Source organism: Nostoc sp. C057 (assembly GCF_013393925.1).
In the GTDB taxonomy this organism is placed as follows: domain Bacteria; phylum Cyanobacteriota; class Cyanobacteriia; order Cyanobacteriales; family Nostocaceae; genus Nostoc; species Nostoc muscorum_A.
On the sequence record NZ_CP040281.1, the window covers coordinates 6,329,214 to 6,386,884 of the forward strand.

Annotated in this window: 33 protein-coding genes and 1 pseudogene (1 of these 34 only partly in view); 12 read left to right on the forward strand and 22 right to left on the reverse strand. The window is 42.6% G+C overall.

Features of this window, described 5'->3' with window-relative positions:
- Positions 1 to 130: 130 nt before the first annotated feature.
- Positions 131 to 910, forward strand: a complete 780-nt coding sequence (locus FD724_RS27060; RefSeq protein ID WP_179074736.1) for a hypothetical protein — start codon at positions 131 to 133, stop codon at positions 908 to 910.
- 41 nt (positions 911 to 951) lie between these two features.
- Here FD724_RS27060 and FD724_RS27065 read toward each other — a convergent pair whose 3' ends face one another.
- From FD724_RS27065 to FD724_RS27085, 5 genes are all read right to left on the reverse strand, one after another.
- Complete coding sequence (locus FD724_RS27065) at positions 952 to 1,554, reverse strand: heme-copper oxidase subunit III (RefSeq protein WP_179074737.1); 603 nt, start codon at positions 1,552 to 1,554, stop codon at positions 952 to 954.
- A gap of 94 nt (positions 1,555 to 1,648) precedes the next feature.
- Positions 1,649 to 3,310, reverse strand: a complete 1,662-nt coding sequence (gene ctaD / locus FD724_RS27070) for a cytochrome c oxidase subunit I (protein ID WP_179074738.1) — start codon at positions 3,308 to 3,310, stop codon at positions 1,649 to 1,651.
- Positions 3,311 to 3,323: 13 nt separating this feature from the next.
- On the reverse strand, positions 3,324 to 4,250 hold the full coding sequence (locus tag FD724_RS27075; protein ID WP_179075639.1) for a cytochrome c oxidase subunit II: 927 nt from the start codon (positions 4,248 to 4,250) through the stop codon (positions 3,324 to 3,326).
- A gap of 120 nt (positions 4,251 to 4,370) precedes the next feature.
- A complete protein-coding gene (locus FD724_RS27080) occupies positions 4,371 to 4,988 on the reverse strand; it encodes a DUF2231 domain-containing protein (RefSeq protein WP_179074739.1) in 618 nt (205 codons plus the stop codon).
- Complete coding sequence (locus tag FD724_RS27085; RefSeq protein WP_114082205.1) at positions 4,985 to 5,485, reverse strand: DUF2231 domain-containing protein; 501 nt, start codon at positions 5,483 to 5,485, stop codon at positions 4,985 to 4,987. The genes FD724_RS27080 and FD724_RS27085 overlap by 4 nt, the downstream gene beginning before the upstream one ends.
- A gap of 786 nt (positions 5,486 to 6,271) precedes the next feature.
- Here FD724_RS27085 and FD724_RS27090 point away from each other — a divergent pair.
- A complete protein-coding gene (locus FD724_RS27090; RefSeq protein ID WP_114082204.1) occupies positions 6,272 to 6,844 on the forward strand; it encodes a chemotaxis protein CheB in 573 nt (190 codons plus the stop codon).
- A 4-nt stretch (positions 6,845 to 6,848) separates the two neighbouring features.
- The gene (locus FD724_RS27095) at positions 6,849 to 8,894 is read left to right on the forward strand and encodes a response regulator (protein WP_179074740.1); all 2,046 of its coding nucleotides are present in this window, start codon (positions 6,849 to 6,851) and stop codon (positions 8,892 to 8,894) included.
- A gap of 73 nt (positions 8,895 to 8,967) precedes the next feature.
- On the opposite strand, the gene FD724_RS27100 is transcribed toward FD724_RS27095, so the two are convergent.
- Together FD724_RS27100 and FD724_RS42145 are read right to left on the reverse strand one after the other, a co-directional pair.
- A complete protein-coding gene (locus FD724_RS27100; protein ID WP_114082202.1) occupies positions 8,968 to 9,339 on the reverse strand; it encodes a DUF2237 family protein in 372 nt (123 codons plus the stop codon).
- A 490-nt stretch (positions 9,340 to 9,829) separates the two neighbouring features.
- Positions 9,830 to 11,025: pseudogene (locus FD724_RS42145) on the reverse strand (ISAzo13 family transposase).
- 318 nt (positions 11,026 to 11,343) lie between these two features.
- Here FD724_RS42145 and psbA point away from each other — a divergent pair.
- Entirely contained in the window at positions 11,344 to 12,426 is a 1,083-nt protein-coding gene (gene psbA / locus FD724_RS27110; protein WP_179073349.1) for a photosystem II q(b) protein, read from the forward strand.
- 482 nt (positions 12,427 to 12,908) lie between these two features.
- On the opposite strand, the gene FD724_RS27115 is transcribed toward psbA, so the two are convergent.
- Together FD724_RS27115 and FD724_RS27120 are read right to left on the reverse strand one after the other, a co-directional pair.
- Positions 12,909 to 17,273: a PAS domain S-box protein gene (locus tag FD724_RS27115; RefSeq protein WP_179074741.1), complete on the reverse strand. Its 4,365-nt coding sequence runs from the start codon at positions 17,271 to 17,273 to the stop codon at positions 12,909 to 12,911.
- 268 nt (positions 17,274 to 17,541) lie between these two features.
- Complete coding sequence (locus FD724_RS27120; RefSeq protein WP_163936651.1) at positions 17,542 to 17,976, reverse strand: hypothetical protein; 435 nt, start codon at positions 17,974 to 17,976, stop codon at positions 17,542 to 17,544.
- Positions 17,977 to 18,097: 121 nt separating this feature from the next.
- On the opposite strand from FD724_RS27120, the gene FD724_RS27125 reads away from it, so the two are divergent.
- Positions 18,098 to 19,951 (forward strand): S8 family peptidase, encoded by a 1,854-nt coding sequence (locus tag FD724_RS27125; protein WP_179074742.1) that lies wholly within the window; start codon positions 18,098 to 18,100, stop codon positions 19,949 to 19,951.
- 129 nt (positions 19,952 to 20,080) lie between these two features.
- A complete protein-coding gene (locus FD724_RS27130; RefSeq protein ID WP_114082657.1) occupies positions 20,081 to 20,305 on the forward strand; it encodes a hypothetical protein in 225 nt (74 codons plus the stop codon).
- On the opposite strand, the gene FD724_RS27135 is transcribed toward FD724_RS27130, so the two are convergent.
- Positions 20,302 to 20,625, reverse strand: coding sequence for a hypothetical protein (locus tag FD724_RS27135; protein WP_012409925.1), 324 nt, complete (start codon positions 20,623 to 20,625; stop codon positions 20,302 to 20,304). The two genes, FD724_RS27130 and FD724_RS27135, sit on opposite strands and share 4 nt — an antisense overlap.
- Positions 20,626 to 22,988: 2,363 nt before the next feature.
- Between FD724_RS27135 and hetF the strand changes: the two genes are divergently transcribed.
- Positions 22,989 to 25,508 (forward strand): cell division protein HetF, encoded by a 2,520-nt coding sequence (gene hetF, locus FD724_RS27140; RefSeq protein ID WP_179074743.1) that lies wholly within the window; start codon positions 22,989 to 22,991, stop codon positions 25,506 to 25,508.
- A 30-nt stretch (positions 25,509 to 25,538) separates the two neighbouring features.
- Here the strand turns inward: hetF and FD724_RS27145 are convergent, their stop codons facing one another.
- The 6 genes from FD724_RS27145 to FD724_RS27170 form a co-directional block, all read right to left on the reverse strand.
- Positions 25,539 to 28,136 carry a COR domain-containing protein gene (locus FD724_RS27145; protein WP_179074744.1) on the reverse strand — a complete coding sequence of 866 codons (2,598 nt, stop codon included), beginning with the start codon at positions 28,134 to 28,136 and terminating at the stop codon, positions 25,539 to 25,541.
- Between the two features lie 670 nt (positions 28,137 to 28,806).
- Positions 28,807 to 29,430 carry a Uma2 family endonuclease gene (locus tag FD724_RS27150; protein ID WP_179074745.1) on the reverse strand — a complete coding sequence of 208 codons (624 nt, stop codon included), beginning with the start codon at positions 29,428 to 29,430 and terminating at the stop codon, positions 28,807 to 28,809.
- A gap of 58 nt (positions 29,431 to 29,488) precedes the next feature.
- Positions 29,489 to 30,112 carry a Uma2 family endonuclease gene (locus FD724_RS27155; RefSeq protein ID WP_179074746.1) on the reverse strand — a complete coding sequence of 208 codons (624 nt, stop codon included), beginning with the start codon at positions 30,110 to 30,112 and terminating at the stop codon, positions 29,489 to 29,491.
- A 249-nt stretch (positions 30,113 to 30,361) separates the two neighbouring features.
- Positions 30,362 to 31,180, reverse strand: coding sequence for a type 1 glutamine amidotransferase (locus tag FD724_RS27160; RefSeq protein ID WP_179074747.1), 819 nt, complete (start codon positions 31,178 to 31,180; stop codon positions 30,362 to 30,364).
- Between the two features lie 68 nt (positions 31,181 to 31,248).
- Positions 31,249 to 32,586, reverse strand: coding sequence for a Mur ligase family protein (locus FD724_RS27165; protein WP_179074748.1), 1,338 nt, complete (start codon positions 32,584 to 32,586; stop codon positions 31,249 to 31,251).
- Positions 32,587 to 32,595: 9 nt separating this feature from the next.
- Entirely contained in the window at positions 32,596 to 32,916 is a 321-nt protein-coding gene (locus tag FD724_RS27170) for a hypothetical protein (RefSeq protein ID WP_179074749.1), read from the reverse strand.
- A gap of 240 nt (positions 32,917 to 33,156) precedes the next feature.
- Between FD724_RS27170 and FD724_RS27175 the strand changes: the two genes are divergently transcribed.
- Both FD724_RS27175 and FD724_RS27180 read left to right on the forward strand, forming a co-directional pair.
- Positions 33,157 to 33,744, forward strand: a complete 588-nt coding sequence (locus FD724_RS27175) for a thylakoid membrane photosystem I accumulation factor (protein WP_179074750.1) — start codon at positions 33,157 to 33,159, stop codon at positions 33,742 to 33,744.
- Positions 33,745 to 33,887: 143 nt separating this feature from the next.
- Complete coding sequence (locus tag FD724_RS27180; protein WP_179074751.1) at positions 33,888 to 34,496, forward strand: hypothetical protein; 609 nt, start codon at positions 33,888 to 33,890, stop codon at positions 34,494 to 34,496.
- 339 nt (positions 34,497 to 34,835) lie between these two features.
- Here the strand turns inward: FD724_RS27180 and FD724_RS27185 are convergent, their stop codons facing one another.
- Positions 34,836 to 39,089: a PAS domain S-box protein gene (locus FD724_RS27185; protein ID WP_179074752.1), complete on the reverse strand. Its 4,254-nt coding sequence runs from the start codon at positions 39,087 to 39,089 to the stop codon at positions 34,836 to 34,838.
- Between the two features lie 305 nt (positions 39,090 to 39,394).
- Complete coding sequence (locus FD724_RS27190) at positions 39,395 to 41,557, reverse strand: EAL domain-containing protein (RefSeq protein WP_179074753.1); 2,163 nt, start codon at positions 41,555 to 41,557, stop codon at positions 39,395 to 39,397.
- A gap of 283 nt (positions 41,558 to 41,840) precedes the next feature.
- On the opposite strand from FD724_RS27190, the gene FD724_RS27195 reads away from it, so the two are divergent.
- Both FD724_RS27195 and FD724_RS27200 read left to right on the forward strand, forming a co-directional pair.
- The gene (locus FD724_RS27195) at positions 41,841 to 47,996 is read left to right on the forward strand and encodes an AAA family ATPase (protein WP_179074754.1); all 6,156 of its coding nucleotides are present in this window, start codon (positions 41,841 to 41,843) and stop codon (positions 47,994 to 47,996) included.
- On the forward strand, positions 47,993 to 48,466 hold the full coding sequence (locus tag FD724_RS27200; RefSeq protein WP_179074755.1) for a response regulator: 474 nt from the start codon (positions 47,993 to 47,995) through the stop codon (positions 48,464 to 48,466). Before FD724_RS27195 ends, FD724_RS27200 begins: the two co-directional genes overlap by 4 nt.
- A gap of 77 nt (positions 48,467 to 48,543) precedes the next feature.
- Here FD724_RS27200 and bioF read toward each other — a convergent pair whose 3' ends face one another.
- The 4 genes from bioF to FD724_RS27220 form a co-directional block, all read right to left on the reverse strand.
- Entirely contained in the window at positions 48,544 to 49,704 is a 1,161-nt protein-coding gene (gene bioF / locus FD724_RS27205; protein ID WP_179074756.1) for an 8-amino-7-oxononanoate synthase, read from the reverse strand.
- 110 nt (positions 49,705 to 49,814) lie between these two features.
- Positions 49,815 to 50,447, reverse strand: a complete 633-nt coding sequence (gene ruvA / locus FD724_RS27210) for a Holliday junction branch migration protein RuvA (protein WP_041565497.1) — start codon at positions 50,445 to 50,447, stop codon at positions 49,815 to 49,817.
- Positions 50,447 to 51,205: a sucrose-phosphate phosphatase gene (locus FD724_RS27215; protein WP_179074757.1), complete on the reverse strand. Its 759-nt coding sequence runs from the start codon at positions 51,203 to 51,205 to the stop codon at positions 50,447 to 50,449. Before FD724_RS27215 ends, ruvA begins: the two co-directional genes overlap by 1 nt.
- Positions 51,206 to 51,424: 219 nt before the next feature.
- Positions 51,425 to 51,610: a hypothetical protein gene (locus FD724_RS27220; RefSeq protein WP_179074758.1), complete on the reverse strand. Its 186-nt coding sequence runs from the start codon at positions 51,608 to 51,610 to the stop codon at positions 51,425 to 51,427.
- 99 nt (positions 51,611 to 51,709) lie between these two features.
- Here FD724_RS27220 and FD724_RS27225 point away from each other — a divergent pair, with 99 nt between their 5' ends.
- Positions 51,710 to 57,671: the 5' portion of an AAA family ATPase gene (locus FD724_RS27225; protein WP_179074759.1), read on the forward strand. The gene runs 272 nt beyond the window's last position; 5,962 of the gene's 6,234 nt are visible here — the first part of the coding sequence; the start codon lies at positions 51,710 to 51,712; its stop codon lies off the right edge, out of view.

Here is a 57,671-nt window from a genome sequence, read left to right on the forward strand (position 1 = left end):
TTTTGATCTTAGAATAAAGTTGCAATTCTGTCAAAAGACAGTCTGTAAAACATTTTTAATTGTGTTCAGAAGATACACTTAGCGATCGCTTAAGGTAAATTACACATTAAAGTCTTAAAGGAGATTGTCGATGCAGCTTCTCGAATGTCCTCCTGTTGCAGTCATTGCTGGAGAAAATGCGGTACACGTTTCTCAATTACCTTTTACATGGCAAGACATTGCTAGAGGAAACACGAGTGTCGGACTTTCCCATCCCCAAAGCTATGTTGAGATGGCACAGTTGTTCCTGTATAAATTACAGTATGGTGACGTTGACTTATTTAGCGATCGCCCCCAACTAGCTCACTTGATACCCTCATTCTCCCAGCTTTTTGCACAACTAGCATGGGAAACCCTAGAGTTTTTTGGGCAAGACTTTCTCAAAGACAGCTATCCAAACTTTGCAGAAATTCTCCGTGATGTGGAGTCAAAGGGGGCAGCTTATGCTGATGAAGTAAAAGTGGCTCACATTGGGATAGATTTATTCAATGAATTTGGTTATGAACTACCTGCCAGCTTCTATCATGTGCATCTAGCACCAATTTACCGCGATCATGTTTTTGAAGAACGCGCCTTAAGATTTGACCCTCGCGATATCGAACACAAACGTGCTTGGGATGCCATACTCCATGCAGGTAAGGTGTTTGCGATTCAGATGAAGGTGCAAAGTATTGCTTCTAAATACGGTTTTACTTATCAACACGGCTGTGGTTGCAACTCTCACCTATCTTCCATTGATGTATCTCGTGGGGCCTTTGAATATGAATTGAGTCCCGAAAAGCGCCAGCGATGGATTCGCAGTTTTATTTGGACTGCTTGGTATGAGTATGCCTTTTTTGCGATCGTGCCAAATACGAGTTATTTAGTGTAAAGAAAAATAAGTAGAGGGAGAAATTTCTCCCTCATTCTTATTTACTGCCAAACGTAGATGAGAATAAACAAAATAATCCAGATAACATCGACAAAGTGCCAAAACAGTGAAGTTGCATTCACACCGAAGTGGCCTGTGTCGTAGTTGCCAGGGATGAAAGAACGTACCAAAATTATTGACTGTAACAGAATGCCGGTGAAAACGTGCAAACCGTGGAAACCTGTTAGCAGGTAAAACGTTCCGCCAAATACCCCTGTGGTGAAGCCAAAATTGAGGCCGTTCCATTCAATCGCTTGCCCAACCAAAAAGTAAGTACCCATCGCCATTGTTGTCAAGAGATACAGGCGAAATTTTACTAAGTCATGGCGTTGCAGGGCGCGTTCTGCTAAGTAAATTACAAAGCTACTAGCGACAAGAATTATTGTGTTGATTGTCGGTTCTTTTACTTCTAAGCCAGAAACACCAGCTGGTAGCCAGTTAGGGGTTGTTGTTTTGTAGATGGCATATCCGGCGAAAAAACTCAAGAAAATGACGCTTTCTGAGAGGAGGAAGACGATGAAGCCAAACATTTTGTTGCCTTCTTCGTCGTGGGTATGTTCTGCGGCTGTGTGGTGCAATTCTTGGGAATCGATATAACTGTCCATTTTGGTTTTTGAGGGGGAGTTTGAAACGCAAAGGTACGCGGAGGGAAGCGCAGAGGGACGCGGAGAGTTTTTGCGTCTTCCCGATAGTTTGTGTTTATTCTGGGAGGTTGGATGTTAAGGGTTCTGATTTGCCGTAGCCGTAGGGTTCGGAGATAATGATGGGGATTTCTTCAAAGTTTTCTACTGGGGGGGGTGAAGAAACTAACCACTCTAGTCCGATTGCTCTCCAAGGATTAGCGGGTGCTTTCTCGCCTTGCATCCAAGAAATCACCATGTTGAATATGAAGGGCAAGGTGGACATTCCTAAGAGAAATCCGCCCAAGCTAGCGATGATATTCCAGAATTGATACTCTGGGGCGTAGGAAGCAACTCGGCGTAACATCCCTTGCAATCCTAATGGGTGCATGGGCAAAAAGTTGAGGTTTGTGCCGATGAATGCTAACCAGAAGTGGATTTTACCCCAGCTTTCGGAGTACATCCGCCCAGTCATTTTGGGGAACCAGTGATAGATGGCTGCATACAAGCCCATTGTCACAGTGCCGTAGAGGACATAGTGGAAATGTCCCACCACAAAGTAAGTATTGTTAACGTGGACATTGACTGGCACTGAGGAAAGCATGATGCCTGTGATGCCAGCGAAGACAAACATGACTAATGCACCCAAGGCAAACAGCATGGCGGTATTTAGCCGCATTTTACCGCCCCAAATAGTTGCTACCCAAGCAAATACTTTAATTCCTGTGGGGACAGATACAAACATTGTTGTCATCATGAAAAGCAACCGCATCCAGCCGGGTGTACCACTGACATACATGTGGTGTACCCAAACGATACCGCTAACTACTGCAATCAGCATTGATGAAACAGCAACTACTTTGTAACCAAATAAGGGTTTACGTGAATAAACTGGGAAGATTTCTGAGAAAATCCCGAAGATGGGCAAAATAATCACGTAAACGGCGGGGTGAGAGTAGAACCAGAAATAATGCTGGAACATCACTGGATTTCCACCCTTAGCGGGGTCGAAAAAGGCAGTACCAGCTGTGAGGTCGAGTAGCAGCATCACTGCACCAGCTGTCAATGCAGGTAATCCGAATAGTTGGATAATCTGGGCGCTAAATACTGCCCAGACAAACAAGGGCATTTTGAAGAAACCCATTCCTGGGGCCCGCATCTTCACGATTGTGGTGACAAAGTTAACTGCCCCCATAATTGAGGATACGCCAGATATTGCCACCGCTAAGAGCCAGAGAACTTGACCATTAATCAAGTTACCTGTGGGATTCTGGAGACTGACTGGCGGATAAGACCACCAACCGGATTGGGCAGAACCTCCAGGGACAAAGAAGCTAGCCATCATGATAATTCCGACTACTGGCACCATCCAAAAGGCGACGGCGTTGAGGCGGGGAAATGCCATATCTCGCGCCCCAATCATCAGGGGTACTAAATAGTTGGCAAAACCAACGAGTGAGGGAAATGTCCACAAAAACAGCATCACAGTGCCGTGCATGGTGAACATACCGTTGTAGATGGTGCGATCGACTAAATCTGATTCGGGTGTCATCAGTTCTCCCCGCATCACCATCGCAAAGATACCGCCGACGAGAAAGAAGAAAAATGAAGTAACGAGATACTGAATACCAATTACCTTGTGGTCGGTACTAAAACTGAAGTATTCTTTCCAATTAGTTGGAGATTCGTGGTTATGCTTCTCATCAGGGAGAAGAATACCTTCAATAGGAACATTAGTCATGGTTACTTTCCTTTCAACCAGGTGAATTGACTAGAGGAGGTGCAGCAGGTGGAACTGTAACCCAACCAGTTTGGACTGATTGATTAGATGTTTGGGCATACTCAGAAGCTGCTTGATTAGTTGCTACAGATGGCTTTTGGGTTGCAGCTTGTGCTAGCCATTGCTGATAATCTTCAGGAGATTCGACAACTACATTCGCTTGCATCGTTGCAAAGTATGTGCCGCTATATTGGGAATCGGTCAATCGGTATTTGCCGGGACGGATGGGAGTAAATTCAAAATCGATCGCGTGGTTGGGAATAATATCCTGCTTGAGGCGAAATGCAGGTATATAAAAGCCGTGGAGAACGTCTTGTGATTTCAGCGCTAAACGTATCCGGCGATCGCTAGGTAAATGCAATTCGGTACTGGTAATATCTCTTTCGGGGTAATGAAAAACCCACGCCCACTGTTTAGCTAGTACGTCGATTTTTTCTACAGGTTCCGCTAAAGCGTTAGCTGGGGCATCTTTTGCTTCTGCATAAGCCGATTCCATTCCCAATGGATTATGCAGGTGAACAATTTCCGATGGGCCTTGAATCCCCATTTGTTCGTAGACTTGATAGCTGTAACCCGCAATCCACAACACTAACAGAATTGGAATTGCTGTCCAGACAACTTCTAAGGTGATATTACCTTCAATTGGAGGGCCGTCGGTGAAGTCATCTTTGATTGCCCGATGGAAGATCACAGAATACATTAAAGTACTTGTGACTCCCAAAAAGATGAAGGAACCGAGGGTTACTAAGAAGCTAATCAAATCATCAATTAGTAGGGATTCGGCTGCTGCTTGGGGGGGAAGCCAGGAGTAAGCCTGCTGACCGATCCAGAGACTCGTAATAGTCACTGCGATCGCGCCTGTAAGCAGCGTCAAAATATTTAAAATCTTCTGGATTTTCATGGTCATTAGTCATTGGTCATTGGTCACTTGTACTGAGCGAAGTCGAAGTATTAGTCATTGGTCATTGATAATTGGTCATTAGTAACTTTAAACAAATGACAAAGGACAATTGACAAATGACTATTTGAGTATTGTGTTGAGGTCTTGGTGCGATCGCAGCAAATTATCTGCTGTATTGTGTACGCCAAACTCGGCAGCCATTTGCGCCCCTAGTGTCCCGTGGAGGTACAGAATGAACATGATTGCTATGCCTGCCAACAGATAGATCCATTGCACTTCTCTATCTGTCTGTTTATATTCTTGTTTGGCCCAAACGAAGCGCTGCCATCCTCTCCAGATGGTCAAGACAACAATCAGCGCTAATAAGAACACACCACCCACTCCATGCCAAAGCATAGTTTCCATTGCCTGCAATCCCCAGGCGCTTTTCATATCAGCTGGTGGTGTTGCCAACAGCATTTCATAAAAGCCTGCTGCTACTGTGAAAAATGTGATGATGCTGGCAGCTAGCATGTTGTACCAACCAACATCAAATAAGTTCTGACGTTCCACAGTAATTGCTAAAAATTTGAAGACCCATTTTTCAAAGGGGAACAGAACACCGACAATATCAAAGGTCATCCCAATGATGAACAAACCTATTGTCAGATGGACTAAGTTGGGATGAATGGGAATTGTGTAAGGTAATCCGTTTGCGCCTAGAGAGCCGCTCAATTGATCAATTAATTCTGAGTTCATCGCAACAGACCATCCTTTACTGCTTCCACAACTGGCACTGTATGCAATCCATACACCCAAACAAGTTCATCTCCGAGATATACTTGCAAGCCAACTATTAGGGTTAAAACTAGTCCGGCTCCCAAATAATAAATTGGTATTTTTTGCGGATTGCGGGAACGAATTACATAGCGCCAAGCTGTAATCGCTGTGATGATTCCCGAAAGCGACCAACCAATCAGTGTATGCAAATTTAGTACCGATTTAGCTAGGCTGTAAGGCTGTGCTAACCCTGCTTCAAACTGACCAAAAATGATCGCTACGAAGATGGCGATCGTGGCAACTAACATGTTCCACCAACTCACCTCAAAAAGACTGGATTTACCAGTAAAATAGCCAACTACATCGCAGAAAAAGGAAAACAACACCATCGCAATTACGAAGTGGACAACGATGGGATGAATCGTATCTGGATAAGGCAAATTGTGGTCGTTCAATGATGTAAAATACTCAAGCATTGTCTTCTCCTGAACATATCTACCGCACTGTGGTCAAACAATTTTGGATTTTGGATTGCCAATTTTGGATTTCGACAGCGCAGTGTTAACGAATAATGGAGCGTCTTTTAGATTTATTCCGCTCCTGATTGGGTATACACCAGAAGACCCTAATCCAAAATCTAAAATCCAAAATCTAAAATCGCTAGTCAAACTTCCATGATTGATAGATACTTACTAATATCACCACAAGTATCCATCGATAATTGACCGGAATATGTTCAATATGTGCGCGGTGCAATATGCTTAATCATGTCTTAGCTTTTTGCAGCTAAATCTAGTGAGCTTGCCGACAGAGAATAATTTTGATTGTGATTAATTTCCTCATGCCAATAGTCTGCAACAGCAACTCTTGATGGAGCTAAACTAAATTGCTGCTGTTTGTTGATTTGCTTAACCTATCCTTTAGCTTAAGTAAATTTTTATGAATTGTCAAAACAATAATAATTAAAATTTTAAAAGTTCGTTGTTTAGCAAAAAAGTATTTTTATAATGTAGCGGTTCTGGCATTGACAAATATTTTAAAAACCCTAAATGTTAATATTTTTCTGTTAAGTATTTCACAATGAGAAAATCTTTAATTGTAATGTTGATGACAAAAATATATAATTTTGATTAGTTGGTATAAATACGAATCAAGGTAAGTTAGTATCTGTGGTGTTACGGGAGAAAGCTGAAAGGATTTTATGAGCCATAAAGTCACACTAAAATTGAAACCTGCATTCTACAAGTGTGAGGACGAAACAAGTGTCGTTTAAAATTGTGGTGATTGGCACTTCTTTAGGCGGATTGTCAGCATTAAAAATTATTCTAGGGAAGTTACCAGCAGACTTCATAGTGCCGATCGCGATCGTGCAACACCGTCACAAGGAATCTAACACCACACTCCAGGAATTATTGCAAGAATCTACTTCACTGCCGATTCGAGAAGTGGAAGACAAAGACGAAATCTTGCCAGGACATATCTATCTAGCTCCAGCAGATTATCACTTACTGGTTGAACCAGGTCACTTTGCTCTTTCGACTGATGAGCCAGTTTCTTATGCCAGACCATCTATTGATGTGTTGTTTGAGTCAGCAGCCGATGTCTACACTGAGCAAGTTATTGGTGTAATATTGACAGGAGCAAATCAAGATGGTATGCAAGGTCTTAAGAAAATAAAAGCGCGGGGAGGAATAACCATCGTACAGGAACCTACTACAGCTGAGAGCGATATTATGCCAGAAGCAGCAATTTCTGCTGTTACAGTAGACTGGATTTTGACACTCTCAAACATAGCTTCCCAAATGGTCAAGCTCTGTCACTCATCACGGAAATAAACCCATGCAGATGGAACCCAAAGTAAACATCCTCCTAGTGGATGACAAACTAGAAAATTTGCTAGCACTAGAAGCAATCCTGGAAAAACTGGGAGAGAATTTGGTGAGAGCTACTTCTGGAGAAGAAGCTTTGAGGTGTCTGCTACATCAAGACTTTGCAGTAATTTTGCTAGATGTGCAAATGCCAGGGATGGATGGCTTTGAAACTGCTACCTTGATTCGCAATCGGGGGCGATCGCGTCATACTCCAATTATCTTTCTTACTGCCTTTAGCACCAGCGACCAAATGCTGTTTAAAGGCTATGCCTTGGGTGCAGTTGATTATTTACTCAAACCATTAGACCCCAATATTTTGACTTCTAAAGTCACAGTATTCGTAGAACTATTTAAGAAAACAGAAGCTGTCAAGCAACAAGCTGCACAACTGGTAGCCATGAATGCGGAACTCAGGCAAAGTGAAGAACGATTGCGATCGCTAAGTACCTGTTCACCCGTTGGCATTTTTGAAATTGATACTGAAGGAGGATGTAGATATACTAATCCTCGCTATCAAATAATTTGTGGTCTGAAAGCGGTAGAGAGTTTAGAAAAAAGCTGGCTAGAATCTGTTCATCCAGAAGATAGAGAACGAGCAGTTGCTAGTTGGTCTGCTTATATTTATGAGGGTCGTGACTACTCTGAAGAGTTTCGCTTTCAAACTGCTCAAGGCATCATTCGTTGGGTTCAGGTTCGCTCATCACCAATGCTTTCTGGTCAAGGGGAACTGCTGGGATATGTAGGCACTCTCGAAGATATTACTGAACGCAAGCAAGCAGAAGAAGTCCGCGCTCAAGTAATTAGAGAACAGACCGCAAGGCAAGAAGCAGAAGCCGCAAATCGAATGAAAGATGAGTTTCTTGCCGTTCTCTCCCATGAACTTCGTACACCCCTCACCTCGATGCTGGGTTGGTCAAAAATTCTCCGCTCTAAGAAACTTGACGACAAAGCCACTTCCCGCGCCCTAGAAGCCATTGAACGCAATGCTATATCGCAGATGCAACTAATTGAGGACATTTTAGATGTATCTCGGATTATCCGTGGACAATTGCGATTAAATGTCTCTGCGGTGAATCTCATCTCAGTCATGGAGGCAGCTTTAGAAGCAGTGCGTCCCCTAGCAGAGCCAAAAGAGATTCAATTAAACACTGTCTTAGATACTTCAGTAGGTTCAGTTTATGGCGATCCAGCGCGGTTACAACAAATAATATGGAATCTCCTAACTAATGCCATTAAGTTTACCCCCAAGGGCGGCAGGGTAGAAGTGAATCTGTCAATAGTCTGTGGTGAAGAACAACAAATAACTCAAAAATATGCCCAAATTCAAGTTATTGATACGGGCATAGGCATCAGTTCTGAGTTCTTACCGAAAGTATTTGAGCGTTTCCGGCAAGCAGACAGCACCACAACGCGATCGCACAATGGACTAGGACTAGGGTTAGCGATCGTCCGCCATTTAGTGGAACTACATAAAGGTACAATATTTGCCCAAAGCCCAGGCAGTGGACAGGGAGCAACCTTTACTGTGAGACTACCACTGCTACAAGACAATAGGGCGAATAGGGAAAATAGAGAAGCCACGGAAGAAATTTCTTCCTCAGTGGCATCGACACCGCTTGCTGGATTAAAAGTTTTAGTTGTAGATGACGAAGCAGATACCCGTAACTTGCTCAGTTTTATGTTTGAGGAGTATGGAGCGATCGCCACTGCGGTAGCATCAGTTGATGAAGCATTAGCAGTACTTGAGCAAGCAAAAGCAGATATCCTGATTAGCGACATCGGTATGTCGGAACAGGATGGTTATACACTAATTCGAAAACTGCGCTCTTTAGAACCAGAAAAAGGTGGATGTATGCCAGCGATCGCTTTAACTGCATATACGCGGGAAGAAGATCGTTTAGAAGCGCTTTCAGCAGGGTTTCAGCAGTATTTATCTAAGCCGATAGACCCCACTAAATTGATTGCTATGGTTGCCAGTGTATTAAAACTACCTGTTCAAGTTCCAGTAAGTTGATTTTGAACTGGGCAATGGGAGAGAAATCAATTCAAAATTAAAGAACTCCTGCCTCCTCTTTGCCAATGACCGATCAAGAGGAAATTACGGCATTTTTTCTCAGTTCGTCTAAAGAAACCACTTCCAAAGCTCTAGCATGGGTTGCAGAGAGAACGACAGGTGGAGCAACACCTGCTTCGAGAGCTTCTTGCCAGCGAGAAGCACACAAACACCAGCGATCGCCAGGCTTCAATCCAGGAAAATTAAAATCAGGAACAGGTGTGCTTAGGTCGTTCCCCCGCAATTTGGTGAACTCCAAGAATTCTACAGTCACTTCGGCGCATACAACGTGCGATCCGAAATCCTGACCACCTGTGCGACAAAAACCATCGCGGTAAAATCCAGTCATGGGAGAAGTGCAGCAGGCTTCTAGGTTTCCACCAATTACATTTTTAGCTTCTATCATCGTTATTTATTGCACTTAATTTTTCACTCCGATATAAGCCTATATTGACACTTCCCTAGTTAAATAAAAATCGCTATCCCTGATTAATTCAGAAAAGCACGAAATTCTAGAATCAACTTATATTAAGGGACTTCCAAAAAATAAATTATCCAAAATTATTTGTATATTTATAGGGGCGCAAGGTCTTGCGCCCCTAACCAAACGCAGGGATGGGATGTTTTTTACTGGGAATCCCTAAGCTCCCAATCTTACGGTTATTGGGAATGGTGCAATATCTCAGTAAAAGTTCTAATAAAAACCCCTGGTAGTTAGCCAGGGGTAATGCAAGTCAGTACTTTTTCGCATGGAATGTATCCTACTCAAATACCATAGCAACGGCCTAATTTATAGATATGCCATTTTGCCAAACAGAAAAAGCCCCCAGTGGTAAGCCGAGGGTTAATTTTTTTTGGAATAGCGGTAAGGGATTTGCAAGAAAATAAGATACCAATTAAACGGGGAAAATTGTGATATCCCATTTAGGTAGAGTTTCGGAAGGTTGCCAGAAGGTTTGGTAGTGTTCTAACTCTTGTGAGAGAACCTTGATTCCTTTTTCATAGGTTGCTTCAACACGGTGAACAATGGGTGCAATCCCTTTCCAAGTCATATTGGAAGCCCACTTGATGGCAATTTCAATCGAATCCAGAATTGCGCCATTCCAATAGTTCTCTAGGGCTGCCCAACACCTCTCTATGGGATTGTACTTGCTATGGTACGGAGGATAGTAAATCAGTCGGATTCTTAAATTAATTGCTTGAGACAGTTCAACCATACGTTTGATAAACTGTGTGCGGTTACTGCGAGTTGCTGCACCACCATCAAGGTCAATTACCCATTCATCATAATCTTGGTAATCGTGTTGATTCTCATACCACCAAGCAGTTAAACAATCGACAATAAAATCACTGGTTTCAGCCGACTGACCTAAGTAAATCGTAAGCTTTTCACTGTGTGTGTTGAGAATGCCAAAAGGAACTAAGACTGCCTCCCACTGTGTATCGTGGTCATCCGCAGCTTTTGCTTCCAGTGTCCGAGCTTTACCACCTCTGGAAAGATTGCCAATCTTCACCTTGGCTTTAGTATCGATAGAGACTCGCAACGATTTGGGATTCTCATCCGATGCCTGATTTTCCTGAAACACATTGTCGAAAATGGCATCTGTTTGCGGAATCTTTTTCAAGGGCTTTGTTTTTTGTGTTTTTTTAGGCGATACCCCAAGCTATTAAGAATCTTCCCCAGAGTTTGACGAGACGGCAATTGACTGTGGTCATAACCTATTTCACTGATTAATGCTTCTCGTACCGCTCTGGCACTGATACGAGCATATAGAAAGGTCGATTGAAATTTTGGATCTGCTTGGGCTTGAGCATCTACCAAAGAACAAATATCTGCTTCTAAATTGGGCAGAATCTCAACACTATTATGTCGTCCCCTTGCATGATAGTTATCCACACAGACTATCCCTGTCCGCCGTTCATGCAAGCCAAGTTGTACACAGGAGCGATTCCATCCTAAAACTGTTTCTGCAATGCGTGCTGAACTATCGAAGTAATCTTCAGTAACTTTTGCCATGAAGTCTCTTTTACAGCTGCCAGTTAGTTTCTTGGCTGCATCTTTGAAGGTAGATTTTATGGTGTCGGTAAGCATGAACCCTGTGATTCCAATTCTAGAAATTCAGAGCAAACGCGGGCAGATCCGCGCCTCCTATTCTTCTAGAATGACTGGTATTTTATTTTCTTGCAAGCCCCTAATCTACAAAGCTATTGTTCCCAGATCAATAGGCAATAAAATCAGAATTTCTACATAATATCTAGTGGCTTGCTTTTAAATAAGCAAAGCTGATGAGTTCCATCAGGTTTACAAAAGTGAAATAGTTGATGAAAAATTGTAAAGCATTGTAAAGTGTATTCACAGGCAAAGACAAACGAGCCTGATTCATAAATCACTAACCGCACTTATAAAACAATGACAACAACCTTACAACAGCGCTCAAGCGCTAACGTATGGGATCGATTCTGTGAATGGATCACCAGCACCAACAACCGCATCTACATCGGCTGGTTCGGCGTAGTCATGATCCCCACCTTGCTAGCAGCTACCGCTTGCTTCGTAATAGCCTTCATCGCCGCACCTCCAGTAGACATCGATGGTATCCGCGAACCAGTAGCAGGTTCCTTGATCTACGGAAACAACATCATCTCTGGTGCAGTAGTACCTTCCTCCAACGCTATCGGCTTGCACTTCTACCCAATTTGGGAAGCAGCATCCTTAGACGAGTGGTTGTACAACGGTGGTCCTTACCAATTGGTAATTTTCCACTTCCTGATTGGCGTATTCTGCTACTTAGGTCGTGAATGGGAACTATCCTACCGCTTAGGTATGCGTCCTTGGATTGCGATCGCATATTCTGCTCCAGTCGCAGCAGCAACCGCAGTCTTCTTGGTATACCCCATCGGACAAGGTTCATTCTCTGACGGTATGCCTTTAGGTATATCAGGAACATTCAACTTCATGATCGTGTTCCAAGCAGAACACAACATCTTGATGCACCCCTTCCACCAACTAGGTGTAGCTGGTGTATTTGGTGGAAGCTTGTTCTCTGCAATGCACGGTTCACTAGTAACATCTTCACTAGTTCGTGAAACAACTGAAACCGAATCACAAAACTACGGTTACAAATTCGGTCAAGAAGAAGAAACCTACAACATCGTTGCGGCTCACGGCTACTTCGGTCGTCTAATCTTCCAATACGCTTCCTTCAACAACAGCCGTTCACTGCACTTCTTCCTAGCAGCATGGCCTGTAATCGGAATCTGGTTCACCGCCTTGGGTGTAAGCACAATGGCGTTCAACTTGAACGGTTTCAACTTCAACCAATCAATCATTGACTCTGAAGGTCGTGTGATTGCAACTTGGGCGGATGTAATCAACCGCGCTAACCTGGGTATGGAAGTAATGCACGAGCGTAACGCTCACAACTTCCCTCTAGATTTGGCATCTGCTGAATCTGCTCCTGTTGCTCTTACCGCTCCTGCTATCAACGGTTAATTCTCAAGCATTAACTCAATTAGCTAAATAAGAAAGCGCTCTCCTACTTCGGGAGAGCGCTTTCTTATATGTATCCCAATACTTCTCGGTTAAGGGGAAAAGGGGAAAGGGAAAAGGGAAAGAAAAAACCCTTAACCCTTACCCTTTAACCTTTTCCCCAAACCCGATTCCGAGTTAAAAATGCAAAACCCGAGCAGTATTGATATGTATCCTTCTTGTTTCGCTTTCTGAGTATTATGAGTAAAAATAATCTTCGCTGAATTGCACAGCCGCTCTTTCTGTTTTGGTTTATTTTTCCAATAGTTAGATATTTTCCCAATGCGCTAAACCATAAGTAAAAGAAAGAAAAACGAACCGCAAAGGACACAAAGAAAGAAGTTAAAAGGGTTTGGCACAGCCTCACAAAGAAATGGTATAAGTCCTAATTAGCAAAAAAGGGTATACAGGAGTTAGCAAGAATTTTTCCCAATGCCCAATTCTGTCTAAGTCCGTCCAACAAGGCTAGCGACTACTGTAGCCAACTCAGCCGCTTCAATAGGTTTGGGTAAATGTAGCTGATAACCTTCTTGTATAGCTCGCATTCGATCCTCTGCCCTAGCATAAGCTGTCAATGCTGCTGCGGGAATATTTCCCCCTTGTTCTGGCGATCGCGATCGCAGTTTGCGGATCAAAGAGTAACCATCCTCATTGGGCATACCAATGTCACTGACTAAAACATCTGGTTTCCATTCTGTAATTACCTGCAATGCTTCTTGAACTGATGCCACTGCTTTAACTTCGGCTTGGCACTGTTCGAGAACTGTGGTCATAAATTCACGGCTATCGGTTTGGTCATCTACAACCACTACCCGCACACCAAGGAGGGAGACGAAGTGAAGAGGAGAAGAGGCAACGGGGAGAGGCTGCGAGACTGTGAATAGATGACTTTTCAAAAGTGGCAACTTGACTGTAAATGTTGCTCCTTGATCTTTACCTGGACTATCTACCTGAACAGTACCACCATGTAATTCTACTAAATGACGCACGATCGCTAATCCTAGTCCTAATCCACCGTATGATCTAGTGTTAGAACTATCAGCTTGACGAAAGCGATCAAAGACGTAAGGGAGAAAATCAGGGCTAATACCAATACCTGTATCAATCACCTGAATTTGAGCATATTTCTCTGTTATATGTTCTTTTTCTTCGCCAGTTACCACTGACAATTGCAACTCTACCTGTCCACCTGTGGGTGTAAATTTGATGGCATTAGATAACAGATTCCAGATAATTTGCTGCAAACGCTCAAAATCACCGGAAACTAGGAATTGGGAATTTTCGCCAAACTTGCTGTCCTTTGAACGTTGATTGCTTTGAAATTCCGCTTCTCTTGATTCAACATTTTCGTGATTAATTTCTAATCCCAAATCTGAATTTCGCGTTTCTTTTGAGGGAATGATGGAAAATCTTAAATCGATTTCCTTAGATTGAGCGGCTAGGCTAACAGTCTCTAAGCTTGACTCAATCATCGGAACCAAATTACAAGTACGGACATTGAGGCGTAACTTGCCTCTAATCATCCGCGATATATCGAGTAAGTCTTCAATTAACTGGGTTTGCGCTTTAGCATTGCGCTCAATTGTCTCCGTAGCCTTAGCTATTTGGCTTTCACTCAGCTTGCTTCGTTGCAGAAGTTGTGCCCAGCCCAAAATTGCATTTAGGGGCGATCGCAATTCGTGAGACAATATTCCCAAAAATTCATCTTTCATCCGGTTCGCCTCTTGCAACTGCTCAGTTTGCTTTTGCAAAGAAGCAATTAAACTAGCACGTTCCATTGCGATCGCTATTTGGTCGCATACTGCTTGCATCATCCCCTTTTGATTCTCGGTAAAGCTTAACCGAGTCCGGCTGCCAAAAGAAAGAGTACCCAACAATCGTCCTTGGGCAATCAACGGATAACTATAATAAGCAGTAATACCTAAAGAACGAAGCAATTCTGTTTTGGGGTCAGTTGATTGCTGCACATTCTCTAGAGCTATTGCACAACGTTTTTGAGCTACAGTACCGCAAACCGTTTCCCCAAATCCCAGCGACTCGATTTCCTTGGCCAGTTCTTGGGAAATACCACTGTAAGACCCCAACCGCATTACTTGAGAGTTATCCTCAACCAAATAGTTCAAATAAACTTCTATTCCAATTTGCTCTCTTAGTTTTCGGTAGACGCTATCGATTAGTAGTACTGGTTCTTGGCTTGAGAGTAAATCGTTGGCTGTGTCAAATAGTAGCTTTAGTCTTTTGTAACCTAACGAGAGTGCTTTTTCTGCCTGTTTGAGGTTGCTAATCTCTTGGAACACCAAGATACAGGTAGCCGGATGACCGTGCATTGCTGGCAAGGTATCAGCAAATATCAGTAGAGAACGCACACCAGAGGGAGTGTGCCAATCTACTTCTAATCCATTGAGACGTTCACCAAGGGCAACCCGCACTCCTGGCATTTGTTCATTGGGAATGCGATCGCCTGCCGCATCTGTATAGTGGTAAGCTGTGTGATAATCTTCTGCTGGTACACCTTTAGGAAATTCGCCCCCAGCTAATTCATTAGCAGAGCGATTTGCAAAAGTTACCCGCGCCGTTCCTGGTTCGATAAACAGCAAGGGTCTTGGCATCAGATTTAATACATCCTCCAGCCATTTTTGCTGATTTAGAAGTATTTCTTCTGCCTGTTTGCGCTCCGTAATATCTAAAAATGCACCAACGCTTCCTCTAGTTTTACCCTCTTCATCAAACAGAGGTGCAACGTACTCCAACAGGTTGACAATTTTTCCATTTTCATGGACTACCTCAAGTTCACAATCCACAACTTCGACACCATGAGCAGCAGAGTATTGCATTGGCAGTTCCTCTTCTGACAGTTCCCTTCCCTCTCGGTAGATTTTGAAGGTTGTGGATTTTTGATCACTAGGAACATTGAGAGAGGCATTTGTATTTGACGATATCCCCAACTGCTTGGCCAAAGCAGGGTTTACCTTGATATTTTGGCATAGTGGATCTTCGGCAATGCCAATTCCAATGGGAATTACCTCCAACAAAGTTTGTAACTCAGTAATACGGCGCTGTAGATCCTTGTTTAGTTGTAAGATTTTTTCTTTAGCCTTTTTTTGTTCGCTAATGTTACGAGTCACAGTTGCTAAGGCAATTGGCTGACCTGTGTTGTTGTCTGTAACAGTGAAGATATTGTAATCAACTGGTATTGGTTGACCTGTTTGAAGATGCCGAAAGCAGAATTCTCCCTGCCAGCGACCTTCTGATAGTACAGTCGGCAGTATATATTTTTGAAAATAGGTTTTGTCTTTGGGCATGAAGTAATCTAATACTACTTTTTGCCTCACTTCTTCAAAGCTAGCAAGTCCTACCAGTTTTTGACCTGCATCATTTATATAGAGCAATTGACCCTCAAGGGTGGCAATGCCGATAAAGTCAGAGCTATTTTCTACCAGCGATACTAATTTTTGTTGCTCTGTTTCTGCAAGCTTACGTTCGCTCAAGTCGAGGATAAATGCTACTGACTCTTCCCGCTTTTCTCCTAACAGCACGTAACCAACTAAAACCGGGATGCGGCTACCATCCTTGCGAATATATTCTTTCTCGTAGGGCGTACAAGTAGCGTTAGTGTTTTTTTGTGCTTCGGCGACACCTCGCTGATCCAAGTATCGATATTCAGATGGTGTGATATTGCTCCAACTTAACCTACCCGTTGACAAATCCTCCCGCGTATAACCAATCATCCTGAGATATTCGTCGTTTGCCTGGTGGATACCGCCATACACATCGCCAAATAGAATACCAATGACATTAGAATCTACGAAACTCCCCAATTTATCTTCGTAGGTTCTTAGTGCTTCTTGGGCGAGGTCGCGTTGATGGCTAAGGCGTTCAATAACCCTGGCACTTTGCCAAATCAAAATAGTAAAAATCACAATCAGGACGATCGCAAACACTGATACTGCAAAAGCCGGATCGTATTGTCCTGCGCGTTGACCTTCAACAATTACCCACCCTAATATAAAAGGTACTGCGATCGCGGCAACCAACAAACGACGTGCCAGTAAGCCACCATAAGTATCACTTGTAACTACCCTCATTAACCCCTGTTCTGCCCGCGCCCAAAGAATACCTATACTTAGCAAAATGAACAACACCGCTGTATGTAAAGCCATTGATGTTGTATAAGGGGCAAGTCCGTAAAGAACTTTCACTTTGTAGGCATAGCCCATAAGCGCCTGAAAGGAAATTAAAGTAGCGATCAGAGCGATAATCTGAGCAGACCAATAACTACGGTGGTTTTTGGGATTAATTAGAATCTGTAGGGCAACGCTGACTAGTATAAAGTTGAATGCTGTGTTTACCCCCATTCGCCCCGGATACAATGTCGTCATACTAGTTGGCGAATCCAGGAACAGTATCTCATCAATACCCAGATTCCAGCCGAACAGATATTCACAAAGTGTAAGTGCAGCAATTGTGGTGACAGCTATTGCACAGACCCTGGAAATTACCAGAGTCGGGAAATCGAGAAGTTGAAAGGTCGAAGAGTCAGGGTAGTTTTGAATTGTTCTTTTCCCCTTATTCCCTGCCTTTAAAAACAGCCACAATGATAAACCAGACAGTACAAAACACAACGCTGTATTGACTTTCATCGTCGCAGGACTACCAGGGAAGCCACGCTTGAAAACTTCAATTCCAAGCCACCAGCCAATTAGCACCAAACCGCCAACCAAGATGGGTATTACACTTGCGGCTTTTGCCACAAGTGAATTTATCGGGATTTTGAATATATCTTGCAGCCGCAAGCGGTTAACCTTTAACATTTAGTGTTCTCTAACCGCATCTATCTAGCGTAGTAAAATTCCGTATTCCTTACGGTTTAATCATCTATGCCTTAGTATTTTATGCTACCCATTGACTTACTTTTCATCTACCCAGAAGCATATTTTTTATTGGACAATTTAGAGTAAGAATTAATAATTCAAAAAATCACCTTTGTGAGTATTTCAGAATTACAGGCTATATCGTTTACCAATCTAATTTTCTTTACAGAAACAGTAGTATAATCGAGAACTTGTAGCTTCAATATAACTACTTCTTTGGTTCTGTTCGCAAGTCTTGTAATCGCCCTTGCAAAAACTTTCCCCATTCCGCCGCCAAAGGGATTTCGGTAAATGGAACACGCACCGATTTATTAGATTCGGAAAAGAGAAATTCTAGCTCTATAGAACGACCTTTCTGCGGTATATTATCCACATCTACTGATTTATCATCTACTAGAAAGTTGATTTGCTTAATATCAAGCAAAGAGAATGTTTCTAGTTTAATAGGCCCTTGAGGTGTGGGTTTTCCCCATGTGAGATTATTGTCTTTTTGACCTAATACAGCATAAATATCGTACTTAGCCCGTTCAAATTGTTCTGCCCAAGCGCGATAGGCTTCAACTTTTTGATACTCTTTCGAGCCTTGCCAAGCCAACCAGAAAAACATTACTAATAGCGGCAACCACAAAAGACCACGTTCCATCGTTTCAAAAAGTCCTGAGTAATGAAGTGAGACTTGTAACTAAAAGTGCAAAATCCACCAACAAAGGATGGAGATAAGTTATGGTAGTGAGCAAACTGGCAAAAAGCGGTGATGAGTTAATATGAGAAAGCTTATATTATTGTGCTTGTTTGTCATTGGGCTGGGAGCTGCCATATTTGGTTTCCTGAATTTCCAGGGAATGGCAGTTAAAGGAGAGTTTGAGACGATTTTGCTTGATTTTCGGGAAGATATTCCATCAGATGTGGTGCAACAGAATCTCCAAGCGATCGCCAAACAATACAACGTTACACCCCAATTAGACAACAAGTTTTCAGAAAAAGATCATGTGTATATTGTCAAAGGCGATCGCCAGCGACTCCAAGAACTGAAAAAATCTCAGTTTGCCCAAGCTACAGAATTCATTGAGCCAAATTACATCTATACAAAGATTCCACAACCAGGTGAAAAAGCTTGGTTAGGAGAATTTTTGAGACCTCAAGAAAATGATGATGAGACAAGCCCGTCATTAACTGGCCCCAATGATCAATATTACAGCAAGCAGTGGAACTTGCACAAAATCGGTATTGAAGGCGCATGGAGTCAAACCAAAGGCAGTGGCATTACAGTTGCGGTAATTGACACCGGGATTACTAAGTTGCGCGACTTATATGAGACAAAATTCGTCAAAGGCTATGATTTTGTTAACGATAGAGAAGAAGCCAAAGACGATAACGGCCACGGTACCCATGTTGCCGGAACTATTGCCCAAGCCACAAATAACAAATATGGCGTAGCTGGAATTGCTTATGAAGCTAGTCTGATGCCACTTAAGGTACTCAGTTCTTATGGCGGCGGTACAGTTGCCGATATTGCCGAAGCGATTAAATTTGCTGCTGATAAAGGCGCAGATGTGATCAATATGAGCTTGGGTGGTGGCGGTGAAAGCAAGTTGATGAAAGAAGCGATCGAGTATGCCCATAGAAAAGGTGTAGTCATCATTGCCGCAGCTGGGAATGAAAATACCAATGGCGCAAGCTATCCAGCCCGATATCCTTATGTAATAGGCGTTTCGGCAATTGGTCCAGATGGCGAAAGAGCGCCTTATTCTAACTTTGGTGCTGGGGTAGATATCTCGGCTCCTGGTGGTAGTGAAGCTGGTAAGATTCTCCAAGAAACTATCGACGAAAATGGCGAAGGCGTATTTCTAGGCTTCCAGGGTACAAGCATGGCTTCTCCCCACGTTGCAGGCGTGGCAGCATTAATTAAAGCTGCTGGGATCAAAGAACCAGATGAAGTTTTAAAAGTCCTCAAGCAGTCAGCGCGAGTTATCCAAGATGATGGTTTGAACTATTATGGCGCTGGACAACTCAATGCAGAAGCAGCAGTCAGACTAGCTTTTGGTGGACAAATCAGTTTTCCAGATTTCTTTCGGTGGTTACGCGATAACGGCTATCTTAACCCTGGCTTTTGGATTGATGGTGGTGCAGTGGCACTATTACCCAAAATTTTAATGGTAGTTGGCTCTTATCTACTGGCTTGGTTTTTACGGGTTTACTTCCCCTTCACTTGGAGTTGGTCTTTATCTAGTGGGCTAATCGCTGGCAGTTCCGGGTTATTCTTCCTCAAGGGAATCTATATTTTTGATCTTCCCCAATGGCCTTTCCGGGTTTTGGGCAGTTCAATTCCCGAACTAGGTAATACCCTCCAGGGAACTGATGCGTTGAATCCCCTATTTGCCAGTGTACTGATTCCTATTTTGTTAATGGCATTGCTGCTGGGAAATCCTAGTTGGAAATGGTTTGCCATTGGTTCAACATTAGGTGTAGCAGCCTGCTTGACAGTAAGTGCATTTTTAGATCCAGCTGTTTGGGGTTTGGGAAGTGGCAACATATCACGCCTCTTCCTCATCGCTAATGCCCTAATCTGCTATGGACTGGCTCGTTTAGCATTGAAAAACGAAGAAAAAATCGCATAAATCGGGAATGGGGAATGGGGAATCAATGTTTATAACTCCTAACCCTAACTCCTAATTCCCTACTCCCCCCACTCAGCACGGGCTAAACGCCCCGCTATCGCTAACAGCACTTACAACTCAGCACTGTTTATGAGCATTACACTTACAGGTACAATTGAACGCCGTGATATAGGCACAGGCGCATGGGCGTTGGTTACAGAAGAGGGCGTTACTTACGAAATCCTGAAAGGGGCTGACAAAAGCTTACTCAAAGCCGGACAAAAAGCAAAAGTAAAAGGACAGGTGCGTGAAGATATCATGACTATTGCCATGATTGGCCCTGTCCTAGAGGTCAAATCTTTTGAAGTAATTTAGTTCTGATTACCTGTAGAATCCAGAACCTCTTGCAGACGGCTTCTAAATTCTCCTTTGGGATGACCTCCTTTTACTTCACCCACAATCTGAAATTCCCCTTCTGGAGAATTGCAGATGATGTAAGTAGGCCATCCCATTTCTGATTTATCGGGATACTGAGTTAATAAAATCTTGCGATACTTGCGGTAAGCAGTCGTATCCTGCATTTTCACATCAATAAATTCTAAACCCAGTTCTTCAGCCACCTTTTTGTCGTAAAAAGACATTTTATGGCAGATGCCGCACTCTTCTGAAGAGAACTTAATTACAGCTAAACTCATGGGTTGGCGACTCTTTGATTTTAAGCAAAGTTTTTTAGCATAATGCCATGAAATATTACCATATAGCTGGTTATTAGTGTCAACTTAAAGCTGAAACCCTTATCCAGTATCTTTTCTTGCGTCCTTGCTTCTATGTTTTTTGGGAGGCAGAGCTTTCAGTACTGCATTCCCAGGTTGAACATACAAACAAGAAAGATACACATGTAGTTACCAAGGAAACTCTGACTCGGAAGCTGAAAGCAGTAATTGCTGGCAGACAAATAATTAAACGCCAAAATATAGAAAAAAAATTAAGAATATGATTAAATATCATAGCAATCATTTTGATGTGGCATCTCTAGCTCACAATAAAAAGAAAGCGATTCAGGAATTGAGTGAGCAAGTTATGCTCTATCCTAGGAGCAGTAACAACAAGAGTAGTGGTGCATTCTAGTTACATCAGCAGAAAATGCTAGGGCGATGTCTAAGACAAGTCGCTACGTGTCTACACAAAAAACCCCCGATGAGCGTTAGCCAATCAGGGGAGTTAGTTATCAGGGTGCATCTACCAATTAAATGTTCTTAGGTTTAACACCATACTCCGGATAAATTTGGACACAGATAAGTTATTTTTTAAAATAAAAAACCCCCGATGAGCGTTAGCCAATCAGGGGAGTTAGTTATCAGGGTGCATCTACCAATTAAATGTTCTTAGGTTTAACACCATACTCCGGATAAATTTGGACATAGATAAATTATTTTTTAAAATAAAAAACCCCCAGATGATGTTAGTCTACTAGGGGAGTTAGTTATCAGGGTGCATCTACCAATTAAGTGTTCTCAGGTTTAACACCATACTCCGGATAATTTGGACACAGATAAGTTATTTTTTAAAATAAAAACCCCCAGATGATGTTAGTCTACTAGGGGAGTTAGTTATCAGGGTGCATCTACCATTAATGTTTTCTAGGGGCAGCGAGTATCTTCCGGGGAAAATGGCAAAAATCAGGGTTGACGGCCATGTCTAGGAAGGGCTACGCCTAGGTAATTAGAAAAAAACCCCCAGTGGGTGTTAGCCAACCAGGGGAGTGAGTTATCAGGGTGCATCTATATGATCATCTTTTCTAAAGTAAATGGGTAGCTACCGGATAAAATAGCAGAGGTTGAAGTTATTGTTGTTTGCTCACCAGAAAAAAAACCTCAAAGTTGTTAACCAACCAGAGGAGTTAGTTATCAGATATTGGTTTCAAGTGAAGCTAAAGTCTTTCAGAATCTCGTTTACCTGTAAATGATACTCATAGGGCTACTGGCACGAATTCAGGGGGTGCTAGCCTATATGAGGATTAAAAGAGATTCTTAAAGAGCAATCTACCGGATAAATTGATGCTCACCAGAGAAAATCCTCAATGGGTGTTAGCGAACAAGGGGAGCTAGTTATCAGGGTGCATCTACCAATTAAATAACCAGTGCATTGCCTTAAAAATTTGATGCGTCAGAAATGATTGCTGCTAAATTTCTTCATAAAAAAACCCCCAGTGGGTGTTAGCCAACCAGGGGAGCTAGTTATCAGGGTGCATCTACCAATTAAGTGTTCTAGGTTTAACCACCATGCTCCGGATAAATTTATTAGAAAGGTGTGTCAACGAAACTCTAGTAGATATTAACTGAATTAGGGGAGGTGAACTACTCCGCCGTAAGACGGACGGAGCTTCCCAATTCATCGGGAATAGCTTCCAGAACTCCATAGTTCTAGTTAGTCTGACATTCCCTCCAAGGGCAGGAGTCCTGGTTCCCAAGACCCAAATTTTTTTCTTGCAACATATACCTATTAGTTTGGTTTTCACTTATGGCATTGATGGTCAAGATCAAATAATCTTATCAGAAAATTCTGGGGATTCGTCTATACATCTGATATTTGTTTTTGCATAAGCAAAAAATCAATATCAGATGCAATCCTTATCCCCCGCTCCCTATCCCCACCTTATGAGTACATTGTTTGCGTTAGCGTCTCGCAGAGAAGGTGGGGACTTCCGCGACACGTTAAAAATCAAGGGACATCTATCTAGTAATCAAGTATTCTAGGATTAAGCACTATTTTTTGGTAAAGAATATCTGCGTTAAAAGTTGCTGTTGTTTGCCAAAATTGAAAAAAACCCCTAGTAGGTGTTAGCCAGCTAGGGGAGTTGAAGATCAAGGTGCATCTACCAATTAAGTGTTCTAGATCCAAGTAATCCGATCCGGATAAAGTTGTAAAGGCAGAAAAAGCAAAACAACACCGAATCAGAAACATTCAGGGGTGGGATGCATCTAAGTTATCAGAGGGAGCAAATCGACTTGAAACTTTCGTGTTTCAAACCAGATTTAGGAGGCGGACAGGAGAAGTTGTGACCCAGGAATTTCACATTTCCGTAACCCCAGTAGGGCAAAATGACTACTTGGTGCGGACGGAACAAGTCGCGCCTGGGGTACCATTGGCAGAAGAATTGGTGACTTGGCCTGTAGCTGATTGGTTAATAGCTGCTGGGCATTTGATGAATGACCCATTGAAGTCGGTGTTGCAGGGAGATCCATTTACCTCTGGTGGGCACGAAAGCAATATCGCCAGAAACTCTGTTAACTTGGTGGCGTTGGGTCAACAATTTTATAACGCCTTGTTTCAAGGCACTCTCAGAGATAGTTGGATTACTGCCCAAGGTATTGCCCAGAATCACCAACAAGTACTACGCTTACGCTTGGGGCTAAAGGACACTAGGTTAGCTCGTCTACCTTGGGAAGTGATGCACGCAGGCGATCGCCCTCTGGCTACTGGGCCTTATGTGGCTTTTTCTCGCTTCCAAAGTGGCATTTTGGGGGGTTCTCCTTTGCGATCGCGCAATAGTTTCACAACACGAGAACAAGGTAGTGTGAAAGTATTGATGGTAATTGCTTCTCCCTCAGATCAAGCCCGTCTTGACTTACAGAAACAGGAAGCGATTAAGCTGCAAGCGGAACTTCACCGTCAAACATCACGACTTGCTGAAGGTAACAATCGTTTCCCAGAAATTGAACTCACTGTATTAGACCAACCAGGACGGGAAGAACTGACGCAAGCCCTAGAACAAGGCAGATACCAAGTTCTCCACTACTCTGGTCATAGTAACTTAGGTGGCAATGGTGGAGAAATTTATCTTGTTAGTCGCAGAACTGGCTTAACGGAAATCTTGAGTGGAGACGATCTGGCAGGTCTGCTCGTCAACAATAATATTCAAATGGCAGTGTTTAATTCCTGCTTGGGGGCGTACACAGCTGCATCCGATCCTTCTGGAGATACGGGTGAACGTAATCTGGCAGAAAGTCTCGTGAAGCGCGGAATTAGAAGCGTTTTGGCTATGTCAGAACGCATTCCTGATGAAGTGGCATTGACACTCACACAATTGTTTTACCGCAACTTGAGTCAGGGATATCCTGTAGATTTGTGCGTTAGTCGGGTACGCCAAGGATTAATTTCTGCTTATGGTTCTCACCAGATGTACTGGGCATTACCAATTTTATATCTCCAGCCAGAATCTGACGGTTTTCTCAGTGAAGAAATTGAGGTATCCGAAAGTCCAGACTTACGGGATCAGTACAATTCACCTTTAGGAATAACTTCCACGATGTACTCTGCGATGTCTACGACGGGCTACGCCAACGCAGATGATAGCGATATGCCTTTAGGAATGGAAGAAATGATTCCTGCTGGTTTGGCGCGTGACTCTTCTGGATTAGACTGGCTGGGTGAGGATACTTGGGGCGATCTGGTTGATGAAATTGAGTATGATGACCCAAGTTATGAAGAAGATTCTGCGATCGTTTCGGATTTGTTTCGTCAGCTAGATAACCAAAAAGCTACAACTGAACCGGATCAACAAATTCCAGAAAATAATTTTCAGCAAAGCCAGATTTCAGAAGACATGACTTCTCTGGAAGAAGATTTGTGGGGAGAAATCCCGGCACCGCCCCCTGCAATTACTGGTAAATTTCAAGAAAGTCAGCAAAATTCTGAGTTTTCGCGTAGACATAGCCCAACCCAGGTATCGCAACCAGGCGTACCAAGACATCGTACCCAAGGCCGCAAGTTGTGGCCAATTGTGGGTATTGTGGGAATCAGTGCCTTAGTAGCTGCGATCGGTTTAAATTGGTGGTGGCAAAATCGATCCCAACTGGCAACTCTGCCAAACATCCCAACAATTCCCACCGATTCTTTACCTATCCAAAAACAGCAAAATATCGATTTAGAAACAGCAACCACTGGAATTGTTACTACTAGCGCTACGCAAAAATTGAGCCAGGGAGATTTACAAGGTGGGTTGTTGGCTGTAGAAGAATTACTCAATCGTGGCGCACTAGCTGCGGCGGAAACGGCCCTTAAACTTGTTCCGAATAAGCAAGTTGACGATCCATCTGTCAACTTTTATAAGGGAAGATTAGCTTGGCAGTCTATCGGGACTGGAGACAATAACTATAGCGTCGATGATGCCCGCCGTTACTGGGAAACTGCTGCAAAAGCTAAACCAGAATCGCTTTTGTATAATAACGCTTTAGGATTTGCTTACTACGCAGAAGGCAATTTAAATCGAGCCAATGACTCTTGGTTCAAGGCTTTGAATTTAGCTCTCAAAGAACAAAATACAGATTCAAAGACGGCAGTTCCTGAAGATGCTTTAACTTCTTATGCTGGTTTAGCTCTGGGACTGTATAAATCTGCACTTAGTCAATCTAGTGGTAAGCAGACACAGTATCTTAATGAAGCGATCAAGTTGCGGCAAATGGTTCTCAACTCTGATTCAGTAAATTTCCAGGTTGATAAATTAGCTAAAAATTGGCTGTGGACGGAGAAGGCGATTGAAGATTGGCGATCGCTCCTTCAGGAAAAAGGTGAATAACAGTAAGATGTTGTAGTGGTGCGATCGCTTTTAATTAGTAAAATCAGCATGGCGATCGCTCTGTTGATTCACGCTAGCGATCGCCGTGATGGTTGTGTTCGCATCTGAAATAGGCTTCGGCTTATCTGAATTATCAGATGCTGGGACTCCATAAAAAAATAGAAGTAATACAAGGACAAACGCTGCAAATGCCCCTGTAGCTTTAATATTAGTTTTGCTCAAAGGTACGTGTGCTTCTAAATTAAGACTACCCGTCAATAAATAACCTGATATCCCAGCAAATGCGGCTGCTAAAAATCTAACTATTGCTAGAGTGCCACCTTCCATTGCTCGTGGGTTGAGTACAAGAACAATAAAGACTATTAAGACCGCCAGAGCCATAGCAAGGGCTATTCCACGTTCAGCAGGTGAAATTTGCGAGGATGGTTTATGCACTTCTGGTTGAAAATTATCTTCTTGTTTAAATGGTTCTGTCATAAAATTATTCTCTTGCTTTGATGGCTGAATTACATTATTAACTGTTACAACCACATTTTCTCTTCTTATCTCAGAGGGATTAGGAAGAATATCGTTGTCTATATGCTGTTCTGCTTTTAGTAACTCCCTTCTGTCCATCACATCATCAATTAAGCCCAAGACATTAACCATTTGATAGCTTTTTTGACATTGAATGCGTTCTTGCCTATCGGCTACAAACTGTCGCAATATATCAAAAGGGTAAAAGTGTGGCTCTTGGCTATCTTTGCAGGTGTCACAATTACAGGGAATTAACTTGTTGTACTTTAGTCGCTTGTACGAGTCATGAATTTTATCGAGTTCATGTGTAACTATGGTCATCAAATCTCTTTTATGACGACCTAAAACTCGAATCTTAATCTCCCGCTTGCCATAATATTCAATCACCTCTGCCTTCGTCTGGTCTTTACTGAGAACAACGCCGCTTTTCCAGACATATTGTTGTTTATTCCTCAACTCATTCATGGCGACGATAAACTGGGTGATGATGCCCTTGGGCATGAAGTCATATTCGTAACGCAGAATCAGGTTGTCGGTTTGATTCCAGGCATAGAGGGGTTGATTAGCAGATAACAGTTGTGGGGCAATATACTCTCCTTGGCTTCTAGGAATTTCGTAGCACAGCTTGAAGTTGATCATCAGCCGCAAGAGTTCATCATGCATTGTGGCATATTCGTCTTCACACCAGATGTTTGCCAAGTCAGACCGGGTGAAACTGCCTAGATTGCTAATCACCTCTTTATTATCCAGCACTTTGTAGACTGCATCAGTTCCCCACTTGGGTTTTAGGATAACAGTCTTGTTCAAAAGTGGGTCTTCCTGGAAGTGCAAGCATACTCCCAAATCGTGCAGATAGCTGCTCAACTGCAACTTGTCATTTCTTTGGGTGAACCCATTTTTCTGGCAGATGTTCAGGTATTCATCTAAGCCGATGTAATTGCGTTTGTCACTTTCCAAAGCTTCCCGGACTCTAACCCAGGTTTTTGGGAGGGGACTGCCAATATGGGGCAGACTTTTAACGTAATGCTTAATTTGTTCTAAAACTTGTTCTAAACCCCTGTTGGTAGCAAGGTTTGTTGGTAAAGTCTCCTTCAAATTAGTAAACTGCCCCCGTAACTCACGTTCATTGATTTCTCGGTGGCGGTTTTGCTTTTCATTTTTGATGATTAGCAAGGGACTGTTATCGCTCAACAGTTCTACTACATTCAGCCAGTAATAAAAATCTGTGTCTTCCTTGCGGGTATCTGCTACTAAAACGTAGAGAGAACGCTTAGTAAGGAAAAATTGGTGAGTCGCATGGTAAATTTCTTGCCCACCAAAGTCCCAGATGTTGACTCGAAATTCTCGCCCGTCTTTCATTGGGAAATCCCACCGAATCACCTCAATTCCTTTCGTAGAGTCTTCCTCTCGGAGTTGATAATTTTGGTCTTCAATTTTCTTCGCCAGTGTTGTTTTCCCTGCTCCACCTTCGCCGATAATTAGTAACTTTGCTTCACACAGATAATCTGTGCCTTCTGCTTGCAGTTGCCGGAAATAATCCCTAATTGCCTCAATACCTTGTTCAACAATTTCTGGTGGCGGCTTTTCGATGGGGTTATCGCTTAAATTCAGGGTAGTGAGTTTTTGCAGGCGGGCGATCGCTTCTGGTAGTGTCGTTAATTTGTTGCCCCTTAAATCCAGGGAAGTGAGTTGTTGTAGGCGGGCGATCGCTTCTGGCAGCGTCGTTAATCGGTTGAGCCTTAAATTCAGGGAAGTGAGTTTTTGCAGGGGGGCGATCGCTTCTGGCAGCGTCGTTAATTGGTTGCCCCTTAAATCCAGGCGAGTGAGTTGTTGCAGGCGGGTGATCGCTTCTGGCAGTGTCGTTAATTTGTTGAAGCTTAAATTCAGGGAAGTGAGTTGTTGCAGGCGGGTGATCGCTTCTGGCAGTGTCGTTAATTTGTTGTCGCTTAAATCCAAAACCTCCAACCATTCCAGTTCAAACACCTCAGCAGGAATCTCTATTAATTTTTCCTTGTCATCAGTACGCCAATCATTGCTTAAATCTAATTCTTTAAGCTGTTTCTCTTTCGCTTCTCGGATTTTTTCAAGGAAACGTTGAGGCGTGTTTGCCATACTGAGGTTCACCTGTTAACGAAAGTTACATGTAATGCCACTGATTCGCTGGACAATTTTGCAACCACTAATATTTTGCACTAATCCCAACAACCGCCACAGGTTAGAAACCTCTGGCTGATAGCGGAAGTCTTCTTAAGAGGGCTAAATTCTTTCCAGACTTGGGTTTTAGTCCACATTGAATGGACTTTGGCTATGAGAAAGGAAATTCGAGTTGCAGGCAAAGGTGGGTGTTAATTAAGAATGCTGCAAGATATCAAAGCAATTTACTATCCTGTGTAACACTACACAAGTGCTAATAATTTTTACTGAATCTAAAAAGAATTTATCATTCCCAATGGTTCAGATTGGCTTGTCAAACAGTCTTTTATACTCATTAATGAGGCTCGGAACTCCGTTAATGAGTCTTTGATACTCGCCGATGAGCCTTTGATACTCGTGGACGAGTCTTTGATACTCGCGGACGAGTCTTTGATACTCGCGGATGAGTCTTTGATACTCGCGGATGAGTCTTTGATACTCGTGGACGAGTCTTTGATACTTGTGGACGAGTCTTTGATACTCGCGGATAAGTCTTTGATACTCGCGGATGAGTCTTTGATACTCGCGGATGAGTCTTTGATACTCGCGGATGAGTCTTTGATGGTTCTTTTACTTCTTTAGCCGTTTTTTACGCGACTTCTCCAGCCCGAAAAATCTGTTCAGCAGTTAAATTTAACTCTGGGAAGGCTGGCGATTGAATGCGGTCATTTCCTCTAAATTGCCTAACTTGATACTCACCTTCAATTAATTGGTAAATCGAGATTGTTGGTTGTTTAGGATTGCCAATAAAATTCCTACCACCTAAACCTAGATAGTCTACAATCCAATATTCAGGTATTCCAACCTCTTCATATTTACCTGCTTTGGTAAAATAGTCATCTCTCCAGTTGGTACTTACTACTTCAATTACTAAAGGAATTGATGCCGCTTGGCTTACAGTAGATTCTTTTTTCCACAGAGGTTCATTTACTAAATTAGAGTTATTCAACAACAGTACATCTGGTGAGTAAGCTGCTTCGCTTTGAGTCGGTTTAATGAATGCTGTTTTGGGGATGAAATAAAGTAGTTTTAAACGTTTGTATTCTGTAACTATTTCCCCAACTAAAAATCCAACAATTTGTTCATGTTCACCTGTGGGAGGAGCCATTTCAACAATTACTCCATCATGCAGTTCATAGCGTCGTTGTGAGTTTTCTGGATACCAAGCAATAAATTCATCAAATGTTACTTGTTTGGTTAAGGCTTGAGTCATACTTTGCCCTCTTGCTTTATTTAAAATCAGATAAAAATTTAAACCTTAGCCACCTAAATTACGTGACTTCTCCAGCCTGAAAAATCTGTTCAGCAGTTAAATTTAAATCTGGGAACGCTAGCGACTGAATGCGCTTATTTCCCCTAAATTGACTAACTTGATACTCACCTTCAATTAATTGGTAAATCGAGATAGTTGGTTGTTTAGGATTGCCAATAAACCGCCTACCACCTAAACCTAGATAGTCTACAATCCAATATTCAGGAATACCCAAAGACTCGTAATCTTCTAGCTTCAAAGCATAATCATCACTCCAGTTGGTTGAAACAACTTCTACAACCAACTTGACAGAACTACCCCGCGTGATGATAGATTCTTTTTTCCAACGAGGTTCATCTATAACAGCTTGTCTATCAAGAACTATGACATCTGGTTCATAACCTGAATCAGTGTTAATTGACTTGATGACGCATTCTTTAGGGATAAACCAAGGGATGGACAGACGGGTGATTTCAATAAACAAAGAACCATTGATAAACCCGGCTATCTCTGAGTGCTTCCCTGTTGGCTTAGGCATTTCAACAATTACCCCATCATGTAGTTCATAATGCCTGTCTGAAGATTCGGGATACCAGGCAATAAATTCATCAAATGTTACTTGTTTGGTTAAGGCTTGAGTCATACTTTGCCCTCTTGCTTGATGTCAAATTTGACCCCTCTCCAAACCTCTCCCCGACACGGAGAGAGGCTTAATCAGCGAACTGAGCTTAGAGGATGTTTGAAAAGTCCTCTTGTCGGCATCAAAAATTTTAGATCCCCCTAAATCCCCCTTCAAAAGGGGGACTTTGATTCCGGTTCCCCCTTTTTTAAGGGGGGTTAGGGGGGATCTAAAGTACCTAAAGTCAGAGCGAAACACTTTTCAAACAACCTCTTAAACTTTCGCCGCAGCAGCATTTGGTAAACTCACTTTCAATCGCTTAAACATTGCTTCTCGTGCTTGTGCAGCGAGGCTATCATCAAAAGGTTTTAAGGTAATTTGTTGCTGATACTTTAGCCGCAGCGCTGTTTGAATTAACCAATCGGCGACAAAGGGATTTTTCGGTAATAAAGGGCCGTGAGAATAAGTAGCGATCGCATTCTGATAAAATGCTCCTTCTGTACCATCTTCACCATTATTTCCCAAACCGTATACCACGCGCCCCAAAGCTTCTACTTTTCCCAATTTGGTGCGTCCGCCGTGATTTTCAAAGCCTACCAAATATGGTGTAGTTCCAGTCATCTCTCGCAATTCTTGCGCTAGGCGTGAAGCTGTCACTTCAATTACCAAGTTTCCAATACAGCGCTTAGTATTTTCACCAGGATGCACGGAAACTAAATCAAGTATTCCTAAACCATCAATCCGTTGTCCCAAGCCTGGTTCATAATAATGTCCCAGTAATTGGGGTGAACCACAAGTAAATACTCCTGGTGTTCCATTTTCGATTTTTTCGCGCATTGCGTCGGCTTTTGCACCTTGCAAATCACGCATGACAATTTCTTGCTGACGATCTTGTGCGCCACCACCAACGATGACATCTACAGTTTTAATATCTGCGGCTGTGGCATTTTGATCTAGGGGTAACACTTTAACATCGTATCCGCGCCACTGGGCGCGACGTTCTATAGTAATTACATTACCGCGATCGCCATAAGTACTCATCAGCGTCGGGTACAACCAACCTATTGTTAATTCTAAATTTTGAGAACTCATAAATCTAGGGAATGGGGCATGGGGCATTGGGCATTGGGCATAGGAAAAACTCTTATCCAATGCCCAATTTAAAGGATTTTACGACCAGTTAAGACTTCTCGCACTTCTAGCATGGCTGAGTAAGTGGGCAAAATGTGCAGAGTTTCATTCTCTGGGGTATGCTCTAATGCAGTTGCGATCGCTTGTCGCAAATCTTCTTCGACAATTAAATTTATGCTACTCTCAAGAGACTTTTGGCTGTAACGTAGACGTAGTGCCATATCGTAGACGCGATCGCCACTCACTACTAAAGTCCCGCCGCGTTCGACTAATTTCTCGGTATCTACGTCCCAAATCCAGGATACATCAGTGCCATCGGGTGTGCGATCGTTCAAGACTAGCAGTGTGGTTTTATCTGTGCTTTGAGTTACTACGCGAATGGTTTCATTCGTTCCTACGGGATTCTTTGATAATAATATCCGCACTCGTTTACCGTTAATTACTAAATCTTCCGCACGACCAAAGGCAGCTTGGAAGGTATTAATAGTATCTCTGATTGTTACTTCATCAACTCCTAACTCAATAGCCGCAGTAGCAGCAGCTAAAGTATTATATTTGTTGTACAAACCAACCAGAATTTGTGACCATTCACTACTTTCTAGAGTCGGTTTACTTTTAGTGAAACCACACTTTGGACAAGTAAAATCTCCCAAATGAGATAAATAGACACCCTTGTAATCTAGAGAATGTCCACATTTGGGGCAATAGATAGAATCAACAGCGTGAGGAATTGCTTCTAAATAATGTTCTGGTTCATTTAAGCCAAAGAATAACACCCGTTGCGGTAACTGCTGACCGAGGTTAGATAAAGTTGGGTCATCAGCATTAGGAATTACCACCGTTTCTGTTGGTAGGGTGGAAATAACTTTTGTCCAACGTTTACTAATTGTATCTACTTCGCCGTACCTATCAAGCTGGTCGCGGAACAAGTTTAAACAGAGAATAATTCGCGGCTGGAGTGGCTTTAATACTCTTGGGACAATATTCTCATCCACTTCCAAAATGGCGTAATCAGTATTTAGCGTGCCTAGTAAGTTGGTGCTTTCTAACAGCGCCGTCATCAAGCCATTTTCCAGATTTGCACCTGTAGAATTATGAGTGACGCGAAAACCCTTGCGTTCTAGGATTGTGCATAAAAGCAGGGCTGTAGTGGTTTTGCCGTTAGTACCAGCAATTAAAATCACTCCATTTTTAACTTGCTGACTCAATAATTCTAAAAGTCGGGGTTCAATGCGACGAGCAATCGAGCCTGGTAATACACTAGCAGCACCCAGACGGAGCGATCGCACTATAAACGTCACACTTTTTGCCACTGACACCGCGAAACCCAATCGCAGCCTATCTATGAATTGAATTTTGTTTCCCACATCTGTACCCTAGTCTTCTGGCGTTGCTAATTGAAAGTATTTAATTGCAAATTTAATATGCGTGAGTTTAGCGAATCCTGACTGAAAAAGCCAGCCTCTTGATTTTGGGGCAGGGAGCAAGGGGACAGGGGGCAGGGGAGAGTTAAAATCTAGTTCATCCACCTCAGAACTCCGTTCATCCACCTCAGAACTCCGTTCATCCACCTCAGAACTCCATTCATCCATATCGGAACTCCGTTCATCCACCTCGGAACTCCGTTCATCCACCTCGGAACTCCGTTCATCCACCTCAGAACTCCGTTCATCCACCTCGGAACTCCGTTCATCCACCTCGGAACTCCGTTAATCCACCTCGGAACTCCGTTAATCCATATCAGAACTCCGTTCATCCACTTCAGAACTCCGTTCATCCATATCAGAACTCCGTTCAACTCCATCATCCACTTAAGAGAGATAATCTCAGTAGGCGTTATCTTAAAAAATAGTGCGTGGGCGTAATTACATATCCTGCCCAGTTTACCGAATTCAGCACAAACTCACGACAAGTAGTAGCTTGCAAGGTTCCTTTTGATGAATAGCACAAGATTTCTTTTTTTACCTAAACAAATTACTGGCTGGCGAAGGTGGTTGTCCAAATGCCTATTGTTGCTTGTAAGTCTTTTCATTATAAGTACGCAACCTGCATACGCTGGTCTCGATAATGATTTATATGATGGCAACATCTTCGTTGTTTATGCTGGCAACGGTTCATTAGTTCCTCCCAGACAGACACTCGCACAAACTTTAGCGGAACATAAACCGATATTTTTGGCTTTTTATTTGGATGACAGCAGTGATTCTAAAAGATATGCCATTTCTATCTCACGGGTACAAGAATTCTACGGTCGGGTAGCAGAAATTATGCCGATTAATGTAGATACTATCCCGTCTAAAGAAACCTACGACCCTACAGAACCAGGATATTACTATTCTGGGTCTGTTCCTCAAGTCGTAGTATTTAATAAAGCAGGTGAGGTAGTTTTGGATAAAAAAGGTCAAGTACCTTTTGAAGAAATAGATGATCAATTTCGCAAAATCTTTGATTTATTACCACGTACTGAAACAGCACAGCTAAAGCGACGAGCTTTTAATGAGTTCAGTAGTGAGTTAGCTAGATAAGTTATGGGGTAGACCAAATTGGTCTGCCCTAGTTTTTCGTGCTATCTGTTACTACATTTCTGCTGATGTCAAAGCATAATATTGAAATATCTGTGTTAACCATTTAGAAAAGTAATCTCTAGTCCCGTATTGAGTGTATTCTGATGTCAAAGGTTTACACCACCCAGGAGCTAATTCAAGTTTTGGCAGCCGAACGCCAAGCTTGCCTCAACGGAAAACGCCTAAAGTTAGAGATAACGGTCTCTGGCAATCCTGTAATTGACCAGTTTATCAGGACTGATGGGTTGCAACAATTCACAGCTTATCAAGATTTCAAAGCTGCAATTCACGACTATCAAAAAGAAAATCAAGTTTCAGGTATTATCTGGCGGGAGGTGACAGTTAAAGGTAAAAACTTGAGCTATCCCGAAGTAAATACTGATTTAATAGCTCTTGCTAGTGACTTAGAGATATTAAAAGCTGCTAAAAATTCCATTGTGGAATTTTGGTTTGAAGTCTCTATGGGGATGGATTTATATTTGAGTTTCAATAATAGTAAACAATACCAACAAATTCTCACATCTGATGTAGAAAGAATTGTTCAGAGAACAGAGTGGGCAAGTTTGTGCAAGTGGGAAAATTCTAGCTTTTTGGAAATGATTTTGCAGCTAGGATGGGGTAAACCAGAAGAAGCTTACTATAAACGAGGAAGACCGGGATCGGGTAGTGAATATATCCATGCAGTCAATCCTGGTAATCGCCCCATTGGGTAATTCGTAATTCGTAATTCGTAATTCGTAATTGTTACACCACGGGTAGATACGTTTGCTTTGAAAAAATGATGATTTTTTCGTTTGTTTTTAAGAAGATGTTTGAAAAGTTTTTCGCTGTGATTTTAGGAACTTTTAGATCCCCCCTAACCCTTCTTAAAAAGCAGGGAACCGGAATCAAAGTCTCCCTTTTTAAGGGAGATTTAGAGGGATCTAAAACTTTTGATACCGAGAAGAGGACTTTTCAAACATCCTCTAACCTTGGTTTTAATCAAATATGGTTCAATTAAGACGCGATAAATCGCCGTCTCTACAAGTGTATTGGATTTTAATCACGATGAATTACGAATTACGAATTATATTGTCGATCGCAGCCGCTAATTCAGCTGGATCTACGGGTTTAGGTAGGTGTTTTTGAAATCCTGCTGCCATTGCTTGGTTGTAGTTGATTTCTCCAGCATAAGCTGTCAGTGCGATCGCTGGAATTTGCCCGTTTTGCTCTGGCGGTAATTTTCTCACCTCGCGCAGCAGCATATAGCCATCCATTAAGGGCATTCCAATATCGCTTAAGAGGATATCTGGTTTTGATTGCATTAATATTTCCAGTGCTTCGGCTGCTGATTCAACTGCGGTTACAGTCGCGCCATATTGTTCTAGCGCAAAGCTAAAAAACTCTCGCACGTCAGCTTGATCGTCCACAAGCAGGATTTGCACTCCAGCCAGTAATGTGTCATCTGTACTTAGTTCTGTTTGAGAAGCCTCATCGCTGCTGAGTCGCAACTCAGAATTTTTCAGCAAAGGTAGTCTGACTGTAAAAGTAGCGCCTTGCCCTTCTCCTAGACTCTCTGCCTGAACTGTACCACCGTGAAGTTCTACTAAATGACGCACAATTGCCAGCCCTAATCCTAGTCCGCCAAATACTCTGGTTGTCTTAGCATCTGCTTGGCGGAAGTAATCAAAGACGTAGGGCAAAAATTCTGGGATGATTCCTTTACCTGTATCAATCACTTGAATTTGAGCATCTAAGCCAACTTGCTCTAGACGGACTTCTACTCGTCCTTCTGTGGGTGTGAATTTAACGGCATTGGAGAGGAGATTCCACATTACTTGTTGTAAGCGATCGCTATCGCCGAGGACTTTGCCGATATCATTACTTAAAATCGTTTGAATTTGAATCGACTTGGCTTCTGCTGCTAAACGTACCGTTTCTAATGCAGCTGCGATCGCTATTTTCAAATCCACTGCATAGAGATTTAACCTGACTTTACCTTGTAAAATCCGCGAAACATCAAGTAAATCTCCAATTAATTGAGTTTGTAACTTGGCATTCCGCTCGATTGTTTCCAATGCCCGAATTTTAGTAGCTTCATCGAAGTTGCGGGTTCTGAGTAACTTTGCCCACCCTAAAATCGGATTCAAGGGAGTTCGGAGTTCATGGGAAAGGACAGCAAGAAATTCATCTTTAATGCGGTTGGCTGTCTCAGCTTGGGACCTGGCGGTCTTTTCGGCTTCGTAAAGTTGAGCGCGAGCGATCGCTTGGGCACACTGCTGCCCTAGCGTCAACATAAATCCCCGGTCTTCTTCGTTAAATATTTGTCCAGTGGTAAAGCTTAATCCCAGTGCCCCAATTACTTTGCCTTCTGCTATCAAGGGAATGGAAGCCCAAGAATTATTCCCTATAACAGTCACAACATTTGCTAACTCAGGATATCTAGAAATCATGGCTGCTAAATTTTCTAAAAAAATCGGCTGCCCAGTTCTGACTGTTTCTGCTATTTGGTTAGGTGATGTGATGGGAAAAGTTGCCCAAGTATTTATGAGTGTTTGCGGATAGCCAATTGCTTGCACAACTTTTAGGGTAGTATCTCCCTCGGTAAGTAAGACAACGGAACCACCAGTAGCTTCCAAGGCAGCAATCCCTTGGTTCACCACGACATCGGCTACCTGTTGGGGAGTTAAGGCTTCCGAGAGGGCGGCGGTTATTCTTTGTAAAAGTATAGTGCGATTGACAGACCTTTCAGCGCCCTGTTTTGCCTGTTGAGTTTCTTGGTAAAGTCTGGCGTTATCGATGGCTGTCGCCGCCCGACGAGCAATATCCTCTGCTAAAGCCAAGTCTGTTTCTTTGTAGTACCTACCTGACTCGGCTGTGAAAAAAGAGATGGCTCCGAATAATTGCCCACGGGAACGAACTGGAATCACCATTAGAGAACAAATACCCAGACTTTGCAGTAATTGCAGATGTTCGTCGTCTTCAGCCATCTCTACCAGATGAGAGTCAGATAATTCGGGATAAAAGACAGATATACCAAGCCGTAGCTGCCGTACAAGCTGTTTGGCTCTAGTTTTGGGTCGATAACGCCGTCGGATTTGGTCTAAAGTATTTAGTTTTGTGGGATCGGCAATTGCGATCGCAATTTGTTTACTTGACCAATCTTCCTGGAAAACATCTACAATACACCAGTCAGCTAAGGTAGGAACTGCAAGATTAGCCACACTTTCTAAGGTGATTTCATAATCTAATGAGGCAGCGAGTAAGGTGCTGGCCTCGACTAAAAACTGTTGTGTCGTTTCAACTCGTTTGCGTTCGCTAATATCCTCAATAATGCCTAACGCATACTTTGGTTGTCCGTTGGTATCCCAAACTGCTGATGAAGTTAGGTTTACCCAAACTATAGAACCATCTTTGCGGATGTAGCGCTTTTCTAGGGAATAACCACTAATTTCTTTTGCTAAAACTCGCCCAGCATTTTCCAAGTCAACTGCTAAGTCGTCAGGATGGGTAATTTCCTCAAAAGTTATTTGCATTAACTCTTCAGGGCTGTACCCAGTAATTTCGCATACGGCAGGATTAACCTGAATAAATTTTCCATCCAACGCTACCAGGGTAATACCCACAGCTGCCTGGTTGAACATTGCCCGGAATCTTTCTTCGCTTTCTCGCAAAGCCACTTCTGTTTGCTTGGCTGCTGTCACATCTGCCAAAATAATCCCAATTCCTACCGTTTCGCCCATTGCGTTGTTGACTGGGTAATAGTTGCCTAGCCAGTAGCCGTAACGTCTGGATTGTTCCCTTGTCTCACCACTAATTTCTACATTCAGCAGTGGTTCTCCAGTATCCAAGACGCGCTGTAACTGTTGCTCAAGTTCAGTCGCCATTGCTGGCAATACTTCCCCAAATTTGCGTCCTAGATGTTCTTCTATAGTCAAACCATTAATGTCAGCGAAAACTTGATTAATTCGGATATATCGCAGTTCCCGATCCAAAAAGCATACGGCAACAGGAGCGGCTTCTAACAGCGCATCTAGAAGAGATAGAGATTCGGCGTAATGGACTAAAGCGTGCTGGATATCTTGATAAAGTCGGGCATTTTCTACTGCTAAGGCTGCACGGTGAGTAATCTCTGTTGCTAAAGTGAGGTCAGTGCGATCGTAGCGACGGTTTGATTGGGTGCTGACAAAGCTGATTGTGCCGAGTACTCGCCCTTGTGCGATTAAGGGCACAATCATCACAGACTTCATCCCCAATTGCCGAACAAGTTCTAAATGTTCAAGATTCTGAGTGCTTGCCACTAATAGTGAGTCAGATATTTCTGAGATTAATTCACTTTGCCCAGTTTGCAGTACTCTAGTAATTGCACTTGCACCCTTGTAATCTGTTGCATACTCCTGAAGTTTACGCGCCAACTCCGCCTTAGATGGGTCTGCATGGGCAATTGGTAGGCGGCGAATTGAACCATCTTCATTTAAAATGTCAACACTACACCAATCAGCTAGCTGGGGAACTGAAATTTTGGCAATTTGTTCTAAGGTTTCTTCATAATCTAGCGAAGTAGATAGGACACTACTAACTTGCGCGATATAGCGGAGTCTTTCTTCAGCCTGCTTGCGTTCTGTAGTATTCACAGCCGCACAAGTAATACCATGAATAATATTGTCTGTATCTTTCAGTGGTTCAACCAGCAAATCATAGTAACGATATTCTCCGCAAGTTGTCAGATAAACCTCTTCACGGGTTGAAATACCAGTCTCTATTACCTTCAGCTTAATTGCCTTCAATTGCTCTGCTACTGAAGCTGGAAATAATTCATCATCAGACTTACCTAACATTTCCTCAGCAGTATCTAAACCTTGAGGATTATGAATCCACTGATATCGCAAATCTCGATCTTGTTGAAAGACCACAATATCTGAACTGCTTAACGCTAATCGAAATCTCTCCTCACTAACTCTTAGCTGTTGGAGATTTCTATCAGCCCGTCTTTTAGCAGTCTTTAATGCCTCACATAAGATACTAAAGAGCAATCCTTGTAATGCAAACAACCCAATTCGCACAGAATTAGATAGGTCAAAACTCAGCTCATAAACTGGCGGGAGAAAGAAGTAATTGCTCAGTAATGCAGACAAGGAAGTTGCTAATAGCCCTGATTTAAAACCACCATACCAAGCACTCACCACTACAGCGCCAAAAAACAGCAAGAAAGGAGTTCCACTCATGCTTAACCAAGGGTCTAGCATCAACATTAACACTAGTGCGAGTGTGACAATTAATACAACAATTCCATAGCGCAGCAACTGGGAATAATGAATATGAGGCATGAAAATGTCTAAGAACAACCAATACTTATTGCAGAGGCTCTACATACCCTAAGCTAGTTTTCAAGTTTTAGTAATTTATCTCTAGATAGATTTTTTTCAGTTTTAAAAACCTCTTTTGCTAGAGGCTAATTATTAAGTTATATAGTATTGTCAGCGATAATTTATTATAAATTTTCTATATCCATAACATTAATTTGCCGATTGTGAATAGTCAATTATCAGAAATGCAGTAGCCTAATTTGCTTATAAAAATTATGGTATAAAATTTACCAATGGCTAGTTTTCCATTAGTCAGTCGCAATTATTCAGAGGATATAATGCAAAATTTTACTTGTCGTCAGAAGTGCTTCTACTGTCTGGTGGCTTAGAGGCTTAGAAAATAGATAGCCTTGACCAAATTCGCATCCCAGTTCCTGTAACCATTGAAGTTGCTGCGGTGTTTCGATACCTTCTGCAACAACGGCTAATCCGAGTTGATTGCTTAAAGCAATAATAGTACTAACTACCTGATAATTACGGTTTCCTTGCTGCATCTGACTTACAAAAGAGCGATCAATCTTTAAATTATCAGCAGGTAAACGATGGAGATAATTGAGCGACGAATAACCAGTACCAAAGTCATCAATGCTAATTTGAATTTTTCTAGACTTTAATTGGCTTAATAAATCAATTGTCTGACTAATATTCTCAATTAGCATACTTTCAGTAATTTCTAGGGTTATACAGTCGCCTTTTAAACCTGTTTGGGCTAGTATTTGATCCATGTATTCAATTAAGTTTCCTTGGCGAATGTCTTGAACAGAAAGGTTAATATTAACCTTGATTGGGAAGTGAGTAGCAAACTTTGCTTTCCAGTTTGCTAGGTGTTGACAAGCTTTGTAGAGCATCCAGCGATCAATTTGCACAATTAGCCCCGTTTCTTCCGCAATAGAGACAAATTCTTTCGGTAAGACTAACCCACGAGTTGGGTGTTGCCAGCGCAGCAATGCTTCAAATCCAATCAGTCGTCCTGCTTTGCTTTGCCCATCCCCAAGTATGTCAACAATTGGCTGGTAATATATAACAAACTCTTCTCGTTCGATAGCTTTGCGAATATCGGTTTCTATAGTTAGTCGATTTACGGCTTGAGTGTGCATTTTGACATCAAAAATTTTATACGAGTTTCTCCTTTGAGCTTTGGCTTGATACATGGCAATATCGGCATCTCGGAGTAAATCGGAGGCTTGAGAATATTCGTTTGTTCCTAAAACAATCCCGATGCTTGTACTGATAACTACTTCGGCATCATTAAGTATCAATGGTGTTTGAAAATCTATGAGCATACGCTCAGTAATTTGAATAGCTTTTTCAATATCAGAAATATCTTCTAGCAAAATTACGAATTCGTCACCACCAATTCGAGCAACTAAATCAACTTCCCGCAGATGAGTTTTTAGTTTGTGAGCAATATTCTTTAACAGTTGATCTCCAGCAAGGTGTCCGAGGCTGTCATTGATCACTTTAAATCGGTCTAGGTCGAGAAACAAGACGGCATAACGATAGGTTTCTAATCGTTTAGCTCTGTTAATGGCTAGTTCTAGCCGCTCTATCAAAAGTGTGCGATTTGGTAAATCCGTTAAGGGATCGTGTAAAGAGTTGTGGATAATTAACTCTTGTGCTTGTTTGCGATCGCGCAGCGCAGCTTGCTGTTCGCGAAGTGCAACTTGCCGTTCGCTCACATCTAATAAAACACCATACCAGACAATATCCCCATTTTCTCGACATTCTGGACGAGCGCTGGCCTGTACCCATTTGAGTTTGCCAGAAGGTGTAACTAATCGCCACTCGTAAGAAAAGGGTTTTAAAGTTTGAGCGCTCTCGTTGGCTGCTGCATAACATCCTGGATAATCATCGGGATGAATTTGTGCAAAGCAAAGAGAGGCATTTTCTAAAATTTGATCTGGCGTTAACTCTAAAAGATCCAGACAGCCAAAACTGATGTAATCAAAGGCAATAGAACCATCAGAATACTGAACAAAGCTGTAAATCATTCCGGGTATATTAGACGCTAATGTTTGTAACAGCTTTTGAGCTTGTTTGCGCTCCGCTCTCACCTGTGCATCCCGAAGTTCTCTACGCACTGCCTCTGGCAATCGATTTAAGTTGTCCTTCATGACATAATCATTCGCACCCGCTTTCATCATTTCCACAGCAAGTACTTCGCCAATTGTGCCGGAAACCAAAATAAAAGGAATATCTTTTTGGCTCTGCTTTGCGATTTCCAAAGCCGCAGGAGCATTGAATCCTGGCAGTCGGTAATCTGAAATCATCACATCCCAAGTCTGACTATTGAGTGCTATTTGTAGTTCCTTGTCCGTTTGCACACGCTGCCAGTTTGGATTGAAACCACCGCGACGCAATTCATGAATAACTAACATAGCATCCTCCTCTGAATCTTCAACAATCAGGATGTTCAACAGTTCATTCATACCCCACAATCTCCTTGGTAACTATTCAGTAAACTTGTATAATCAGGTTTGTGAGCCAAGTGATTTGGGATTTTATATTTTAGATTTATTCTCTGGCTCAAGGCGGTGGCTCTGAATAAAATTTTTTAGAACTTAGGATTTTAGCTTTGTTCTCATGTTTAAATTATTTACTTTAAAAAGTTCTTACATTTTGTAATCTAAATAATTTAATCCAAAATCAAAAATTTAAAATTACCTCATACCAAATTTGTCTTTGTGTCTAACAATTGTAGGCAGTTTACCCATGTTGGAAATTCCTGAATATAAAATTCGTATAAAAATTCATGAAAGTGCTAATTCACGAGTCTATCGGGGAATTAATCAACAGAATAATCTGCCTGTCATCTTCAAAGTTTTAAAAAAAGACTACCCGACACCAGAAGAAATAACACGCTATAAGCTCGAATATGAAATTACCCGTAGCTTGTCATTAGAAGGTGTTGTCCAGGCTTATAGTTTGCAGCAATACCAAAGGAGTTTTGTAATCATTTTGGAGGATTTTGGGGGCGAATCTTTAGCAAAAATCATAGCAAAAGCACAGTTTTCATTAACAGATTTCCTGAAAATAGCCATTCAGATTGTTGAAATTTTGGGTGCGATTCATACAGCAAATATCATTCATAAAGATATCAATCCATCTAATATTGTTTTTAATCCAAGAACACAACAACTTAAAATTATTGACTTTGGTATTTCAACTGTATTGTCACAGGAGATATTAACTCTCAGAAATCTACCGATATTAGAGGGAACACTAGCCTATATATCTCCAGAGCAAACAGGCAGAATGAACCGTTCTTTGGACTATAGAACTGATTTTTACTCTTTAGGTGTTACTTTTTATGAACTGTTGACCCATCGATTGCCGTTTGAATCCAGTGATGCGCTGGAGTTAATTCATTATCACCTAGCTTTAGAACCTGTCCCACCCCATTTTATCAATTCAGGAATTCCTGTGATAGTCTCAGGAATTGTACTGAAACTGTTAGCAAAAACAGCAGAAAATCGCTATCAAAGTGCCTGGGGAATTAAAAATGATTTAGAAAAGTGCCTGAAACAGCTACAACACACGGGAAGAATTGAGTCTTTTTTGCTAGGAAAAGAGGATATTTCTGATAAGTTTCATATCCCTGAAAAACTCTATGGCAGAGAAAGGGAGGTGGAAATGTTATTAGCGTCCTTTGAAAGAGTAGCAGGGAAAGATAACTCTGATTTACCCGCGTCTGCTTCTCATGTTGAAGTGATGTTGATAGCAGGATACTCTGGTATTGGTAAGTCAGTTTTAGTGCAGGAAATTTATCAGCCGATTACGCAACAACGGGGATACTTTGTTTCTGGTAAATTCGATCAGTATCAGCGCAATATCCCTTACTTTGCGATCGCTCAAGCCTTAGAGTCACTGATCAAACAATTACTGACTGAAGACGAAGTACAGTTGTCTCAATGGCGACAGAACCTTTTAGCGGCCCTCGGCTCAAACAGTCGAGTTATTACCCAGGTAATTCCAGCACTGGAATTGATTGTAGGCAATCAGCCAGAAGTACCTGTATTACCACCAACGGAAGCCCAAAATCGCTTTCATCAAGTTTTCCAAAATTTCATTCGCGTTTTTACGCAATCAGAACATCCCCTCACCATATTTTTAGACGATCTCCAGTGGGTAGATAATGCCTCGCTGAAGCTGATCCAACTACTAGCTACTGCTACCAAGGGGCAATCTTTGTTGTTGATGGGGGCATACCGAGATAACGAGGTTAATGCCGCTCATCCCCTCATTCAGATGGTGGAGGAAATTCGGCAGGGTGGAGGTGTGGTAAACCAACTTTCTCTTTTGCCATTGAGCCTAGATCATATCAATCAGTTCATCGCTGATACATTTCGCTGCCAACCAGAAGATTCCCTGTCTTTAGCTGAACTGGTGCAACGAAAAACTGGTGGTAATCCCTTTTTCATGAACGAATTTTTGAAATCTCTCTACACTGAAGGGCTACTGGAATTTAATCACCAAACCAAAAAATGGCAATGGTCGATCGAGCAAATTCAGCAGCAGGGAATTACAGATAATATTGTCGATTTGATGGCTCAAAAGATTCAAAAGCTCAATAAAAATACGCAGGAAGTGTTGCAGCTAGCTGCCTGCATTGGCAACTCTTTTAATCTAGAAACTCTGGCACTGACTGCGGAATTATCCCAGCGAGAAACTGCCCAGGCTTTAAGAATGGCGATCGCTCAAGGATTCATTCTACCCCTAAGCAATGCCCACAAATCGGTTGAGTTGGATGTACCACTTCCTAGCAATTGTCCTGCCATTGAATATAAATTTGCCCACGATCGCATTCAGCAAGCAGCCTATTCGCTGATTCCCGAAGCCGAGCAAAGCCAGATCCATTGGCAAGTCGGACAGTCCTTATTACAAATAACTCCAACAGAAAACTTAGAACACCAGATTTTTGATATTACCAACCAACTGAACCTGGGCAAAAAACTCCTCAAAACTCAATCCGAGCAGGATAACTTGTCTCGCTTAAACCTGATGGCGGGAGAAAAAGCCAAGGCATCAGCTGCTTATGATGCTGCATGGCGATATTTGCAAACTGCTTTGGATCTGCTGACAACCGATAGCTGGCAAACAAACTACGATTTTACCCTTACCCTGTATAGTGCAACAACAGAAGCAGCCTATCTGAGCGGTAATTTTGAGCAAGTAGAGCCACTGTTCCAACAGGTAATTAACCACGCCAAAACCCTACTAGCCAGCTTAAAAGTCTACGATGTCAAAATTCAAACTTATGTTGCTCAAAGTCAATTACTAGAGGCAATTCAAATTGGTTTACAGCTACTTCAGCAATTAGGAATTCACCTCCCCATCCAGCCAACCTTTGAGGATGTTCAGCAGGCACTTTCGGAAACTGCCTCCAAATTGGCGAATAGACGCATTGAAGATTTAGTTGACTTACAAATGATGTCTGAGCCAGAAATGCTGGCGGCAATGCAGCTTTTAACAAGTATGTGTGCATCAGCTTATTTGGCAGTCCCTCCCCTATTTTTGCTGGTTGTACTCAAGATGGTGGATTTGCTGATTGAGTACGGAAATATGATGTTAGCTCCCTTTGCTTATGCCGCTTATGGGATTATTCTTTGTGGAGTTGTATTGGACATTGAAGCAGGATATCAATTTGGTCAACTAGCAGTAAGTCTGCTCGATCGCCTAGATGCCAAACCCATTCAAGCCAGAAGTCTATTCGCGGTTAGCAACCAGATTAATGTTTGGAAAACACACCTAAAACACAGCCTGAAGCCACTCCAAGATTGCTATCAGGTTGGTATTGAGCAGGGCGATTTCGAGTTTGCTGGCTACGCTGCCATGTATTTCTGTGGTTATTCATTGGCAATCGGTCAACCTTTGGATGAACTCCAATTACATCTGACAAGTTATACCCAAGCAGTGAAACAAATCAAGCACTCGGCGGGAATTCATTTCGTCGAGATTTGCTCGCAAACTGTTTTGAACCTGGTTCAGAAGGTTCCAAATCCTGGGATGTTATCTGGTCAAGTTTATGATGAAGCAATCCACCTACCCCAGATGCAACAAACCCATTTTCACGCGGGTTTGTTCTATTTCTACCTCAATAAATTATTTCTCTGTTATTTATTTGACGATACAAATCAGGCAATTGGCAATGCTGTCATCGCTCAAGAGTACTTACCAGCAATGACTGGAGCGGCATTGGTTGCCATCTTTCACTTCTACGATTCCCTATGCAGACTGGCGGTATATTCCAACACAGATACAGCGAAACAATCCGAGTTGCTGGAGCAGGTAGCAGAAAATCAGGCAAAAATGAAAAATTGGGCGCACCATGCCCCGATGAACTATCTACACAAGTGGCATTTGGTAGAAGCAGAACGGCATCGGGTATTGGGTGAAGTCGTAGAAGCAATGGATGCCTACGATCGCGCCATCGCGCTTGCGAGAGAAAACGAATACCTCCAAGAAGAAAGCCTGGCCAACGAACTAGCAGCAAAATTTTATCTGGCAAACAACCGGATAGCGATCGCCAAAGTCTATCTGCAAGAGGCAAGATATGGCTACAGCCGTTGGGGAGCAATGGCTAAAGTCCAAGATTTGGAAAGACGTTATCCCCAACTGCTAGAGGTGCAAACTGAAAGAACTAACATCGGAAAAGTTGACATTACAGAATCGACTTCTAGAAAGTTAGAAGCACTTGATTTAGAAACAGTATTGAAAGCCTCCCAAGCGATCGCTAGTGAAATTTTGTTAGATAAACTCCTGGCAAAAATAATGACGATCTTGATTGAGAATGCCGGGGCACAAACCGGTTATCTGATTTTACCAACACAAGAAAAATGGCGGATTGAGGCAATGGGATCGATTGGCGATGAGAAAGTAGCTGTTTTGCAATCAATTCCTCTGGAATCGTTATCAGCAGACAGTACTCCTTGCTTGCCAACTGCCCTAATTAATTATGTAGTTCGCACCCAAGAAAGCATCGTCCTCAATAATGCGGCTCAAGTCGGTAACTTTCAATCTGAACCCTGGATTGTGCAACGCCAATCAAAATCGATTCTTTGTGCTACTTTATTAAACCAGGGAAAACTGACGGGAATTGTCCTTTTAGAAAACAATCTAACCACTAGCGCATTTACCCCAGAGCGAATTGAAATCTTCAGTTTACTTTCGACTCAGGCAGCTATTTCCATTGACAATGCCCGTTTATTAAAGCAACAGTCAGAACTGAATCAATCCTTACGGGCTGAAATTGCCGAACGCCAAAGAGCAGAAAAAGATCGCGATCGCTTAATTGCCATTCTCGAAGCATCCACCGATCATATTTGCATGGCCACCCCCCAAGGCAATGTTTTCTGGAATAATGCTCAAGCTAGGAAACTAGCAGGTATACCACTGGATGCAGACCTTTGCACATTCAGCAACTACCATCCCCAATGGGCATTAGAGATTATTCAAAACCAGGGCATTCCTCTGGCGATTCGAGATGGTACCTGGGTGGGTGAAACCGCTTTGTTGGATATTGATGGCAGAGAAATTCCGGTTTCCCAAATGATCATTGCTCATAAAGCAACAGATGGCAGTCTGGAATATTTATCTACCATTATCCGGGATATTAGTGAGGTAAAACGCCGGGAAGAGGATCTGAAAAGATCGGAAACAACGCTGCAAAATCTGGTTATGGGAACAGCTGCGGTTACAGGACAAGATTTTTTCGCAGCTTTGGTTGGTCATATAGCCACAGCCTTGCACGTCCGCTATGCTCTCGTTACTGAACTAGTAAATGGCGAACTTAAAGCCCTAGCTTTTTGGGCGCATGGGGCATTACAACCACAAATATCCTACTTTCCGGCCCGTACACCATGCGAATTTGCCTTGAGAAACGGCTTATTCTACTGCAAAAAGCTTGTTCAGCAAATTTTCCCAGAAGACTTAGACTTAGTGGCAATGCAGGCAGAGAGTTATCTGGGTATTTCCTTAAAAAATGCCAATGGCGACCCAATTGGTAATCTTTGTATTCTTGACGTACAACCACTGGTAGATACGGAACGAACAGAAGTAATTCTAAAGGTATTTGCCGCACGAGCAGCAGCAGAATTGGAGCGCCAGAGGGCAATTGAAGCCCTGCATCAACTGAACCAGTCTTTAGAAATCAGGGTCAAACAACGAACAGCCCAATTGGAAGCTGCAAACAAAGCATTAGAGGCGTTTTCCTACTCTGTTTCTCATGATTTACGGGCACCACTGCGGGCGATCGTTGGTTTTTCGAGAATTATGCAAGAAGATTATGGTGAGCAACTTGATGCGGAAGGCAATCGTTATCTGAAAATTGTCCGAGACAATGCCAAACGCATGGGTGAGTTGATCGACGACCTATTGAACCTATCCCGCCTAGATCGTAAGGAAATGTCCCGGCAGCCTGTTTTTATGAATGAGATTATTCAAGAGGTGCTGAGTGATTTAGCCCCAGATTTTGAAGGTCGTCAAATTGAGTTTGCGATCGCTGATTTACCTATCTGTCAAGCCGATCTTTCCTTGTTTAAACAAGTTTGGCTAAATCTATTGTCAAATGCCATCAAATATACTTGCTACAAATCTACTGCTTGCATTGAAATAGGCTATGAGATTATGGCTGGTGAAAGAGTGTATTTCATCAGAGATGATGGGGCAGGATTTGATATGCGGTATGCAGATAATTTGTTTGGGGTATTCCAAAGGCTGCACCGCGAACAAGAATTTACAGGCACGGGGATCGGACTAGCGATCGTGCAACGCATTATTCAACGCCACGGCGGGCGGATTTGGGCCGAAGCAGCGATCGATCGAGGTGCGACGTTTTATTTCACCCTTCAAGGGGAAATTAACCCATGAGTGACCAACCCATAGATCAGTCTCCATATTTTGAGCAAGCACTTTCCATTGTATTAGTTGAAGATAATGCCACCGATGCTGAGTTAACTATCCGAGCATTACGTCGCGGTAGAATTGGCAACAATATTCAACTGCTTGAAGATGGAGCCGAAGCGCTAGATTTTTTCTTTTGTCGAGGAGAGTACGCGCACCGTAGCATGACGAATCAACCCAAAGTCATTTTGTTGGATTTGAAACTGCCAAGGATAAGTGGGTTAGAAGTTTTACGGCAACTCAAATCCGATCCACGCACACAAATGATTCCGGTTGTGGTGCTGACCTCTTCTGCTGAAGACCAGGATATGATCGAGAGTTACCAGCTTGGGGTGAATAGCTACATCGTCAAACCTGTGGATTTTGAACAATTTAACCAAGCAGTCCAACAACTTGGTTTTTATTGGATCTTGTTTAACCGATTGCCAGTTTTGTAAAAGGATTTGTCATTTGTCATTTGTCCTTAGTCATTAGTCATTAGTTATTAGTTATTTCTTATTCTCCAATTCCCAATTCAAATAACATCCTTCAGCACTGCTACCAATTTTTCAATATGTGCTACTTCATGAGTAGCCATCACAGATATTCTGATTCGACTTGTGGGCACTGTAGGAGGACGAATTGCTGGGGCAAAAATGCCAGCATCTCTTAGCTGTTTTCCAGCTTTGAGGGCATCTGTAGCATTAGGCAATTGAAAGCATAATATGGGTGATTCAGAAGGCAGCAATTTTAAGTTAGGCAACTGTTGCAGCAAAGTTTTCAAGTAATGTATATTCCCCCACAATTGGGCAAGGTGTTGCGGTTCTTGTTGCACTATCTTGATTGCTGCTAAGGCTGCTGCTGTATCAGCAGGTGAAAGCCCAGTGGTATAAATCCAACTGGGTGCGCGGTTCCGCAAAAAGTCAATTAAGGCGCTACTTCCTGCCACATAACCGCCTAAACTACCCAAAGCTTTACTCAAAGTCCCAATTTGAATTAATTGCTTTCCTGTACACCCAAAATGCTCGACACACCCAGCGCCAGTTTTTCCTAGTACGCCGGTAGCATGAGCTTCATCGACTAGCAGCATACAGCTAAATTCATCAGCCAGATCGAACAGCGCGGGCAACGGACATAAATCGCCGTCCATGCTGAAGACAGTATCAGTAAGAATCAAACAGCGTCGGTAATTTTGTCGTTGTTGACTCAACTGAGTTTTTAGGACTTCAAGATCACAGTGCGGATATTCCACAACTGCTGCACCGCTCAGAATCGCTCCATTTTTCAAACTGGAATGATTGTACTGGTCAGATAAAATTAAATCACGCTTGCCCACAAGGGCGGTAATTGCACCCAAATTAGCTAGATACCCTGAACTAAATACCAAGGCATCTTCTGTTTGTTTGGTAGATGCGATCGCCTTTTCTAACTCCCCATGCAATTCTCGATGCCCACTGAGTAATCTAGAACCAGTACTACCAGTGCCAAATTCTGCGATCGCAGCAGTTGCGGCTGCCATCAACCGCTCATCCCCAGCCAATCCCAAATAGTCATTGCTGGCAAAATTAATTACCTCTTGCCCAGCTAAAACCACCGTTGCACCCGGACGACCGTTGATAGGTTGTACCGAACGATACCAGTCCGCCCGATGAATTGTTGCTAAGGACTGTTCTAGCCAGGCATAAGGGTCGGTCATTGGAGCAGGGGGGGAGGGGAGCAGGGGAGGCAGGGGGAGAATAAGAAATAACTAATAACTAATGACAAAGGACCAATGACCAATGACCAATGACAAAGGACAAATGACAATTAAACTTGTTCGCTACTGAGATGAGCGATCGCTTGTTTAATCCAATCTTCGACGTAGGCATCTTTGGGTAGGCCGATGTCTTCGCTGACTACATGCAGGGCGTGACTGACTTCATGAGCAGTATATCCCAAGGCGAAGAGGGTCATTTGCACCTCTTCGAGAATTCCTGGTGCTGGCCCGCCTGTGGCGACGAAGAACCCGGCTGATTTGCGCCACTCGACTAATTTGCTTTTCAGTTCCAAACAGATGCGCTCTGCGATTTTTTTGCCGACACCGGGAGCCTGAATTAAGATTTGTGTATTGCCAGCGATAATTGCTTGGACTAAATCTGGTAGTTCCAGAGTGTCCAGGAGTGCGATCGCTAAGGCTGCACCAATTCCTGTGACAGTCAGCAAGTGGCGAAATAAATCGCGTTCAGCTGGGGAAGCAAAGCCATATAAGTAGGGCACTTCTTCCCGAATTTGGAAATGGGTAAAAATTTGCGCCACGCCTCCCGATTCTGGTAACTGGTTTGCTAGCCGTTGGGGAACTTGCAAATCGTACCCCAAGCCATTGACTTCCAGAGTCAGAATCACGCGATTAGCGCCAATTGTTTGGATACCAGCGACTATACCTTTTAGATAACTAATCATTACAAGAGACCAAAATAATTTAAGCCTTCAATAATTCCACCTGCACAAAAACCTTTTGCTAGGTAGCGGTGCATGGCGGGATACTCGTTATGCCATTGGAGTAACTCTTTTCGGGCATTCCCGACGATGATTCCCCGTTCGTTGCCTACAGCAAATAAAGCAATATCATTACCCGAATCACCACAGACAACTGTTTGTTCTGCTGCAAATTTCCACTTCTGGCGTAAAAACTGCATTGCCTGACCTTTATCGCTGCTATGGGGTACAATGTCAAGGTCAATACCGCTACTGTAGATTAACTTTACATTTAATTTCGATTTCTGCAACTCTGCTTCAAGTTGTGGTAGAACATTTGCAGATGCTTCTTGTTCTAAAAAAAAGCTCACTTTGAAAGGACGCTGTTCTGAATCTGGTTGCCGAAGTAACTCACGGTATTTATGGGTAATAGATAATACAGTTTCCCGTTCCCATCCCGGAGACAGTGTTTCTGACCAATCTGAGTCTGGAGTATCAGTACCATTGAGATAAATTTCCGTCCCTACAGAAAGGACAAGGGCATCTGGTTGCAAAAGATTTTTTTGAGCTTGGAGTTGTTTGTAAAGTAAGGGCGATCGCCCGGTAGAATAAACAATTTTAGTGCCGTATTCTTGGCGATGTTGACTCAGGAGTTGATTTAGTTCTGGTAAAGCACTGTCATCGCCAACGGTGCGATATACGAGGGTGTCATCTAGATCGCTTACAAAAAGAAATGGTTTCATGATTAAAACTCTTGCAAAATTTCGTTATTTTACCGCGTGAAGAGAATTTTGCAAGAAGTTTGTTTGCTAAAAACTAAATATATCAGACATTCGATTTGAGGTTAAGGATAGTTGTAATTCTTATCAAGAAAGGGTTATAGGCATTTTCAATCAAAAAGCCCCTTCTTTTCCCACAGGATAGAACCTTGGAGGGAAATCAAGTGATAATCAGCTATTTACTTATTGGAAATCGCTGTAGTAATAAACCAGGAAGCAGAAAATCATTTTCAAAAAATGGAGAGTTAAAGCTTTAATGCCTTCAGCTTTTTGTAAGTCGATAAATTGCTTTTCTATTGGTTGTATATTTTTTGTATTTTCTGCTAACTCAGTTGCACAAAGAGCGATCGCTAACGTGTAGCTTTTCATCAGGCGATACATCCAAAGCGTAAATAATTGCCAAAGTTTGTTACAAAAAATGTCCTGTGGGGAATTCTAAACTGACTAGAAAAATTCCCTGAAAAAGTGATGAGCGCAAAAGTGGATGTAACTGTAACACTGTCAGGCTACCAAATTAGAGAGCAACTATACTCAGGTTCACGTACACTTGTATATCGCGCGGTCAGAGAAGCAGATAACCAAGCAGTTGTAATTAAGCTTTTAAAACGAGAGTACCCCAGCTTTAGTGAACTCGTACAGTTTCGCAACCAATATGCCCTAGCCAAAAACCTAGAGATTCCTGGAATTATTAAGCCCTACAGCCTAGAACCCTATAATAATGGCTATGCTTTGGTGATGGAAGATTTTGGTGGCATCTCACTGCGGCAATTTATTAAGGAACAGCCGCAACACTTAGAGCAATTTCTAATTATAGCCCTACAACTAACAGATATTCTGCACCAGCTACATCAACAACGGGTAATTCATAAAGACATTAAACCCGCTAATATCCTGATTCACCCAGACACCAAGGTGTTAAAGCTGATAGACTTCAGCATCTCCTCCTTGTTACCGAGAGAAACCACCGAAATCCAAAATCCAAATGTCCTGGAAGGGACTCTAGCTTATCTATCACCAGAACAGACAGGACGCATGAATCGGGGGATTGACTACCGCAGCGACTTCTATTCATTGGGAGTAAGTTTCTTTGAGCTACTGACAGGAAAAGTGCCTTTTGATGCTCAAGACCCGATGGAATTAGTGCATTGTCATATTGCAAAACTTCCTCCTAATGTTTGCGATGTCAACTCTGAGATCCCTTTGGTTGTGGGAGAGATCATCCATAAGCTGATGGCGAAAAATGCCGAAGACCGCTACCAAAGTGCGTTGGGACTAAAACATGATTTGCATCTATGTATAGAAAAACTGAACGAAATAGGGAAAATTGAGCATTTCGCGATTGGAAAGCGAGATATAAGCGATCGCTTCGTAATGGCAGAAAAACTCTATGGCAGAGAGCAAGAAGTTAAAATATTACTAGAAGGATTCGAGCGGGTTGCCAGTGGGACATCGGAGTTCATGTTAGTGGCGGGGTTCTCCGGCATTGGTAAAACGGCAGTGGTGAATGAAGTACATAAACCCATTGTCCGGCAACGTGGCTACTTTATTAAAGGCAAGTATGACCAGTTCAACCGCAACATTCCCCTTAGTGCCTTTGTCCAAGCCTTCCGTGACTTAATGGGGCAGTTGTTAGGCGAAAGTGACACCCAATTAAAGCAATGGAAATGGAAGATTTTGACAGCGTTGGGGGAAAATGCCCAAGTAATTATCGATGTGATTCCTGAGTTAGAGGAGATTATTGGGCAACAATCCCCAGTGGTGGAACTATCAGGTAATGCTTCTCAGAACCGTTTTAATCTGTTGTTCCAAAAATTTATTCAAGTATTTACTACAGTTACACATCCCTTGGTGATGTTTTTGGATGATTTACAGTGGGCAGATTCAGCATCACTAAACTTGATTCAGGTATTGATCGGACAAAGAGAAAGCGGCTTCATGTTATTGATTGGTGCATATCGTGATAATGAAGTGTCGCCTGCTCATCCGTTGATATTGACGTTAGAAGAAATCAAGAAAGCTGGCACTACAGTCAATACAATCACACTGGCTCCCTTGAGTCAAGAAAGTTTAAATTCGCTAGTAACAGATACATTGCAATGTCCAGCAGCGATCGCTCAACCTTTAACCCAGCTAGTTTATCAAAAAACTCAAGGAAACCCCTTTTTCAGCACACAGTTTCTCAAGGCGCTACATGAAGAGGGAGCTATTGAGTTTGATCCTCAAGCTGGGCATTGGCAGTGTGATATTAGTGATGTGCAATTGCTCTCTCTGAGAGATGACGTGGTAGAGTTCATGGCAATGCAGTTACAGAAGTTGCCAGTTGCCACTCAAAATGTCCTGAAACTCGCAGCATGTATTGGTAACTCTTTTGATTTAGCAACACTGGCAATTGTCTATGAAAAGTCTCAAGCTGAAACTGCTACTGACTTATGGAAAGCCCTTCAGGAAGGATTAGTAATTCCCAGCAATGATATTTACAAGTTTTATCAGTCAAAATCAGAATTGTTGATTGAGGATAATGGACAGATCGAAGCAGATAATCAGGTGATTGCTTTCTACAAATTTCTGCACGATCGCGTCCAACAAGCTGCTTATTCACTCATCCCCGATAACCAAAAACAACTGATGCACTTAAAAATTGGGCAATTGCTTTTAAGTGTAATGAATGAAACGGAAAAAGAGGAAAAAATCTTCGAGATTGTTAATCAATTAAATAAAGGAGCCGATTTAATTGTCTTAGAAACAGAACGGGAGACATTAGCGAAGCTAAATCTAGCTGCTGCACAAAAAGCAAAATCTGCAACCGCTTACGTTGCAGCAATTGAATACACCACTAAAGGCATACAACTTCTCACAGCAAATTGTTGGCAGCAATGCTATGAGCTAACGTTGGCTCTACATGATTTAGCCGCAGAATTAACCTGTCTGAGCGGTTACTTTGGGCAAATGGAGCAGATAGTTGATGAGGTACTGCAAAATGCTCGTCAATTACTAGACAAAGTGAAAGTCTATGAAGTGAGAATTTTGGCTGATGTCGCTCAGAGTCAGCAACCCAAAGCCATTAAAACCGCTCTTTCTGCTTTGAAATTATTTGGAGTGTCGTTTCCAGAGCAGCCAACTGATGCAGATATTACTGAAAGTTTGCAACAGACTCAAGATATATTAAAAGAAAAACATTTAGAAGATTTGTTGGAACTGCCTGAGATGAAAGACCTCCGAGGTCTGGCAGTGATCCGAATTTTAGCGACTGTAACAGCAGCAGTCTATCAAGCGGTTCCAGAATTGCTGCCGTTAATCGTGTGCAAGCAGGTGAGGTTATCGGTTGCTTATGGTAATGCTGGGGTATCAGCACAGGCTTATGCTTGGTATGGAGTCATTCTGTGCGGTATTGGAGAAATAGATTTAGGCGATCGCGTTGGTCAACTGGCAATGGGACTACTATCACGCTTCGAGAGTAGAGAATTTAAAGCCAGCACGATTAACATGGTTTATCCTTTCGTGAAGCCTTGGAAACATCATATTCAAAATTCACTCGCTCCTTTGCTTGACGGATACCATAGCGGTCTGGAGATGGGTACTTTAGAATATGCTGCTTACTGTGCCTACAATTATTGTTCGCTGTCCTATTTTCTCGGCAAAGATTTGTCAATCTTAGAACCAGAGATGAAGGTTTACAGTCAGGCATTAGCTCAAATTAAACAGGAAGTTGCTCACAATTACCTAAGAGTCTTTTACCAATCTGTCTTAAATTTACTGGGACAGAGTAAGTGTCCTTGGGAAATTAAAGGTGTGGTTTATGACGAAGAAATGATGTTGCCCAAGCATCAGCAGGCGAACGATCTCTATGCAATGGGAACACTGTATATTAATAAACTAATTCTTTGTTACTTGTTCAATGAGTGGGAACAAGCAACAAAAGTGGCAGTTAATGCCAAACAATATTTACATGGTGTATCCGGTTGTTTCATGATTCCGGTGTTTCACTTTTACGGTTCATTAACTCATCTGGCGATATTATCCAATGCCCAAGGTAAGGAATGTAATAGTTTGCCCCAGGAAGTTGTTGGCAACCAAAAGAAGCTCAAAGAATGGGCAAACCACGCCCCTACAAACCATTTACACAAATTTTATTTGGTGGAAGCAGAGCAGTATCGGGTGTTGGGGCGAATGTATGAAGCAATGGATTACTACGATCGCGCGATCGCATCCGCCAAAGCAAATGCATATATTCAAGAAGAAGCCCTCAGCAATGAACTCGCAGGCAAATTCTACCTCGAATGGGGCAAAGAAAAACTCGCCCAAGCATATATGCAAGAAGCATATTACTGCTACGCCCGTTGGGGAGCTAAAGCCAAAGTAACTGACTTGGAACAGCGCTATCCTCAGCTTTTGACCGCAATTGTGCAACACCCGCAACCATTACTTAGTGCATCTAACACAATTTTTGCCCCATCTTTTCATTCGACTCAAACCTCTAGCTCCAGCAATATTACAGAATCGCTCGATTTGGCAACCATTCTCAAAGCCTCTCAAACTCTTTCTGGTGAAATTGAATTAGAAAAACTCCTAATGATGCTGCTTCAGATAGTAATTGAAAATGCTGGGGCAGAAAAATGCGTGTTAATGCTGCTGCGGGACAATCGCTTGTTGATTAAAGGGACTGTCAGCGTTAATACTCAACCCATCGTTCTGCAAAGAATTCCAGTGGAGGAAAGCCACGACATTCCTCTGAGAGTGATTTATCACGTCAAACATTCCTTACAACCTGTGGTGTTGGCGGATGCCACTAATCATCCAGTCTTTGCCAGCGATACTTACATTTTGAGCCAACAGCCAAAAAGCATCTTGTGTAATCCGATTCTCCATCGGGGTCAATTCGTAGGTATCCTTTATTTGGAGAATAACTTGACGACTGGGGCATTTACTAGCGATCGCGTCGAACTGCTTAACCTGTTATGTACTCAAGCCGCTATTTCTCTAGAAAATGCCCGACTTTATGAGCAGACACAACAAACACTGGTAGAACTGCGTGCCAGTGAAGCCCGCTTCCAGAAGGTGGTTGACAATATTCCAGGCATGGTATTCCAATTCTGTCTGGCTACCGATGGCTCTTTTTGGACACCCTACGTCAGTTCGGGTTGCTATGACCTGTATGAGGTTGATCCAAAGGCAGTGATGGCAGGGGTACACAACATTCACCTCATGGCGCATCCAGACGATTCCCCAATGCTGGGACAGTTAGTTGCTGATTCTGGTCGAATGTTAACGCCTTTTAGTCACGAGTGGCGAATTGTGACTCCTTCAGGCAAAATCAAATGGATTCAATGTGTTTCTCGACCAGAACTGCAAGCTGATGGCTTGATTGTGTGGGATGGGGTGGTGATTGATATTAGCGATGTCTACGACGAGCTTCGTTTACGCAAACAAGCGGAAGCCGCACTTCAAGAGAAAGAGGAGTTTCTGAGCAGCATTTACAACGGAGCCGAAATAGTCATCTTTGTTGTGGATGTGTTGGATAACGATCGCTTCCATTACGCCGGATGGAACGCTGTTGCGGAACGAGCCTCTGGAATTCGTAGTGCTGATGCCGTAGGCAAAACGCCCACTGAAGTCCTTGGGGCAGCACAGGCCCAGACTATCCAACAACGGCTTGCTGAGTGCGCCAGAACGGGAATGCCCCTTTATTATGAGCATTGCCTAACCTTTGATGGGCAGGAAACCTGGTGGTTTATCAACTTCAACCCACTCAAGAATACTGAGGGACAGATTTACCGGGTGATTGGCACAAGCTTTGACATTAGCGATCGCAAACGTGCCGAAGCCCAATTAAACCAGCGCACAGCAGAATTAGAGCAAACTCTGCAAGAACTCCAGCACACCCAAACCCAGATGATCCAAGCTGAGAAAATGTCAGGATTGGGGCAATTGGTGGCAGGTGTTGCCCATGAAATCAACAACCCAGTCAACTTTATCTTCGGCAATCTTAGCCATGCAAATGAATACACCAAAAATATTCTGAGACTCCTGGAACTTTATCAGAAATATTACCCAATTCCCGACTCTGAGATTCAAGAAGAAGCCGAAGCGATGGACTTGGAGTTTTTAGTAGAAGACTTACCCAAACTTATTTATTCCATGCGAATTGGAGCAGAACGCATTCAAAAAATTGTTGTCTCTCTACGCACTTTCTCGCGCATGGATGAAGCCGAGATGAAAGAAGTCAATATTCATGAGGGCATTGATAGCACACTGATGATTCTGCAACATCGACTGAAAGCGAAACCTGATTCTCTTAGCATTGAGATTGTCAAAGCTTATGGAGAGTTACCGTTAGTCGAATGCTATGCCGGACAACTCAATCAAGTGTTTATGAATCTTTTGAGCAATGCCATTGATGCCCTAGAAGAAGCGAACGCTCAAGACCAAACCT

Bases quoted from the DNA above. Each gene is read 5' to 3' on its own strand.
- FD724_RS27180 (WP_179074751.1), top strand. From the start codon at position 33,888: ATGTCAAAGGTTTACACCACCCAGGAGCTAATTCAAGTTTTGGCAGCC.
- FD724_RS27130 (WP_114082657.1), top strand. From the start codon at position 20,081: ATGAGCATTACACTTACAGGTACAATTGAACGCCGTGATATAGGCACA.
- FD724_RS27095 (WP_179074740.1), top strand. From the start codon at position 6,849: ATGCAGATGGAACCCAAAGTAAACATCCTCCTAGTGGATGACAAACTA.
- FD724_RS27185 (WP_179074752.1), bottom strand. From the start codon at position 39,089: ATGCCTCATATTCATTATTCCCAGTTGCTGCGCTATGGAATTGTTGTA.
- FD724_RS27215 (WP_179074757.1), bottom strand. From the start codon at position 51,205: ATGAAACCATTTCTTTTTGTAAGCGATCTAGATGACACCCTCGTATAT.
- FD724_RS27120 (WP_163936651.1), bottom strand. From the start codon at position 17,976: ATGGAACGTGGTCTTTTGTGGTTGCCGCTATTAGTAATGTTTTTCTGG.
- FD724_RS27150 (WP_179074745.1), bottom strand. From the start codon at position 29,430: ATGACTCAAGCCTTAACCAAACAAGTAACATTTGATGAATTTATTGCT.
- FD724_RS27145 (WP_179074744.1), bottom strand. From the start codon at position 28,136: ATGGCAAACACGCCTCAACGTTTCCTTGAAAAAATCCGAGAAGCGAAA.
- psbA (WP_179073349.1), top strand. From the start codon at position 11,344: ATGACAACAACCTTACAACAGCGCTCAAGCGCTAACGTATGGGATCGA.
- FD724_RS27075 (WP_179075639.1), bottom strand. From the start codon at position 4,250: ATGAAAATCCAGAAGATTTTAAATATTTTGACGCTGCTTACAGGCGCG.
- bioF (WP_179074756.1), bottom strand. From the start codon at position 49,704: ATGACCGACCCTTATGCCTGGCTAGAACAGTCCTTAGCAACAATTCAT.
- FD724_RS27160 (WP_179074747.1), bottom strand. From the start codon at position 31,180: ATGAGTTCTCAAAATTTAGAATTAACAATAGGTTGGTTGTACCCGACG.
- FD724_RS27115 (WP_179074741.1), bottom strand. From the start codon at position 17,273: ATGTTAAAGGTTAACCGCTTGCGGCTGCAAGATATATTCAAAATCCCG.
- FD724_RS27220 (WP_179074758.1), bottom strand. From the start codon at position 51,610: ATGAAAAGCTACACGTTAGCGATCGCTCTTTGTGCAACTGAGTTAGCA.
- FD724_RS27085 (WP_114082205.1), bottom strand. From the start codon at position 5,485: ATGCTTGAGTATTTTACATCATTGAACGACCACAATTTGCCTTATCCA.
- ctaD (WP_179074738.1), bottom strand. From the start codon at position 3,310: ATGACTAATGTTCCTATTGAAGGTATTCTTCTCCCTGATGAGAAGCAT.
- FD724_RS27190 (WP_179074753.1), bottom strand. From the start codon at position 41,557: ATGAATGAACTGTTGAACATCCTGATTGTTGAAGATTCAGAGGAGGAT.
- FD724_RS27065 (WP_179074737.1), bottom strand. From the start codon at position 1,554: ATGGACAGTTATATCGATTCCCAAGAATTGCACCACACAGCCGCAGAA.
- FD724_RS27060 (WP_179074736.1), top strand. From the start codon at position 131: ATGCAGCTTCTCGAATGTCCTCCTGTTGCAGTCATTGCTGGAGAAAAT.
- FD724_RS27125 (WP_179074742.1), top strand. From the start codon at position 18,098: ATGAGAAAGCTTATATTATTGTGCTTGTTTGTCATTGGGCTGGGAGCT.
- FD724_RS27195 (WP_179074754.1), top strand. From the start codon at position 41,841: ATGTTGGAAATTCCTGAATATAAAATTCGTATAAAAATTCATGAAAGT.
- FD724_RS27080 (WP_179074739.1), bottom strand. From the start codon at position 4,988: ATGAACTCAGAATTAATTGATCAATTGAGCGGCTCTCTAGGCGCAAAC.
- FD724_RS27135 (WP_012409925.1), bottom strand. From the start codon at position 20,625: ATGAGTTTAGCTGTAATTAAGTTCTCTTCAGAAGAGTGCGGCATCTGC.
- FD724_RS27200 (WP_179074755.1), top strand. From the start codon at position 47,993: ATGAGTGACCAACCCATAGATCAGTCTCCATATTTTGAGCAAGCACTT.
- FD724_RS27175 (WP_179074750.1), top strand. From the start codon at position 33,157: ATGAATAGCACAAGATTTCTTTTTTTACCTAAACAAATTACTGGCTGG.
- ruvA (WP_041565497.1), bottom strand. From the start codon at position 50,447: ATGATTAGTTATCTAAAAGGTATAGTCGCTGGTATCCAAACAATTGGC.
- FD724_RS27100 (WP_114082202.1), bottom strand. From the start codon at position 9,339: ATGATAGAAGCTAAAAATGTAATTGGTGGAAACCTAGAAGCCTGCTGC.
- FD724_RS27155 (WP_179074746.1), bottom strand. From the start codon at position 30,112: ATGACTCAAGCCTTAACCAAACAAGTAACATTTGATGAATTTATTGCC.